Annotated in this window: 13 protein-coding genes; 6 read left to right on the top strand and 7 right to left on the bottom strand. The window is 72.9% G+C overall.

Translation table 11 applies throughout. The features are described from left to right. Together IE269_RS41370 and IE269_RS41365 are read right to left on the bottom strand one after the other, a co-directional pair. Positions 1–3,830 (bottom strand): type I polyketide synthase (locus IE269_RS41370; RefSeq protein WP_189828526.1); only part of this gene is annotated, 3,830 nt, incomplete at its 3' end. Positions 3,831–3,850: 20 nt separating this feature from the next. Next, positions 3,851–32,863: a type I polyketide synthase gene (locus IE269_RS41365; RefSeq protein ID WP_189828525.1), complete on the bottom strand. Its 29,013-nt coding sequence runs from the start codon at positions 32,861–32,863 to the stop codon at positions 3,851–3,853. A gap of 248 nt (positions 32,864–33,111) precedes the next feature. Between IE269_RS41365 and IE269_RS41360 the strand changes: the two genes are divergently transcribed. Continuing rightward, positions 33,112–33,447 (top strand): chorismate mutase family protein, encoded by a 336-nt coding sequence (locus IE269_RS41360; protein ID WP_189828524.1) that lies wholly within the window; start codon positions 33,112–33,114, stop codon positions 33,445–33,447. 97 nt (positions 33,448–33,544) lie between these two features. Here the strand turns inward: IE269_RS41360 and IE269_RS41355 are convergent, their stop codons facing one another. The 4 genes from IE269_RS41355 to IE269_RS41340 all read right to left on the bottom strand — a co-directional run bounded on the left by IE269_RS41355 (position 33,545) and on the right by IE269_RS41340 (position 38,290). Continuing rightward, positions 33,545–34,582, bottom strand: a complete 1,038-nt coding sequence (locus tag IE269_RS41355; protein ID WP_189828523.1) for a GDP-mannose 4,6-dehydratase — start codon at positions 34,580–34,582, stop codon at positions 33,545–33,547. Positions 34,583–34,833: 251 nt separating this feature from the next. After that, on the bottom strand, positions 34,834–35,199 hold the full coding sequence (locus tag IE269_RS41350; protein WP_229898609.1) for a hypothetical protein: 366 nt from the start codon (positions 35,197–35,199) through the stop codon (positions 34,834–34,836). A 787-nt stretch (positions 35,200–35,986) separates the two neighbouring features. Further along, positions 35,987–37,144, bottom strand: a complete 1,158-nt coding sequence (locus IE269_RS41345) for a histidine decarboxylase (protein WP_189828522.1) — start codon at positions 37,142–37,144, stop codon at positions 35,987–35,989. Between the two features lie 90 nt (positions 37,145–37,234). Then, complete coding sequence (locus tag IE269_RS41340; RefSeq protein WP_189828521.1) at positions 37,235–38,290, bottom strand: metal-dependent hydrolase family protein; 1,056 nt, start codon at positions 38,288–38,290, stop codon at positions 37,235–37,237. On the opposite strand from IE269_RS41340, the gene IE269_RS41335 reads away from it, so the two are divergent. From IE269_RS41335 to IE269_RS41325, 3 genes are all read left to right on the top strand, one after another. After that, entirely contained in the window at positions 38,274–38,834 is a 561-nt protein-coding gene (locus tag IE269_RS41335) for a bacterial transcriptional activator domain-containing protein (protein ID WP_189828520.1), read from the top strand. The two genes, IE269_RS41340 and IE269_RS41335, sit on opposite strands and share 17 nt — an antisense overlap. Positions 38,835–39,224: 390 nt before the next feature. Next, positions 39,225–39,896 (top strand): hypothetical protein, encoded by a 672-nt coding sequence (locus IE269_RS41330; RefSeq protein ID WP_189828519.1) that lies wholly within the window; start codon positions 39,225–39,227, stop codon positions 39,894–39,896. A gap of 305 nt (positions 39,897–40,201) precedes the next feature. Beyond that, the gene (locus IE269_RS41325) at positions 40,202–40,882 is read left to right on the top strand and encodes a tetratricopeptide repeat protein (protein WP_189828518.1); all 681 of its coding nucleotides are present in this window, start codon (positions 40,202–40,204) and stop codon (positions 40,880–40,882) included. A 23-nt stretch (positions 40,883–40,905) separates the two neighbouring features. Here the strand turns inward: IE269_RS41325 and IE269_RS41320 are convergent, their stop codons facing one another. Next, positions 40,906–41,556, bottom strand: a complete 651-nt coding sequence (locus tag IE269_RS41320) for a hypothetical protein (protein ID WP_189828517.1) — start codon at positions 41,554–41,556, stop codon at positions 40,906–40,908. 51 nt (positions 41,557–41,607) lie between these two features. Here IE269_RS41320 and IE269_RS41315 point away from each other — a divergent pair, with 51 nt between their 5' ends. Beyond that, positions 41,608–42,141: a hypothetical protein gene (locus IE269_RS41315; protein WP_189828516.1), complete on the top strand. Its 534-nt coding sequence runs from the start codon at positions 41,608–41,610 to the stop codon at positions 42,139–42,141. A gap of 44 nt (positions 42,142–42,185) precedes the next feature. Continuing rightward, the gene (locus tag IE269_RS41310; RefSeq protein ID WP_189828515.1) at positions 42,186–43,733 is read left to right on the top strand and encodes an ISKra4 family transposase; all 1,548 of its coding nucleotides are present in this window, start codon (positions 42,186–42,188) and stop codon (positions 43,731–43,733) included. Positions 43,734–43,847 lie beyond the last annotated feature (114 nt).

The following is a 43,847-nucleotide window of genomic DNA, read 5'->3' as shown; positions in this document are numbered from 1 at the left end:
TGCCGCACAACCAGATGCCGGGCCACCACACTGCCCAGACCACCCGTACCACCCGTCACCAACACCGTCCCCCCACCCAACGGAGACTCCACCGAGGGTGCGTCCGTTCCGAGTGCGGCCAACCTGGCCACCTGCACGAGCCCGTCGCGGATCCGAATGTGCGGTTCGCCTGCTGCCAGGACTTCAGCGGCCGACCATTCACCCTCCGCCTCCACCAACAGGAACCGGCCCGGGTTCTCGGACTCCGCCGCCCTCACCAGACCCGTGACAGCAGCGCCGGCGAGGTCGTCCCGTACCACCACCGCCAGGCGGGCGTGCGGTGGACGTTCTTCCGACAGCCACTGCTGCACCGCGGTCAGCACGTGGCCACATGCCGTATGCACTGCTTTCGGCGTATCGCCGCCTTCGACCGGCAGCACCGTCAGGCCCGCCAGCGCCGGGTCACCGACGGCAGCGGCCCCGGACACATCTGCCGACACCCACTCCAGACGCAGCAGCCCTTCCCGCGCCGGCACGCCCGTCGCTGCCACCGGGGCCCCCAGCACCAGCTCCTCGACGCTCAGCACCGGCTCACCCGCAGCATCCACCAGCAGCAGCGAAGCGGACTCTCCAACACCACTGATCCGCGCACGCACCACCGACGCACCCGCCGCATGCAACGACACCCCACGCCAGGAAACAGGCACCAACTCCCGCTCCCCCACCACCTCCCGCACCACTTCCGCCAACAACGCCGGATGCAGACCAAAGCGATCCGCCTCCCGCGCCACCTCACCCGACAACGCGAACTCCACCTCGGCGCCGTCGATGTCCGCCGTCGGTCGGTCGGCGGCCGGGACGACCACGCCGCTCGCGTGCTCCGTCCAGGAAGCTCCGTCCACCCGCGAGAAGAAGGCGACCGTGCGGGCACCCGATGCGTCGGGCTCCCCCACCCGCACCTGCGTCATGACGCTGCCCTGCTCGGGCACCGCCAGGGGCGCGCTGTGCACCAGGCTCTCGACGCGGTCGCAGCCGACGTGGTCGCCGACGCGGAGGGCCAGCTCCAACAGGCCGGTCATCGGCGTCGTCCGGCCGGCCAGCCACGGTTGCGCCTGTGCGGAAAGACGGCTGGTGAAGACCACGCCCTCCGACTGGGCGAGCGGAAGGACCGCCCCGAGCATGGGATGCGCCTCGGCGATCAGTCCGGCCGCCGTGACATCGCCCGTGTCGGGGGTGAGCGCGGGCCAGTGGCGTTCGTGCTGGAAGGCGTACGTCGGCAGATCGACGACCTGGGCGCCCGTACCGTCGTACCAGCGTTCCCACTCGACCTTCGTCCCCGCGCAGTGCAGCTTCGCCAGTCCGTCGGCGAGGGCGCTCTCCTCGCCACGGCCCTTGCGCAACGCCGGCACGGCCACGGCATCCACGCTCAACTGGGCCAGCGCGCACAGACTCCCGTCCGGACCCAGCTCCAGGAACGCGTCCGCGCCCCGGGCCGCCAGAGCGCGTACCGCATCCGCGAACCGCACGGGCTCCCGGACGTGCCGCACCCAGTACTCGGGGTCGCACACCGACGCGTCGTCGACGGCCATCGACATCTCGGGAGCGGAGAACGACAGCCCCGACACCACCGCACGGAACTCCGCCAGCATCGGGTCCATCAACGGCGAGTGGAACGCGTGGGAAACCCGCAGCCGCGTGGTCCTTCGGCCCAGTCCTTCGAAGTGGGCCCGTACGGCCTCCACGCCGGCCTCGGCGCCCGAGACGACGAGAGCCGTCGGGCCGTTCACCGCCGCCAAGGAAACCAACTCACCCAGCAGCGGCGTCACTTCATCCTCGGACGCCTCAACGGCGAGCATGGCGCCGCCCTCAGGCAGCGCCTGCATCAGCCGGCCGCGCGCCGCCACCAGCGTGCACGCGTCGGCGAGCGACAGCACCCCCGCCACATGGGCGGCTGCGATCTCACCCACCGAATGACCGGTCACGAAGTCCGGCCGGACACCCAGCGATTCGACGAGCCGGAACAACGCCACTTCCACCGCGAACAGAGCGGGCTGCGCGAAGACCGTCCGGTTCAACGCCTCCGCGTCCTCACCCCAGACCACGTCCCGCACCGGAAGATCCAGCTCGGCGCACACCTCGTCGAAGGCAGCCGCGAACACCGGGAAGCGCACGTACAACTCCCGACCCATACCCAGCCGTTGCGAACCCTGCCCCGAAAACAGCATCGCGAGGGAGCGTTCACCCGCGACACCGCGTGCGACTTCGACACCGTTCACCAGCACCGCACGGTGCGCGAAACGCGCCCGCGAGACCGCCAGCGAGAAACCGACGTCGAGCGCGGAGCCCGCCACCCCCGACAACCGCTCCAACTGCGCGTCCAGCGCAGCCGCCGACTTCCCCGAGACCGGCCACGGGGTGAGCGCCGACGTGTCCGAGGGCTCGGCGACGGACTGCGTCGGGCCTTCCTCCAGCACGACGTGCGCGTTCGTACCGCTGATGCCGAACGAGGACACGCCCGCCCGGCGCGGTCGTTCACCGGCCGGCCAGTCGGTGGCTTCGGTCAGCAGGCGTACGCCGCCCGTGGTCCAGTCGACGTGGCTGGAGGGTGCGTCCACGTGCAGGGTCCGCGGCAGCACACCCGCCCGCATCGCCATCACCATCTTGATCACACCCGCCACACCCGCCGCAGCCTGCGTATGACCGATGTTCGACTTCACCGAACCCAGCCACAACGGACCACCACCCGCACCACGCTCCCGACCGTACGTCGCCAGCAACGCCTGCGCCTCGATCGGATCACCCAACGGCGTCCCCGTACCGTGCCCCTCCACCACATCCACATCCGCCGCCGACACACCCGCAGCCGCCAACGCCTGCCGAATCACCCGCTGCTGAGAAGGACCGTTCGGCGCGGTGAAGCCGTTGCTGGCGCCATCCTGGTTGACGGCGGAGCCCCGTACGACACCGAGGACGCGGCGCCCGTTGCGCACGGCGTCCGAGAGGCGTTCCAGGGCGAGTACGCCCACGCCTTCGGACCAGCCCGTGCCGTCCGCGGCGTCCGCGTACGCCTTGCAACGGCCGTCGCCCGCCAGCCCGCCCTGCCGACTGAACTCCATCAGGGAGCCAGGTGTGGACATGACGTTCACGCCACCGGCCAGGGCCAGTTCACACTCCCCCGCCCGCAGGGACTGGACCGCCCAGTGCAGGGCGACCAGGGAGGAGGAGCAGGCCGTGTCCACGGTCACCGCGGGCCCCTCCAGGCCCAGTTGGTAGGCGAGCCGGCCGGACACGGCACTGGCGGCGATGCCGGTGCCGATGTCTCCGGTGGCGTCGTCGAGGGAGCGGACCAGGAGATAGGCGTAGTCCTGGCCGTTGGTGCCCATGAAGACGCCCGTACGGCTGCCGCGCAGCCGGGACGGGTCGATCCCGGCCCGCTCGAACGCCTCCCAGGAGGTCTCCAGCAACAACCGCTGCTGCGGGTCCATCGAGGCGGCTTCCCGCGGTGAGATACCGAAGAAGTCGGCGTCGAAGCCGGCCACGTCGGCGAGGAAGCCGCCGCCCCGGCTGACGGAGTGGCCGCGCGCGTCGACTCCGGCGCCGCGCAGGGCGTCGAGGTCCCAGCCCCGGTCGTCCGGGAAGTCCGACATCGCGTCGGTTCCGGCCGCGACCAGGTCCCACAGGTCCTCGGGCGAGTGGACCTCGCCCGGGTAGCGGCAACTCATCGCCACGATGGCGATGGGCTCGGTGGCGGCGGCCACCAGGTGCTGGTTCTGGCGCCGCAGCCGCTCGGTCTCCTTCATCGAGGACCGGAGCGCTTCGACGACCTTGTCGTGGGGCGTGGGCGTGGCCATGTTCTGCTCCGTCTGCTCCGTCAGTCCTGCGGTTCGGCGTGCTGTGTCTGTCCGGCCGCGGGGCCGGGCGTGGGGTCGGGGTGGGCGGTGGGGTCGGAATCCGGGTGGGGTGCGGCCGTGTTCAGGGCGGCTTGGACCAGTGCGTCCACGTCCATCGCGTCGATGGAGTCGGCGTACGCGGCCTCCTCGCCCGGGGCACCGGCAGGGGCCGCCCCCCGGTCCGACTCGACGGCGAGCTTCAGCAGTGGCTCCAGGACGCCGATGCGGCGCAGTTGCGCGACGGACACCGAAGCCAGCAGGTTCTTCAGGCGCGCCTGGGCCAGGTCGTCCGGTTCGGGCGTGTCGTCCGCCGCCTCCGGGTCGAGCCGTCGGGCGATGTGCTCGGCGAGTTCGGCCGGGGTGGGGTGGTCGAAGACGAGGGTGGCGGACAGTTCGAGTCCGGTGGCGGCGGTGAGCTGGTTGCGCAGTTCCACGGCGCCCAGGGAGTCGAACCCGAGGTCGCGGAACGCCTTCTCCGGGCCGACGGCCGAGGTTCCGCTCAGCCCGAGGACCTCGGCGGCCCGGGTGCGTACGAGCTGGAGCACGGCGGGCTCGCGCTTGGCCCCGGGCAGCGCGGTCAGTTCGGCACGCAGCTCCGGGACCGGGCGCTCGCCCGGGGCGTCGGGGGTGTGCGGCACGGTGAGGCCGGCCAGCAACCTGCTGGGCCGTACCGCCGTGAAGGCGCGGACGAACCGGCCGGGCTCGACGTCGGAGATGACGGTGACCGGCTCGGGTTCCGTCACGGCGCGGCGCAGCGCCGTGACGGCCAGGTCCGGGTCCAAGGGGCGGATGCCGGCCCGGTGGGCGGCCCCGGCCGCCCGGTCCGTGGATGCCATGCCCGCACCGCCCCAGGCGCCCCAGGCGAGGGAGGTGGCGGCCAGCCCGCGGGAGCGGCGCTGTTCGGCGAGGGCGTCGAGGACGGCGTTGGCCGCCGCGTAGTTGCCCTGGCCGGGGTTGCCGACCGATGCCGAGGCCGAGGCGAAGAGGGCGAACACCGACAGGTCCAGGTCCTGGGTGAGTTCGTCGAGGAGCAGCGCCGAAGTGACCTTGGCGTGGAAGACGGCGGCGAACCGGTCCGGGGTGAGGCTGTCGATGACCGCGTCGTCGAGGACCCCGGCCGTGTGGATCACCGCGGTCAGCGGTGCCCGGTCGGGGATGGCGGCGAGGACGGCGTTCAGCGCCCGGCGGTCGGCGGCGTCGCAGGCGGTGAGGGTGACCTCGGCGCCCGCTTCGGTGAGTTCGGCGCGCAGTCCGGCGGCGCCGGGGGCGTCCGGACCGCTGCGGCTGAGCAGGACCAGGTGGCGGGCTCCGGCCGCGGTGAGACGGCGGGCGACGTGCGCGCCGAGGGCGCCGGTGCCGCCGGTGATCAGGACGGTGCCCTCCGGGTTCCAGGCGCGGGAGGGCGCCGCGGAGGCCGTGCCGGGGGCGGGTGCCGGGGTGGACGCCGGGGCGTTCGTGCGGTGGGCGGGCAGCGGGCTCAGCCTGCGGCCGTGCAGCTTCCCGGATCTGATCGCGACCTGGTCCTCCCCGTCCGGTGCCGCGAGGAAGGCGGCCAGCAGGTCGAGGGCCGCGGAGTCGGCAGGACCGGCCGGGTCGGCAGGAACCACCGTGCGGGCAGGCGTGGTGGTGCCGACGGGAGTGGTCGTGCCGGGGTGGGCGTCGGCCTGGGTCGCCGTGTCGGCGGCTGCGGCGGGGAGGTCGATCAGGCCGCCCCAGCGCTGCGGGTACTCCAGGGCGGCGACCCGGCCCAGGCCCCAGACGGCGGCCTGCGTGAGGCCCGGTACGGGTTCGCCGGGGCGCACGGCGACCGCGCCGCGGGTGACGCACCACAGAGGTGCGCCCAGACCGGTGTCGCCGAGGGCCTGAAGGAGGGTGGCGGTCAGCGCCACGCCCTGCGGGACTTCGCCTTGGCCCGCGAGGGAGGGATCGGTGTCCTGGGGAGAATCGAGGGCCAGAAGGGAGACGATGCCCGCGAACTCGGGTGCCGTGGCGCGCAGTTCGCTCAGTCGCTTCCCCATGCTTTCCCGGTCGGCGTCGGAGTCCGTGGCGATCTCGAAGCGGACGGTGTCCGGGCCGAGGCGGTCGAGGAGGGTTCGGGCCCACGGGTCGGCGGCCTGCGCGGCGGGCAGGACGGCGAGCCAGGTCCCGGCGGGCGGTGCCGGGTGGCCGGTGGTGCCCGCGAGCGGGGTGGCGCGGTTGCCGGTACTCGCGAGCGGCTGCCAGGTGATGTGCTGCCGCCAGCCGTCGACGACGGTCTCCTCGGCGCGGCGGCGGCGCCAGTCGTCGAGGGCGGGCAGCACCTTCGACAGCGCGTCACTGTCGACGTCGAGGTCCCCGGCGAGCGAGTCGAAGGCCTCCGAGCGTACGGCACTCCAGAAGGCGTCGTCCGTTCCCGCGGCGCCGGTGGCCACCCCTGCGACCGGAGCCGCCGCGGGGCTTCGGTGGGCCCAGTACCGCTCGCGCTGGAAGGCGTACGTGGGCAGCGGCACCCGGCGGGCCCCGGTGCCCTCGAAGACGGCCGGCCAGCGCGGCGCGCAGCCTTCGACGTGCAGTCGGGCGAGGGCCGCGAGGAGGGTGTCCTGCTCGTCCCGCCCCTTGCGCAGGACCGGTACGGCGGTCGGCCGGGTGGCCTGCGGTGTGCCGTCGATGTCCTGGGCCAGGGCCGACAGAGTGGCGTCCGGGCCGAGTTCGAGGAAGCGGGTGACGCCGCGCTCGGCGAGGGCACGCAGGCCGTCGCCGAACCTGACGGTCTCGCGAACGTGCCGTACCCAGTACTCGGGGGTGCACACCAGCTCGGCGTCGGCTGGCTCCCCGGTCAGGTTCGACACCAGAGGCAGACTCGGGGCGGTGTAGGCGATGCCCCGGGCCACCCGTGCGAAGTCGTCGAGCATGGCGTCCATGTGCACGGAGTGAAATGCATGGCTGACCCGCAAACGCCTAGTTTTGCGGCCCGCGGCGGCGAAGGACCCGGCGATCCGGTCCACGGCGGCCTCGTCGCCGGCGATGACGACGGCCCGGGGGCCGTTGACCGCAGCCACCGACACCCCGTCGTCCCCGGCCTGCGCCAGGCGTGCGCGGACCTCGCTCTCGGTCGCCTGGAGGGCAGCCATCGCGCCGCCCGCGGGCAGGGCGGCCATCAGCCGGGCCCGGGCCGCCACCAGGGCGCAGGCGTCGTCCAGGGAGAACACTCCCGCCACGTGGGCGGCCGCGATCTCCCCGATGGAGTGTCCGGCGACGAAGTCGGGGCGCAGGCCCCAGGACTCGACGAGCCGGTAGAGGGCCACCTCGATCGCGAACAGGGCGGGCTGGGTGTAGCCGGTGTGATCGAGCAGGGCGGCCTCGGGGGTGCCCTCCTCGGCGAACAGGAGCGCGCGCAGCGGCCGGTCGAGTTCCAGGTCGAACCGGGCGGTCACCTCGTCGAGGGCGCGGGCGAACACGGGCTGACGGGCATGGAGTTCGCGGCCCGCGCCGGGGCGCTGGGCACCTTGGCCGGAGAACAGGAACGCGGTTTTCCGGCTGCGGGCGGCGGCCTCGCCGCGCAGTACGTGCGGCCCGGTGCGGCCGTCGGCCAGCGCCGCCAGGCCGGCCAGGAGTTCGTCCCGGTCACCCGCGAGGACGGCGGCCCGGTGGTCGAAGGAGGACCGGGTGGTCGCCAGCGAGTACCCGAGGTCGGCGACCGCGAGGGCGGGCCGCTCGGTGAGGTGGGCGTGCAGGCGGGCGGCCTGGGCCCGCAGAGCGTCGGGGGTGGTGGCGGACACCGGCACGAGGACGCGTGCGGGTGGTGTGCCGTCGGTGGCGGACACGGGCACCGGGAGCCCTGACGTCGTGCCGGTGGTGGCGGACACGGACGCGGGGAGCGCTGACGTCGTGCCGGTGGCGGCGGGCGGGTCCGTCGTGCCGGTGGCGGACGGTTCCGGCAACTGACGGGTGTGGGTGAGGGGTTCGTCCTGCATGGGGTGAGTTGCCTGTTCCAGGATCACGTGGGCGTTGGTGCCGCTGGCACCGAAGGAGGAGACACCGGCGCGGCGCGGGCGACCGGTGTGCGGCCAGGGGGCCGCCTCGGCGAGGAGACCGACCGCGCCGGACGCCCAGTCGACGTGCGAGGAGGGTGCGTCCAGGTGGAGGGTCTTCGGCAGGACACCGTGCCGCATCGCCATGATCATCTTGATCACTCCGGCGACGCCCGCGGCGGCCTGCGTGTGCCCGATGTTGGACTTGACCGTGCCGAGGAGCAGCGGCTGCCCGGCGCCGCGGTCCCGTCCGTACGTGGCCAGCAGCGCCTGTGCCTCGATCGGGTCGCCCAGCTTGGTGCCGGTGCCGTGCGCCTCGACGGCGTCCACCTCGGTGGCGGTCAGCCGGGCGTTGGCCAGGGCGCGCAGGATGACGCGGCGCTGGGAGGGGCCGTTGGGTGCGGTGAGTCCGTTGCTCGCACCGTCCTGATTGACGGCGGAGCCGCGCAGGACGGCGAGGACCTCGTGGCCGTTGCGGCGGGCGTCGGAGAGGCGTTCCACGACGAGTACGCCGACGCCCTCCGACCAGCCGGTGCCGTTCGCCGAGTCGGCGAAGGCCCGGCAGCGGCCGTCCGGTGACAGCGCGCCCATCTCGCCGAACTCGACGAACCCGACGGGGCTGGACATGACGGTCACTCCGCCCGCCAGCGCCATGGAGCACTCCCCCGCCCGCAGGGCCTGCGCGGCCAGGTGCAGTGCGACCAGCGAGGAGGAGCAGGCGGTGTCGACGGTGACCGAGGGCCCTTCCAGTCCCAGGGTGTACGACAGCCGGCCGGACAGCAGGCTGGCGGACTGGGCGGTTTCGACGTGGCCGACCTGCCCGATGGCGGGCCGGTAGTCACCGCTGCCACCGCCGAAGAAGACACCGGTGTCGCCGCCGCGCAGGGTGTGCGGGTCCACGCCGGTGCGCTCCAGAGCCTCCCAGGCCGCCTCCAGCACGATCCGCTGCTGCGGGTCGACGATCACCGCCTCACGCGGCGAGATACCGAAGAACGCGGCGTCGAAGTCGGCGACGTCGTAGAGGAAGCCGCCCTTCTGGGTGACGCTGCGGCCACGTCCCTGCTCGTCGCCGTGGGTGAGCCGCTCCAGGTCCCAGCCCCGGTCGGCGGGGAAGTCGCCGATGGCGTCGACCTCGGCGCGCAGCAGCTCCCACAGATCCTCGGGGGACTGCACGCCGCCGGGGTAGCGGCAGCTCATGCCGACGACGACGATCGGATCGTCAGCGGTGTCGGCGGTTGCCCCGGCGGCAGCGCCCGCCGAGTCGTCCCCTTCGGCGGGGGCGCTCTGGTCCGCTTCCTCCAGCAGTTGCGCGCGCAGTTGCGCGGCGAGTGCGGTCGGGGTCGGGTGGTCGAAGGCGAGGGTGGCCGGCAGGGTCAGGCCGGTGGCCCGGCCCAGCTGGTTGCGCAGGTCCACGGCGGTGAGCGAGTCGAAGCCGAGGTCCTTGAAGGCCTGGTCCACGGGAATGGCCTCCGCGTCCTGGTAGCCCAGTACGGCGGCCACCTCCCGGCGCACGAGGGCCAGCAGTACTTCGTCGCGTTCGGTGCCCTCGGGCTTCGCGAGGAGTTCCGTGCGCAGTGCGCCGGCGGTGCCCGCGCCGGGTGCCGGGTCGGCGGACGTCCCGGTGGTACGGCCATCTGCGGGTGCCAGAGCGGCACGGGCTTCGTGGAGTTCGGTGAAGAGGGCGCTCGGCCGGGCCTGTCCGAAGGCCGGCGCGAAGCGTTCCCACTCGACGTCCGCGACGGTCACGCACGCCGCGACGTCACCGGTGGCCCGCCGCAGTGCGGCCAGGGCCCGTTCGGGGTCCATCGTGGGCAGTCCGCTGAGCCGCAGGTGCCGGTCGAGGGAGGTGCCGGTGAGTCCGGTCCAGGCCCCCCAGGCCACCGCGAGGGCGGGACGGCCCTCGGCGCGGCGGCGCTCGGCGTACGCGTCGAGCCAGGCGCTCGCGGCCGCTCCCAGCTCCTGTCCTCGTACGCCCCAGATCCCGGCGATCGAGGTGAAGAGGATGAAGGCCTCCAACTCCTTCTCTCCGAGGGCGTCCTGGAGTGTTTCTTCCAGGGCCTCCACCGCGGAGCGCACCTGCTCGGGGCCGAACGTTCCGGCACCGTACCCGGTGTGGATCATCCCGGTCAGCGGCTGGTCGGACGAGATCGAGGCCAGGGCGGCGGCGAGTGCGGTCCGGTCGTCGGGGGCAAACGTGGCCAGGGTGAGCTCGGTGTCGAACTCGGCCAGCTGACGGGCGAGTTCGGCGGCTGCCGTGGTGCCGGCCGAGTCGTCGGCCTCCGGCCCGCCCGTACCGACGAGCAGCACGCGGTCCGCACCCGTGCGGGCCAGCCAGCGCGCGGTGTGTCCGCCGAACCCGTCGGCGTCCCCGACGACCAGCACGGTGCCGGACGGCGTCCAGACCTCCGCGGCCGGGCCGGTTGCCGACCGTACGAGACGGCGGGCGTAGACGCCGGACGGCCGCAGGGCTAGCTGGTCCTCGCCGCCGGGACCGGCGGCCAGCAGGGCGCGCAGCCGGGCGGCGGCACGTGCGTCGGGAGCTTCCGCGACGTCGATCAACCCGCCCCAGCGGGAAGGGTGTTCGAGTGCGAGGACCCGGCCGAGGCCCCACCCGGCGGCCTGCTCGGGATCGGCGGGCGCGTCGGCGCGGCCCACGGCCACCGCCCCCCGGGTGACCCACCACAGCGGGGCCTCGACCCCGGCCTCCGCGAGGGCGGCCGACAGGACGTCGGGCAGGGGCGACGAAGGGGACAGCAGGGACAGCACGCCGTCGAACCGACCGCCGAGCCCCGCCAGCCGCGCGGCGAGGTGCGTGCCGTCGGCCGGGTCGACCGCCACGCACACCGCGTCCGGCCCGAGGGCGTCCACGATCGCGGCCGCCCACGCGCCGTCCGGACGGTTCTCCGGTACGAGTGCCAGCCAGGTCCCGTGGAGCGTGTCGGCCGGGGCGGTACCCAGCGGCTTCCAGGTGGTCCGGTAGCGCCAGCCGTCGACCACGGTGTTCTCGTCGAGGCCGCGTCGCCAGGCCGACAGGGCCGGCAGGAGCGCCGTCAGCGCCTCCTCGTCCTCGGCCAGGCCCAGGGTGGCGGAGAGTTCCGGCAGGTCGCCACGTTCCACCGCCGTCCAGAAGTCGGCATCGTACGCGTTGTTCTCCTGCGCGGCGCTTCCCGGTGCGGGGCGGGCGGCGGGCTCGGGCCAGTACAGCTCCCGCTGGAAGGGGTAGGTGGGCAGGTCGGTGCGCCGGGCGCCGACACCCTCGTACAGGCGGGTCCAGTCGACCCGTACGCCGCTGACGTGCAGCCTGGCCAGACCGGTGACGAACGCGACCTCCTCGGGGCGCTCCCCGCGCAGGGCCGGGGTGATCACGTGACTGCCGCCCGCGAGGTTCTGCTCGGCGAGGGCGGCCAGGACGCCGTCCGGACCCAGTTCGAGGAAGGCGTTGGCCCCCGCTTCGTGGAGGGCGCGGACTCCGTCGCCGAACCGGACACTCTCGCGGACGTGCCGCACCCAGTACTCCGGGTCGCACAGCAGCTCCGCCGTCGCGAGGGCGCCCGTCACGTTCGAGACGAGCGGCAGCTGCGGCGGGGCGAAGGACAGCCGGGAGACGACCTGCCGGAAGGCGTCCAGCATGGGTTCCATGAGCGGCGAGTGGAAGGCGTGCGAGACCCGCAGCCGGGTCGTCCTGCGGCCCGTTGCGGCGAACTCGGCCCGTACGGCCTCCACCGCGTCGGCCGCTCCCGAGACGACCACCGAGGAAGGTCCGTTGACGGCGGCCAGGGAGACGGACTCCCCGAGCAGCGGCCGGACTTCCTCCTCCGTCGCCTGGAGCGCGGCCATGGCACCGCCTTCGGGCAGAGCTTCCATCAGCCTGCCGCGGGCGGCCACCAGGGTGCACGCGTCGGCGAGGGTGAGCACGCCCGCCACGTGGGCGGCCGTCACTTCGCCGATCGAGTGGCCGGCGACGAAGTCGGGCTGCACGCCGAGCGATTCGGCCAGCCGGTACAACGCGACCTCGACCGCGAACAGCCCGGCCTGGGCGTATTGCGTACGGTCGCTCCGGGCCGCGTCCGTCCCCCAGACCACCTCGCGCAGCGGGCTGTCCAGTTCCTGGTCGAGCCCGGCGCAGGCGGCGTCGAAGGCCTCGGCGAACAACGGGAAGCGGGCGTACAGTTCGCGGCCCATGCCGGGCCGCTGCGAGCCCTGGCCGGAGAAGAGCACCGCGAGGGACCGCTCGGCGGCCGTCCCTCTGGCGATCTCCGCGCCCGCCACGAGCACTGCCCGATGCGCGAGGTGGGTGCGTCCGGCGGCGAGCGAGAAGCCCACGTCCGTCGTCGGCGCCGCCACCCCGGCCAGCTGCGCGAGCTGCGCGTCGAGCGCGGCCGGGGACTTGCCGGACACCACCCACGGCGCGACCGACGGCGCGCTGGGGGCCGGTGCCGCGTCGGGTGCGGGCGGCGCCTGCTCCACGATCACGTGCGCGTTGGTGCCGCTGACGCCGAAGGCGGAGACCCCCGAGCGGCGCGGGCGCCCGGTGGCGGGCCAGTCCTGTTCCTCGCGAACCAGGGAGACGGCCTCGTCGGCCCACTCCACGTGGGTGGACGGGGTGTCCACGTGCAGGGTCCGCGGAAGCACCCCGTGTCGCATGGCCATGACCATCTTGATGACGCCGGCCATACCGGCGGCGGCCTGGGTGTGACCGAGGTTGGACTTGACGGCACCCAGGAGCAGCGGCCGTTCGCGGTCCTTCCCGTACGCGGCGATCAGCGCGCCGGCCTCGATCGGGTCGCCGAGCGGGGTGCCGGTGCCGTGCGCCTCGACCGCGTCGACGTCGGCGGGCGCCAGGCCCGCGTCGGCCAGTGCCTGGCGGATGACGCGCTGCTGGGCGCGCCCGTTGGGTGCGGTCAGCCCGTTGCTGGCACCGTCCTGGTTGACGGCGGCGCCGCGCAGCACGGCCAGGACGGTGTGCCCGTGCCGACGGGCGTCGGAGAGGCGTTCCAGGACGAGGACGCCCGCGCCCTCCGACCAGGAGGTGCCGTCGGCACTGTCGGCGAAGGCCTTGCAGCGGCCGTCGGGAGCGAGGCCGCCCTGGGCGGAGAACTCGACGAACGAGTCGGGGCTCGACATCACCGAGACGCCGCCGGCCAGGACCAGGGAGCATTCGCCGCCGCGCAGGGCGCGGATGCCGAGGTGGAGGGCGACGAGCGAGGAGGAGCAGGCGGTGTCGACGGTGACGGCCGGGCCTTCCAGGCCCAGGGTGTAGGAGAGTCGGCCGGACATCACGCTGGCGGTGTTGCCGGTGGCGACGTGACCCTGGACGTCGCTGGTGCCGCGGCGCAGGACGGACGTGTAGTCCTGACCGTTGGTGCCGATGAAGACCCCGGTGGCGCTGGCGCGCAGCGAGTCGGGGGCAATCCCGGACCGCTCCAGGGCCTCCCAGGAGGTCTCCAGGAGCAGGCGCTGCTGCGGGTCCATGGCGAGCGCCTCCCGCGGCGAGATGCCGAAGAAGCGCGCGTCGAACAGGCCGACGCCGTCCAGGAAGCCGCCTTCCAGGGTGGCGGAGCCGCCCCGGCCGAGGGTGTCGAGGTCCCAGCCGCGGTCGGCGGGGAAGGCGGAGATGGCGTCCTCGCCGTTCGCGAGGAGCCGCCACAGGTCCTCGGGAGAGGTGACCCCGCCCGGGAACCGGCAGCCCATGCCGACGATCACGATCGGGTCCTGGTCCGTGGCGGTCGCCGTGCCGGGGACAGCCGGGGCCCGGTCCTGCGACTCCTCGTCGCCCAGCAGTTCGGCGAGCAGGTGGGCGGCGAGGTCCTGCGGGGTCGGGTGGTCGTAGACGAGGGTGGCGGGCAGGGAGAGGCCGGTGGTCGCGGTGAGGGTGTTGCGCAGCTCGACGATGGTCAGCGAGTCGAAGCCGAGGTCGGTGAACGCCTGGTCGGCGTCGACGGCCACGGCGTCGGCGTGGCCGAGCACGGCGGCCACCTGGGCCCGCAGAAAGTCCAGCACGAACCTGGCGCGTCCGGCCGCGGGCAGTGCCGTGAGCCGCTGCCGCAGGCCGTTCTCGTCACCGGCCGCGGGCTGCGCCGCCGGGGCGGTGGGACGGGTCTCGGCGAGGTCGCGGATCAGCGGGAGAGGTCGCACCGCGGTGAACACCTGGGCGAACCGGGCCCAGTCGATGTCCGCCACGGTCACGACGGCCGGGCCCGCGTGGTCCAGGGAACGGGTGAGGGCGTCGAGCGCGAGCTCCGGCGCCATGGGCGTGTAGCCGCCCCGGCGGACCCTGGCCCCGATGCCGGTCCCTTCGCCGGCCATGCCGGTGCCGGCCCACGGACCCCAGGCGATGCAGGTCGCGGGCAGGCCCTGCCCGCGCCGGTGCTCGGCGAAGGCGTCCAGGAACGCGTTGGCGGCGGCGTAGTTGGCCTGTCCGGCCGCGCCGAGGCTCGCCGCGGTGGACGAGAACAGCACGAAGGCGTCCAGGTCCGCGTCGCGGGTCAGCTCGTGCAGGTGCCGTGCGGCCGTGGCCTTCGGGCCGAGTACGGCGGCGAACGCCTCCGGGGTGAGCGTGTCGAGGACACCGTCCTGGACCACGCCCGCCGCGTGGAAGACCGCCGTCAGCGGCAGGTGCTTCGGTACGTCGGCCAGGACGCGGGCCAGTGGGTCGCGGTCGGCCACGTCGCAGGCGGCCAGGGTGACCTCGGTACCCGACTGCCGTATTTCCGCGACCAGTTCAGCGGCACCGGGCGCGTCGGCACCACGTCGGCCGACGAGCAGCAGGTGGGCCGCGCCGCGGGCGGCGAGCCGACGGGCGAGGTGCGCGCCGATCCCGCCGGTACCGCCGGTGATCAGAACGGTTCCGGTGGGCACGTACGGGCGGGCGTCCCCGGGGTCGGCCGCCGGGAGGCGGGTCAGCCGGCGGGCGTACACACCCGCGGCGCGCACGGCCAGCTGGTCCTCGCCGCCGGTGCTGCCGGAGCCGCCGTCCTGCGCGAGCAGTCCCGCGATCCGCCTGACGGCGGGCTCGTCCAGGACCTCCGGCAGGTCGAGAAGGCCTCCCCAGCGCCCGGGGTGTTCCAGAGCCGCGCTGCGGCCCAGTCCCCACACTGCGGCCTGGTCGGGCCGGCCGAGCCGGTCGGAGCGGCCGATGCTGACGGCGCCCCGGGTCAGGCACCACAGCGGGGCCCCGATCCCGGCGTCGCCGAGGGCCTGGACAGCGGTGGCCGTCGGCAGCAGGCCCTCGTCCTGGAGCGCCAGCAGGGACAGCACTCCGGTGAACGCGCTGTTGGGGGAGGCCAGTTCGCGCAGTCTCCCGGCCAGCGTGTCACGCGTCGCACCGCGCGACACCGTGAGGGTGATCAGGTCGCCGCCGAGGCGGTGCAGCAGTTCCGTGCCGTCCTCTTCGTCTGCGGCCACCAGGCACAGCCAGGCTCCGGTGAGCGCGGCGGGCGTACCGGGGGTGGCGGGCAGCGGCTGCCAGCTGCTGCCGTAGCGCCAGCCGTCCACGGTCGACGCGGCGCGGCGCTTGCGCCGCCACGAGGTGAGGGCGGGGACGACGGCCGTCAGCGTGGCGTCGTCCAGGCCGAGGTCGGCGCCGAGCGCGGGCAGGTCGGCCCGCTCGACGGCCGCCCAGAACGCCGAGTCCACCGGGTCCTCGGTGGTCGCGGCCGCATCTGCCCGGCCGGCCTCCGGCCAGTACCGCTGCCGCTGGAAGGCGTACGTCGGCAGGTCCTCGAAGACGTCGCAGCCGCTTGCGGGGAAGAACGCGGCCCAGTCGGCGCGTACGCCGTTCGTGTGCAGGCGGGCCAGGGCCGCGGTCAGTGCCGGGACCTCCGCGCGGTCCCTGCGCAGGGCGGGCACCACGGTGACCCGCTCGTCGGCCACGGACTCCTGGGCCGCGCCGCTGAGTACGGCGTCCGGGCCGATCTCCAGGAGCACGGTGGTGTCCAGTGCGGCGAGGCGGCGGGCGGCATCGGCGAACCGCACCGTGGCACGCACCTGCTCGTCCCAGTACTCGGGGGTGCACAGCCGCTCGGCGTCGGCGACCTCGCCGGTCACGGACGACACCAGCGGGATCTTCGGTGCGTGGTAGGCGACCCCCCGGGCGACACGGGCGAAGGCGTCGAGCATCGGATCCATGTGCGGCGAGTGGAAAGCGTGGCTCACCCGCAGCCGCCTGGTCCGGCGGCCCTGTGCGGCGAAGCGCTCGGCGAGCTCCAGGACCGCCTCCTCGTCGCCGGACAGGACAATTGACCGGGGGCCGTTGACGGCGGCGAGCGCCATCCGGTCCTCGTGGCCGGCCAGCAGCGGCAGCGTCTCCTCCTCGGTGGCCTCCACGGAGACCATCGCGCCCCCGGCGGGCAGTGCCGACATCAGCCGGCCGCGTGCGGCGACCAGCGTGCACGCGTCCTCCAGGGAGAACACCCCGGCCACGTGGGCGGCGGCGAGTTCGCCGACGGAGTGCCCGGCCAGGTGGTCGGCCCGTACGCCCCAGGACTCGACGAGCCGGTGCAGGGCCACCTCCAGGGCGAACAGGGCGGGCTGGGTGTAGGCCGTGTCGTCGAGCAGCGCGGCTTCCGCGCTGTCGGGCGCGGCGAACATCACCTCGCGCAGGGGCCGTTCCAGTTCGAGGTCGAAGAGGGCCAGTACGGCGTCGAGCGCGTCGGCGAACACCGGATACCTGTCGTACAGTTCACGGCCCGCGCCGGGACGCTGGGAGCCCTGCCCGGAGAACAGGAACGCCGTGCGGGAGCGCGCGGCGGCCCGGGCGCTCAGCAGGGCGGCGTCCGGCAGACTGTCGCGCAGGGCGGTCAGTGACCGGACGAGTTCCTCGCGGGAGTCGGTGACCACGGCGGCCCGGTGCTCCAGGGCGGCACGGCCCGTGGCCAGGGCACGCCCGAGGTCGGGCAGCGCCGTGTCCGGCTGCTCGGCGACCGCGTCCAGCAGTCGGCCGGCCTGGGCGCGCAGGGCGGCTTCGGTGCGGCCGGACAGCACCAGCGGGACCACATCCGTCGGCGGTGTGCTCGCGAGCGTCCCGGGCTCGGCGGACCCGGCGGGTTCGGTGACAGGGGCCTGCTCCAGGACGGTGTGGACGTTGGTGCCGCTGAGGCCGAAGGAGGAGACGGCGGCGCGGCGCGGGCGGCCGGTGCGCGGCCAGTCCCGTGCGCCGGTCAGCAGCTCGATCGCGCCCGCCGTCCAGTCCACGTGGGTGGAGGGGCGGTCGATGTGCAGGCTCGCGGGCAGGGTGCCGTGCCGCATCGCCATGACCATCTTGATGACGCTCGCGACGCCGGAGGCCATCTGCGTGTGGCCGATGTTGGACTTCACCGAGCCGAGCAGCAGCGGCCGTTCGCCGTCGCGGTCCTGGCCGTAGGTGGCGAGCAGCGCCTGCGCCTCGATGGGGTCGCCCAGGCGGGTGCCGGTGCCGTGTCCTTCGACGGCGTCGATCTCGGCGGCGCTGACGCCCGAGTTGGCGAGTGCCTGGCGGATGACGCGCTGCTGGGAGGGGCCGTTGGGGGCGGTCAGGCCGTTGGAGGCGCCGTCCTGGTTCACGGCGGAGCCGCGGATGACGGCCAGCACCCGGTGGCCGTTGGCCAGGGCGTCCGACAGCCGCTCGACCAGGACCAGCCCGACGCCCTCCGCGAGGCTCATGCCGTCGGCGGCCTCGGCGTACGGCTTGCAGCGGCCGTCCACCGCCATGGCGCGCTGGCGGCTGAACCCGACGAAGGCGTTGGGTGTGGCCATGATGCTGACGCCGCCCGCGAGGGCGAGCGTGGACTCGCCGCCGCGCAGCGACTGGCAGGCCAGGTGCAGCGCCACCAGCGAGGAGGAGCAGGCGGTGTCGAGGGTGACGGCGGGACCCTCGAAGCCGAAGGTGTAGGAGATCCGCCCGGACAGGACGGACGGCACGGTGCCGGTGACCAGATGGCCCTCGGCGCCGTCCTGGGCGGAGCCGCCCGAGGTGTAGTCCTGGTAGCTGGCGCCGATGAAGGTGCCGGTGCGGCTGCCGCGCAGCGCCGCCGGGTCGATCCCGGCGCGCTCCAGAGCCTCCCAGGAGGTTTCGAGCAGCAGGCGCTGCTGCGGGTCCATGGAGAGGGCCTCGCGGGGCGAGATACCGAAGAAGGCCGCGTCGAACTCGGTCGCGGAGTCCAGGAATCCGCCGCGCGTCGAGTACGTCTTGCCGGGCCGGTCGGGGTCGGGGTCGTAGAGGCCTTCGGCGTCCCAGCCCCGGTCGAGGGGGAACTCGCCGGTGGCGTCACCGGCGGTGGTGACGAGCCGCCACAGGTCCTCCGGGGTGGCGACGCCGCCCGGGTAGCGGCAGCTCATGCCGATCACCGCGATGGGCTCGTCGTCCCCGAGCGCGGTCGCGGCCGCCGGGGCGGCCGTCGCGGTCCCGGTACCGGCGCCCGCGACCTGCGTCCGCAGGAAGCCCACCAGGGAAAGGGGGTTGGGGTAGTCGAAAACCATGGTGCTGGGCAGGGTGAGACCAGTGACGGCGGACAGCCGGTTGCGCAGGTCGACGGCGGTCAGCGAGTCGAAGCCCACGTCGCGGAACGCCCGCTGCTCGGACAGCACGTCCGGGGAGGCGTGCCCGAGGGCGATCGCCGCTTCGGCGCGTACGAGGTCCAGCAGTGCCCGGTCCTGTTCGGCGTCGGACATCGTCCGCAGCCGGGCGGTGAACTCACTGTCACCCGAGGGCTGTTCGGCCGCCTGCCGCGCCAGCTTCGCCACCTCGTCGATGTCCTCGAACAGGGCGGTGGGCCGCCCCGAGGTGAACACCGGGTGGTAGCGGTCCCAGTCGATGTCGGCGACGGTGACGACGGCCGCGTCCTCGGCGAGGGCCTGGCGCAGCCCGGTGAGGGCCAGTTGCGGGTCCATGAAGTTCAGGCCGCTGCGCCGGATCTGGCCCGGGTCGACGCGGCCGAGCTTCAGGTCGTCGGACCAGATGCCCCAGGAGACCGAGGTGGCGTGTGCGCCGCGCGCCCGGCGGTGCTCGGCGAGCGCGTTGAGGTAGGCGTTCGCGGTGACGTACGCGGCATGCCGGCCGCTGCCCCACATCCCGGCGGTGGAGGAGTACAGGACGAACGCGTCGAGCTGGTCGTCGTCGAGGAGTGCGTCGAGGTGCCGGGCGCCGGTGACCTTCGCGTCGAGGACCTTGGCGAACGCCTCGGGGCTGGTCTCCTCCAGGGAGGCCAGCTCGATGACGGCCGCGGTGTGCACGACGTTGCGTACCGTGCGGCCCTCCGCGGTCAGTGCCTCCAGGAGGGCGGCGACGGCCGTGCGGTCGGTGAGGTCGCAGCTGCGGAACTCCGCCTCGCAGCCCAGCTCTCGCAGCTCCGCGACCAGTTCGGCGGTGCCGGGTGCGTCCGCGCCGCGCCGGCTGGTGAGCACGAGGTGCTCGGCGCCCTGACCGGCGAGCCAGCGGGCAAGGTGCGGGGCCAGGGTGCCGGTGCCGCCGGTGATCAGGGTGGTGCCGCGCGGGTGCCAGGTTCCCCCGCCGAGGTCGCCGCCCGTCGTGGCCCGGGCGATGCGGCGGGCCAGGACGCCCGAGGCGCGCAGGGCGAGCTGGTCCTCGCCGGCCGTGCCGCAGAGCATGGCGGCCAGACGTTCACGGCCGCGGGCGTCCAGCGCACCCCCGGGCAGGTCGACGACGCCGCCCCAGCGGTCGGGGTGCTCCAGCGCCGTGGTCCAGCCCAGGCCGTGGATCTGGGCCTGGAGCGGGTGGGTGAGCCGGTCCGCGCGCCCGGTGGACACGGCGCCCCGGGTGACGCACCACAGGGGTGCGTCGATGCCCGCGTCGCCGAGGGCCTGGACCAGCGAGAGCGTCAGGGCGAGCCCGGTGGTGAGCGCGGGCAGGGCCCGGCCCGGGGATTCGTCGGCGGCCAGGAGCGAGACGATGCCGGTGAGGTGCGTGCCGTCCTCGGCCGGTGCGGCGGTCCCGGCCGGTGCGGCGTCCTCGGCCAGTACGGCAGTCTCGGCCGCCAGGCGCTCGGCGAGCACGGCCCGGTCGGCGCACGCGTCGTCCAGCAGCAGGTGCCGTACGTCGGCCCCCGCGGCCGACAGCGCTTCGGCGATGTCGGGGTCGGCCGGGGCGTCGGCGGTGGTGACGACGAGCCAGGTGCCGGCGAGGCGTGCGGGCGGCAGCGCGCCCAGCGGCTTCCAGACGGCTCGGTAGCGCCAGGTGTCCACCGCCGCGCGGTCGCGGCTGCGGCGTCGCCAGCCGGCGAGGGCGGGCAGCAGCGGGGTGAGTTCGGCCGTGTCCATGCGCAGCCCGGCGGCCAGCGACTCGACGTCCGACTCCTCGACGGCGGTCCAGAACGCGGCGTCCGCCGGGTCCGCCCCGCCCGCCGTGCGCGGCCTGCCGGGCAGCGCCCACAGGTGCTCGCGCTGGAAGGCGTACGTGGGCAGGGCGACGCGGTGGACGCCGGAGTCCTCGAAGACGGGGCTCCAGTCCACCCGTGCGCCGCGGACGAACGCCTCGGCGAGGGAGGACAGGAAGCGTGCCGTGCCGCCCTTGTCGCGGCGCAGGGTGCCGAGCGCGGCGGCCCGGTGGCCGGTGTCCTCGGCCACGGCCTGGACGGCCATGGTCAGCACGGTGTGCGGGCTGGACTCGACGAAGACCTGGTGGCCCTGGTCGAGCAGGGCGGCCACGGCGGGACCGAAGCGCACCGGCCGGCGCAGGTTGCGGTACCAGTACGCGGCGTCCAGAGCGACGGTGTCCAGCCAGTCGCCGTTCACGGTGGAGAAGAAGGGGATCTCGGTGGTGCGCGGGCGTACGGGGGCCAGGGCGGTCAGCAGCTCGTCCTCAAGCTGCTCGACCTGGGCGGAGTGGGAGGCGTAGTCGACGGCGATGCGGCGGGCCCGCACGTTCTCGGCGGCCAGCTCCTCGATGAGCGCGTCCAGTTCCCCGGGGGCTCCGGCGACGACCACCGTCCGGGGCCCGTTGACCGCGGCGACGCAGATACCGCTGCCACCCGCGGCGAGACGTTCCTCGACCTCCTCGGCGGAGAGCGGCACGGAGACCATGCCGCCGGAGCCCGCCAGGCGACGGGCGATGGCCTGGCTGCGCAGGGCCACCACACGGGCGGCGTCGTCCAGGGTGAGGGCCCCGGCGACGGCGGCGGCGGCGATCTCGCCCTGCGAGTGGCCGACCACGGCGTCGGGGGTGACGCCGTACGAGGCCCACAGGTGGGCGAGCGAGACCATGACCGCGAAGGTCGCAGGCTGGACGACGTCGACCCGGTCCAGGGAGGGTGCGCCCTCCGCGCGGCGCAGGACGTCGATCAGCGACCAGTCGGTGTGGGCCGCCAAGGCGGCGGCGCACTCGTGCACACGGGCGGCGAAGACCGGTGACTCGTCGAGGAGTTCGGCGGCCATGCCCATCCACTGGGAGCCCTGGCCGGGGAAGACGAACACGGTCTTGCCGTCGAGGTCGGCGGTCCCGTGGACGACGGCGGCGGACGAGCCCCCGGCGGCCAGGGTGTCGAGTTCCGTGCGCAGGTGGCCGGTGTCCTCGCCGAGGATCACGGCCCGGTGCTCGAACAGGGCGCGCGTGCTGGTGAGGGAGTGGCCGATGTCCGCCGGACGCGTTGCCGCGCCCTGGCGGTCGAGGTGTTCGGCCAGTCGGGCGGCCTGGGCCCGTAGGGCACCGGGTGTCCTGGCGGACAGCACCCAGGGTGTCGTCCGGCGCTCCGGGGCGGACGCGTCCGCGGCGGCCAGGAGCCCGGCCTGCCGCTCTGCGGGGCCCGGGGCCGCCGGGCCGTCGGATGCCGCCGGGACCTCACGTACCGCTTCCAGGACCACCGGGGGCTCCGGCACTCCGTCCAGGCCCGCCGCGGTCTCCGGTGCCTCCTCCAGGACCACGTGGGCGTTGGTGCCGCTGATGCCGAAGGACGACACCGCGCAGCGGCGGGCCCGCTCGCCTGGCGTCCAGGCGGTCGGGGTGTGCAGCAGGGCGACCGTGCCGTCGCTCCAGTCGATGTGCGAGGACGGTTCGTCGGCGTGCAGGGTCCGCGGGAGCAGGCCGCCGCGCAGCGCCATGACCATCTTGATGACGCCCGCGACGCCCGCCGCGGACTGGGTGTGGCCGATGTTGGACTTCACCGAGCCGAGCAGCAGCGGGTTGTCGGCGCCCCGGCCCCGTCCGTAGACGGCCTGGAGTGCCTGGGCCTCGATGGGGTCGCCGAGAGCGGTGCCGGTGCCGTGGGCCTCGACGGCGGTGATGTCGGCGGCGGTCAGGCCGGCGTTGCTGAGCGCCTGGCGGATGACGCGCTGCTGGGAGGGCCCGTTGGGGGCGGTGAGCCCGTTGGAGGCGCCGTCCTGGTTGATGGCGGAGCCGCGGACCACGGCCAGCACGTCGTGTCCGTTGGCCCGGGCGTCGGAGAGGCGCTCCAGGACGACGACGCCCACGCCTTCGGCGAGTGTCATGCCGTCGGCGGCCTCGGAGAAGGGCTTGCAGCGGCCGTCGGCGGCCAGTGCGCGCTGTCGGCTGAAGGCGATGAACGGGGCAGGGTTGGTCATGACGGTGGCGCCGCCAGCCAGCGCGAGGGAGCTCTCGCCGTTGCGCAGGGACTGGCAGGCCAGATGCAGGGCCACCAGCGAGGAGGAGCAGGCGGTGTCGACGGTGACGGCCGGACCTTCGAGGCCGAAGAGGTAGGCGAGGCGGCCGGAGAGGACGCTGGGGCTGGTGCCGGTGACGGCGTGGCCGGCGGACGCGTCGTCCATTCCGGTGCCGTACTCCTGGTAGGTGGAGCCGATGAAGGTTCCGGTGGCACTGCCGTGCACGGCGGCCGGGTCGATGCCCGCCGACTCGAACGCCTCCCAGGTGCTCTCCAGGAGCAGCCGCTGCTGCGGGTCCATGGAGAGGGCCTCGCGCGGCGAGATGCCGAAGAACCCGGCGTCGAACTCACCGGCCTCGTGCAGGAATCCGCCGCTCACGGAGTACGTCTTGCCGCCCGCGTCGGGGTCCGCGTCGTAGAGGTCCTCGGGCCAGCCGCGGTTGACGGGGAACTCGGAGATCGCGTCCACGCCGTCGGCGATCAGCTGCCAGAACTGCTGCGGGGAGCGGACCCCGCCGGGGAAGCGGCAGCTCATGCCGACGATGGCGACGGGTTCGTCGTGGCGGCCGGCGAGCACGGCCCGCGGCGCTGCCCGGTCCTCGGCCGAGCCGAGTATCTCGCCGTGCAGGAAGGCGGCGAGGGCGACCGGCGTCGGGTGGTCGAAGGCCATGGTGCTGGGCAGCACCAGACCGGTGACGGTCGCCAGCCGCTTGCGCAGTTCGACGGCGGTCAGCGAGTCGAAGCCCGCGTCGCGGAAGGCGCGGGTGGTGGCGACGGACTCGGCGGAGGCGTGGCCGAGGACGGTGGCCGCCTCGCGGCGCACCAGGTCCACCAGCGTCCGGTCACGCTCGGGCTCCGGGAGCGCGCGGACCTTGCGTACGAAGTCGGAGGCGGTCGCTTCGCTCTTCGGGGCGGTGGCGAGTGCGCGGACCTCGGGGAGTTCGCCGAACAGGCGGCTGGGGCGGGCCGCGGTGAAGACCGGCACGTACGTCGGCCAGTCGACGTCGGCGACGGTGACGGCGGTGTCCTGCTGGAGGATCGCCCGGCCCAGCTCGGCCAGGGCGGTGGCAGGCGGGAGGAAGCGCAGGCCCTGGCGGGCGAGGCTGTCGGAGACGGCCTCGTGGGTGGCCATGCCTGCCTCGGCCCAGGGTCCCCAGGCCAGGGAGGTGGCGTTCAGGCCGCGGGCGCGGCGGTGTTCGGCAAGCGCGTCGAGGTAGGCGTTGGCGGCGGCGTACGCGCTCTGCCCGGCGCTGCCCCAGACTCCGGCGACGGAGGAGAACAGGACGAAGAAGTCCAGGTCCCGGTCTTTGAGGAGCTCGTCGAGGTGGGCCGCGCCGAGCATCTTGGCGGCGGCGTACTCACGCACGTCGGCGAGCGGGGTCGCGGCGAGCGGGGCGGCCTGGCCGAGCCCCGCCGCGTGGACGACACCGGTCAGCGGGTGCTCGGCCGGTACGGAGGCCAGCAGGGCGGCCAGGGCGTCCCGGTCGGCGACGTCGCACGCGGCGAGGGTGACCTCGGTGCTCAGCTCGCGCAGTTCGTCGGCCAGTTCGGCGGCGCCGGGGGCGGCCGGACCGCGTCGGCTGGTGAGGATCAGGTGGCCGGCTCCGTGCCGGGCGAGCCAGCGGGCCACCTCCGCGCCCAGGGCGCCGGTGCCGCCGGTGACGAGCACGGTGCCGGTGGCGGTGAAGGCCCCGTCCTTGGGGAGTTCGGCGGCGGGGCCGCGTACCAGACGGCGTGCGTACGTGGCGCTGCCGCGCAGGGCGAGCTGGTCTTCGGCGGCGTCGCCGGGGACGGTGGCCAGGGCGCTGACAAGGCGCTGCACGGCGGGCGCGGACAGGCTCTCGGGCAGGTCGACAAGACCGTGGAAGGCGTGCGGCCGTTCCAGGGCGGCCACCCGGCCCAGACCCCAGGCGGCCGCCTGGACGGGCCGGGTGACGGGGTCGGCGCCGCCGGTGGCAACGGCACCGCGGGTGACGGTCCACAGCGGTGCGGTGCTGCCGGTGTCGTGCAGGGCCTGGGCGAGGACCACTGCGAGTGCAAGACCTTCGGGCAGGTCGCCGCCCCGGGACACGGCGGCGTCGGCCAGCGGCAGCAGCGACAGCAGACCGTGGTGCTCCCCCGCCGCGGTGAGCCGGGCGGCGAGTTCGGCGCGGTCCAGGCAGGCGCCATCGAGGGCGAGGCGGGTGAAGCGGGCACCGTGCCCGCGCAGGGCGTCGAGGAGTTCGGTGTCCTCGACGGCGTCGGTGGTCAGGACGAGCCAGGTGCCGTCCAGGACGGGTGCGGCGGCCGCGCGGACCTGCTGCCACCGGACGCGGTGGCGGGCGGAGTCCAGCAGGGTCTGCTCGGCGTGGTGGTGCCGGTACGTCGACAGGGCGGGCAGCAGCGCGGCAAGACCGGCGTGCTGCTCGTCGCGCAGGCCGAGGATGCCCGCCACACCGTCGGCGTCGCCGCGCTCGACCGCGCCCCACAGGGCGGTGTCGGCGGGGCCGGTGCTCCCGGGGGCCGCCGAGGCGGCGGTCCGCTCGGGCCAGTAGCGCTCGTGCTGGAAGGCGTACGTGGGCAGTTCGACCCGGCGTGCGCCGGTCGGGGCGCAGTGGGCGGCCCAGTCCACGGCGACGCCCCGGACGTGGAGCCGGGCGAGCGCCGAGGCGGCGTTCTGCTCCTCGTCGCGGCCGGTGCGCAGCAGCGGGACCGCTTCGACGGCGTCGTCGCCAATGACGTCCTGGGCGAGGGCGGACAGTACCCCGTCCGGGCCGAGTTCGAGGAAGGTGGTGGCACCGGCCGCGCGGGCGGCGCGCACGCCGTCGGCGAAGCGGACGGTGCGGCGGACGTGCTCCACCCAGTAGTCGGGGGCGCACAGTTCCTCGGCCGTGGCGATCCTGCCGGTCACGTTGGACACGACGTCGAGGACGGGCGCGGTGTACGTGAGCTGTTCGGCCACGGCGCGGAACGCGTCGAGCATGGGCTCCATGCGCGCCGAGTGGAAGGCGTGGCTGACCCGCAGCCGCTTGGTCTTGCGGCCCTCGGCGGTGAACTGCCCGGCCAGTGCGAGGACTTGTTCCTCCTCACCGGCGACGACGACTGAGTGCGGTCCGTTGACGGCGGCGACGGAGATTCCGCCGGTGAGCCGGGCGGTCACCTCCTCCTCGGTGGCCTGGAGCGCGGCCATGGCACCGCCTTCGGGCAGCGCCTGCATCAATCGGGCCCGCGCCGAGACCAGCGTGCACGCGTCGGCCAGGCTGAACACCCCGGCACAGTGCGCGGCGGCGATCTCACCGACGGAGTGCCCGAGCAGCGGGCCGGGCCGCACTCCCAGCGAGGTGACCAGCCGGAAGAGGGCAACTTCGAGGGCGAACAGGGTGGGCTGCGCATAGCCGGTACGGTCCAGCAGCGCCGCCTGCGCACTGCCGTCGGCGGCGAACAGCACCTCCCGCAACGACACCTCGAACCCGCGGTCCAGGTGCCCCAGCACCTCGTCCAGAGCCGCCGCGAACACCGGGAACCGGTCGTACAGCTCACGCCCCGCACCCGCCCGCTGCGAACCCTGCCCGGCAAAGAGCAGACCGAGTCCGCCGCTGCCGCTCGCTCCTTCGCACAGTGCCGGGTGGGCCTCGCCCCGGGCCAGGGCGCGCAGGGCGTGCAGCAGTTCGGTGCGGCTGCCGACGGCGACGGCGCGGTGCTCGAAGGCGGACCGGGTGGCGGCGAGGGAGAGACCGATGTCGCCGGTGGCGAGACCGGGGTGCGTCTCGGCGTACGCGCGCAGGCGGACGGCCTGGTCGCGCAGGGCGGCCGGGGTCCGGCCCGCGAGCGGCCAGGCGGTGACCGGGGACTCCTCGCGCGGGGCCGGCGCGGGCAGGGCGGGCGCCTGCTCGATGATGACGTGGGCGTTGGTTCCGCTGATGCCGAAGGAGGAGACACCGGCCCGGCGCGGTCGGCCGGTCTCCGGCCAGGGGGTCTCCTCGGCCAGCAGCTCGACGGCTCCGGACTGCCACTCGACATGCCGGGACGGCTCGGCCGCATACAGGCTGCGCGGGACCGTCCCGTGGCGCAGCGCCATGACCATCTTGATGACGCCCGCCACTCCGGCGGCGGCCTGCGTGTGGCCGATGTTGGACTTCACCGAGCCGAGCAGCAGCGGCCGTTCGGCGTCGCGGTCCTGCCCGTAGGTGGCGAGCAGCGCCTGCGCCTCGATGGGGTCGCCGAGGGTGGTGCCGGTGCCGTGTCCCTCGACGACGTCGACGTCCGTGGTGGCCAGACCGGCGCCGGCCAGTGCCTGGCGGATGACGCGCTGCTGGGAGGGGCCGTTGGGGGCGGTGAGCCCGTTGGACGCGCCGTCCTGGTTGACGGCGGAGCCGCGGACCACGGCGAGGACGTCGTGTCCGTTGCGGCGGGCGTCGGAGAGGCGTTCCAGGACGAGTATGCCGACGCCTTCCGCCCAGCCCACGCCGTCGGCGCTGTCGGAGTACGCCTTGCAGCGTCCGTCCGGAGACAGGCCGCGCTGACGGGAGAACTCGATGAGGGAGGTCGGGGTGGACATGACGGTGACGCCGCCCGCGAGGGCGAGCGAGCACTCTCCGGCGCGCAGGGCCTGCATGGCCCAGTGCAGCGAGACGAGCGAGGAGGAGCAGGCGGTGTCCACGGTGACAGCCGGGCCTTCGAGACCGAGGGTGTAGGACACCCGGCCGGTGGCGATGGACGGCGAGGTGCCGCTGCCCTGGTGGCCCTCGAAGCGGCTGTCGGTGAGGGTGGCGGAGTAGTCGTTGTACATGACGCCCGCGAACACGCCGGTCTGCGAGCCGCGCAGCGAGAGCGGGTCGATGCCCGCGCGCTCGATCGCCTCCCAGGAGGCCTCCAGGAGCAACCGCTGCTGGGCGTCGGTGGCCAGTGCCTCGCGCGGGCTCATCCCGAAGAAGTGGGGGTCGAACTCGGCGGCCTCGTGCAGGAATCCGCCGGAGCGGGTGTACGCGGTGCCGGGGTGGTCCGGGTCCGGGTGGTAGAGCGCGTCGAGGTCCCAGCCGCGGTCGGTGGGCAGTCCCGAGACGGCGTCGGTGCCCTCGTGGACCAGTTGCCACAGGTCGTCGGGCGAGGCGACCCCGCCCGGGTAGCGGCAGCCCATGCCGACGATGACGATCGGGTCGTCCGGGGCCGCGGCAGTGCGCGGGGCGGCGGCCACGGCGGCGGTGCCCCGCTCCCCCATGAGTTCGTCGAGGAGGTGCCCGGCGAGGGCCGTGACGGTCGGGTAGTCGAAGATCACGGTGGCGGAGGTGCGCAGTCCGGTGGTGCTGCGCAGCCGGTTGCGCAGTTCGACCGCGGTCAGCGAGTCGAAGCCGAGGTCCTGGAACTGCCGTACCGGGTCGACGTCCTCGGGTCCGCCGTGTCGCAGCACGGCTGCGACCTGGGCACGCACGAGGTCGACGACGGCCGCGGTGCGGTCCGCCCCTTCGAGGAGGGCGAGCCGCTGGACGAGTCCCGCGGCGGCTTCGGAGCCCGCGACGACGGACCGCCGGGCGGGGGTGCGGACGAGTCCGCGCAGCAGCGGCGGTACGTCGCCCAATGCGCGCAGCACCGGCAGGTCGAGCCGGGCGGGCAGCAGGACGGGAGAGTCGACGGCGAGGGCAGCGTCGAAGAGGGCGAGTCCGTCCTCTTCGGTGAGGGCGGGCGTGCCCCGGGCGGCCAGGCGCTCCAGGTCGGCGTCGGTCATTCCGCCCGTCATTCCGGCGGTGGGGGCCCAGGGACCCCAGCCGAGCGAGCGGGCGGGGAGTCCGGCGGCGCGCCGCAACTGGGCGACGGCGTCGAGGAAGGCATTGGCCGCGGCGTAGTTGCCCTGACCCGGCGCACCGGCCGAGCCCGAGAGCGAGGAGAACAGCACGAAGGCAGCGAGGTCCGGGCAGTGTCGCGCGGTGGCCCGGTGCAGGTGCCAGACGGCGTCGGCCTTGGGCCGCAGGACGGCGCTGATCCGCTCGGGGGTCAGGGATGTGACCACTCCGTCGTCGAGGACGCCGGCGGCGTGCACCACGGCGGTCAGCGGGTGTGCGACGGGGACGGCGGCGAGGAGCCCGTCGACGGCTGCCCGGTCGGTGAGGTCGCAGGCCTCGACGGCGACCCGGGCGCCGAGTACGCGCAGCTCGTCGGTGAACTCCGCCGCGCCCTCGGTGGCGGGGCCGCGCCGGCTCGCCAGCAGCAGGTGGCGCACGCCGCGCTCGGTGACCAGGTGGCGGGCCAGGGCCCGGCCGAGACCGCCGAGGCCACCCGTGATCAGGACGGTGCCCTCGGGGTCGAGGGCCACCTCGGCAGGCTCCCGGCGGGCTCTGGCGAGCCGGGCGACGAGCATCGAGCCGTCCCGGACGGCGATTTGCGGCTCCGCTGTGGCCGGGGCCTGCGGGGGTACGGCGGCGGGCGCGCCGGGGTCCAGGTCGAGCAGGCCGAACCGCCCGGGGTGCTCCGCCTGGGCGGAGCGTACGAGTCCCCAGACAGCCGCGGCGGCCGGGTCGGCGACGCCCTCGTCCTCGTGTGCGGCGACCGCGCCACGGGTCACGATGACGAGCCGGGAGTCGGCGGTGGTGTCGTCGTCCAGCCACTCCTGGAGCTGCTTCAGGACGCGCGCGGTCAGGGCGTGCGCGGCGGCGACCGGGTCCCCGGCGGCCGTCGGGGGGACGGGCGCGAGGACCACGGCGGGCGGTGCGGCGCCCCCGGCCCTGACGAAGGGCGCGCCGAGGCCGTACGGGTCCTCGCCGAGGACGGCGACGGACGACGCGGCGACCGACGCGGTGGTGCCGCGCGGGCGGGTCCAGCGCAGCTCGAACAGGGACTCGCGGGCGAGCGCGTCGGCGGGGCCGGACGCGGCCTCCGGCAGTGCGCGCAGGACGAGCGAGCCGACGGTGGCGACCGGCCGCCCCTCGGTGTCGGTGACGGCCAGCGCGACCGCGTCGTCACCGGCCGGGGAGAGCCTGACCCGGACGGCGGTGGCGCCCGTGGCGTGCAGGGTGACGTCCTGCCAGGCGAAGGGCAGTCCGCCGCGCCCGTGTTCGCCCAGGTCGAGGAAGGCGCAGGGGTGCAGGGCCGCGTCGAGCAGGGCGGGGTGGATGCCGAACGCGTCGGCGGCGGTGGCGGTTTCCGGCAGCGCGACTTCGGCGTACACGTCGTCGCCGGAGCGCCAGGCGGCCCGTACGCCCTGGAACAACGGCCCGTACCCGAAGCCCGCCTCGGCCATCCGCGCGTAGAGGCCGTCGACGTCCAGCGGGCGGGCGTCGGCCGGGGGCCAGACCGCGGGCCCGGCTTCGGCCGCGGGGTGGTGGTCCGTGGCGGCGAGCACTCCCTGGGCGTGCTGGGTCCATGGCTGTTCCTCGTCGGCGGCCGCGTCCTGGCCGGTGTCGGGCCGGGAGTGGACGGTCAGGGTGCGGCGCCCGCTCGGGTCGGGGCTGCCGACCCACACCTGTACCTGCACTCCGCCGTGTTCGGGCAGGACCATGGGCGCGGCGAGAGTGAGTTCCTCGACCCGGTCGCAGCCCACCTCGTCACCGGCCCGGACGGCCAGCTCCAGGAAGCCGGTGCCGGGCAGCAGGACGGAGCCGCGCACGGCGTGCTGGGCCAGCCAGGGGTGGGACCGGATGGAGAGCCGTCCGGTGAGCAGCAGTCCGTCGGAGTTGGCGAGGGACACGGCGGCGGCCAGCAGCGGGTGGTGGGCGGCGCCCAGACCGGCCCCGCGCACGTCTCCCGCGTGACGGCCCAGTGCCGTACGGGGCCAGAAGGCGCGGTGTTCGAAGGCGTACGTCGGCAGATCGACGGGGCGGGCCCCCGTACCGGCGAACCAGCCCTCCCAGTCGACGCCGATGCCGCGCACGTGGAGCGCGGCGACGGCCTCGGTGAGCGTGGCGGCCTCCGGGCGGCCGGGGCGCAGCAGCGGGCTCGCCACCGGCTCGTCGTCGGCGGCGGCCTGGGCGAGGGCCGACAGGACGCCGTCCGGGCCGAGTTCGAGGAGTGCGCCGACGCCGTGGCCGGTCAGCCAGGTGAGGGCGTCGGCGAAGCGCACGGTGCGGCGGGCGTGGTCGGCCCAGTAGTCGGGCGAGGCGAGCTGCGCGGCGGTGGCGGGAACGCCGGTGAGGGTGGAGATCACGGGGACGGCCGGGGGCTGTGCGTCGAGTCCGGCGACGACGGCGCGGAACTCCTCCAGCATCGGTTCCATCAGCGGGGAGTGGAAGGCGTGCGAGACCCGCAGTGGCTTCGTCTTCCGGCCGAGTCCGGCGAAGTGCGCGACGACGGCTGCGGTTTGTTCGGCGTCTCCGGCGACGACGACGGAATCCGGTCCGTTGACGGCAGCGACGGAGATCCCGCCGGTGAGCCGGGCGCTCACCTCCTCCTCGGTGGCCTGGAGCGCGGCCATGGCACCGCCTTCGGGCAGCGCCTGCATCAGCCGGGCCCGCGCCGAGACCAGCGTGCACGCGTCGGCCAGGCTGAACACCCCGGCACAGTGCGCGGCGGCGATCTCACCGACGGAGTGCCCGGTCAGGTAGTCCGGCGCGAGGCCGAGGGATGCGACGAGCCGGAAGAGGGCGACTTCGAGGGCGAACAGGGCGGGCTGGGCATAGCCGGTACGGTCCAGCAGCGCCGCCTGCTCGCTGCCGTCGGCGGCGAACAGCACCTCCCGCAACGACACCTCGAACCCGCGGTCCACGTGCTCCAGCACCTCGTCCAGAGCGGCTGCGAACACCGGGAACCGGGCGTACAGCTCACGCCCCGCACTCGCCCGCTGCGAACCCTGCCCGGCAAAGAGGAATCCGAGCTTGGTACGGGCCTGGACGGTGCCCCGCACGGCGGTTCCGTCGTCGCCGTCCACCAGGGAGGCGAGCGCGGCCAGCGCTCCGGCCCGGTCGGCGGCCGTGATCACGGCGCGGTGCTCCAGCCCGGCCCGGGTGGTGGCCAGGGAGTACGCGAGATCGACGTCGGAGTGCGAAGGACCTGGGGCCAGGAACTCCCGCAGCCGGGCCGCCTGACCGCGCAGGGCTTGCGGGGTGCGGCCGGACACCAGCCACGGCAGCGGTCCCGGTGCGACCGTCCCGGGCGCCCGCGGCCCGGGGACGGCGGCGTCCTCGGGGGCCTGCTCGACGATGACGTGGGCGTTCGTGCCGCTGAGGCCGAAGGAGGAGACCCCGGCCCGGCGCGGCTCCTCGCGCCGGGGCCACGGGGTGGGCTCGGTGAGCAGCTTCACCGCGCCCGCCGACCAGTCGACGTGCGTGGACGGTTCCTCGACGTGCAGAGTCCTGGGCAACAGCTCGTGGCGCAGGGCGAGCACCGTCTTGATGACGCCCGCGACACCGGCGGCGGCCTGGGTGTGGCTGATGTTGGACTTCACCGAGCCGAGCAGCAGCGGCCGTTCGGCGTCGCGGTCCTGCCCGTAGGTGGCGAGCAGCGCCTGCGCCTCGATCGGGTCGCCGAGGGTGGTTCCGGTGCCGTGGGCCTCGACCGCGTCGACCTGGTCGGCGGAGAGCCGGGCGCCGCGCAGCGCCTGCTCGATGACCCGTTGCTGGGAGGGCCCGTTGGGCGCGGTCAGGCCGTTGCTCGCACCGTCCTGGTTGACGGCGGAGCCGCGGACCACGGCCAGTACCCGGTGCCCGTTGCGGCGGGCGTCCGAGAGCCGCTCCAGGACGAGCACGCCGACGCCCTCGGCCCAGCCGGTGCCGTTCGCCGAGTCGGCGAAGGAACGGCACAGGCCGTCCGCGGCCAAACCGCCCTGCCGGGCGAACTCCACGAAGGTGGTAGGGCTGGACATGACGGTGACACCCGCGGCGAGCGCGAGTTCGGACTCCCCGGAACGCAGGGACTGCGCGGCAAGGTGGAGGGCGACGAGCGAGGAGGAGCAAGCGGTGTCCACGGTGACGGCAGGGCCGACCGTACCGAGGACGTAGGCCAGGCGGCCCGAGATGACGCTGGTCGCGTTGCCGGTCAGGACGAAGCCCTGCACGTCGTCGTCGGCCCCGGTGCGGTACTCCTGCGGCATCGCTCCGACGAACATGCCTGTACGGGTGGCCCGCACGGCGAGCGGATCGATGCCGGCCCCCTCAAGGGCCTCCCAGGACGCCTCCAGCAGCACCCGCTGCTGCGGGTCCATGGACAGCGCCTCGCGGGGCGAGATACCGAAGAAGGCGGGGTCGAAGTCGGCAGCCCCCTGAAGGAAGCCGCCCCGGATGTCGGTGGGACCGTCCGCGGGGTCGAGTTCCCAGCCGCGGTCGGCCGGCAGCCCGGTGATGCCGTCCCGTTCCTCCACGAGCATGGCCCACAGGTCCTCCGGGGAAGCGACGCCGCCCGGATAGCGGCAGCTCATGCCGACAATGGCGATCGGCTCGGCGGCGGCCGTCTCCAGCTCGTTCACCCGCTGCCGGGAGCGCTGCAGGTCGGCGCTGGCCCGCTTGAGGTAGTCCCGGAGTTTCTGCTCGTTGCCCATATCAACTCAACCCATCTGGAAGACCGGCGGACAGCAGGGGATCAGGCGCGGCAAAGCGCGCATACCTGCAGACCAGCGGCAAGTCTCCAGTCGGCGACGCCAGGAAAATCCCTAGTCATGAAGGGAGGGACGGAGCGCGAGGACCGATGCCCTCCTGGCCCCGGGCCGACGCCACGGTGCTTCCGGGCCTCACGGCACCGCCCTCGCTCTAGGGATTTACGGAACGGTGCGGCGGCAGTATCGACGACATGTCCGAAACCGTGGAGGGCGGCTCCAGGCCCGAACGATTCACCGAACCCGTCGAGCCGCACCATCTCTGTGCACACAACTGCCCGCACGAGCCGAGCGAGCACACCGAGCTGAGCGAACTCGACGCACTCGACGCACTCGACGACCAACTCATCGCTCTGGTGCTCCAGCGATCACGGCAGGCCCATAGCACCCAGCTGGTCCGGCCGACTTCGGGGCGATCGATGTCACCGCTCACCCGGGAGAACGAGATGCTGCGGCGCTACGCCCAGCGTCTCGGCCGCGAGGGCACCGCAATAGCCCTGGCAGTGCTCGCGCTGTCGCGACGGCGCTGAACTCCGGGCCGCCTGCGTCCCGACCGCACCGAGCCGACGAGCACCAGGTGGAGATCCCTGGCCGCCCGCCGGCTCGGTGCGAGGTCCCGGTCGCCCGCTACCAGGTCGCCCCCGAGAGTTCCGCGCGCTGCTCGCTCGCCAGACGGGCCTGCCTCAGGTCCGACTCCACCATCATCCGCATGAGTTCCGGGAATTCCACCTTCGGTTCCCAGTCCAGATGCTTACGCGCGTGGGAGTAGTCGGCACACAGGGTCTCCACTTCGGCGGGGCGCACGAGCCCGGGGTCAACGGACACGTAGTCCTCCCAGTTCAGTCCCACGCATTCGAAGGCGATCCTGGCCGCGTCGCGGACCGAATGCATCTGTCCCGTACCCACAACGTAATCGTCCGGCTGGTCCTGCTGAAGCATCAGGTGCATGGCACGGACGTAGTCCCCAGCGAACCCCCAGTCACGCACCGCATCGAGATTTCCGAGGCTCAGCTTCTCCTGGAGACCGAGCTTTATCTGCGCCACGGCCAGCGAGATCTTCCTGGTCACGAACTCCGCGCCACGTCGTGGCGACTCATGGTTGAACAGAATCCCGGACACGGCGTACATGCCGTAGGACTCCCGGTAGTTCCGAGTCATGTAGTGCCCGTACGTCTTCACCACGCCGTAGGGGCTGCGCGGATGGAAGGAGGTCGTCTCACTCTGCGGCGACTGCGTCACCATGCCGAACATCTCGGACGACGAGGCCTGGTAGAAGCGGATCTGCCCGTCGACCACGCTGCTCGCCGACGGCTTGGTCAGCCCGCTGACGATCCGGATCGCCTCCAGCGTCCGCAGAACTCCGGTGCCGTTGACCTCGGTGACCAGTTCCGGCTGCTGCCAGGACATCGGAACGAACGAAATCGCCCCCAAGTTGTAGACCTCGTCCGGCTGCACGGTATTGACCGCCGTGACCAGGCTGCCCTGGTCCATCAGATCACCGTGCACGAATTCGAGGTCGGGGACCAGTCGGCTGACGCGGTCCTTTCGCGGGTTCGCCTGCCCCCTGGTCAGCCCCCAGACCCGATACCCCAAGGAGAGCAGGTGCTCCGCCAGATACGACCCGTCCTGTCCGGTGACACCAGTAATCAGTGCGCGCTTCGCCATCCCATGCCCTTTCGATTTCACGGAGGCGCCAGCGAAGCAGTAAACGAGCTAAGGAATTTGCGAGACTTCACCCAGCCCGCGCCGGATTCGCGATACGTCCATCGGGGCGGTCGTGGCCGGCCACAGGGCCCGCCACCTTCGGCCACAAAGCAGCGTGCGCCGCCCTCCCACCGGGCGGCGGCCTCCGGCGCTCCCCGACGGGCAACGTTGGCACGTTCAGCCAACACCCCGGGCGAACTCTGTCCGCGCGATCACCCCACGCACGGGGTGGTTTCCTTGCCTCCCCGGTGCCACGACAGCCTCCACCGGTTCCGGCTGCCGCCACAGTTCGCCAGGCCCTGGGCCGCCGGGGTACCCGGGTCAGCGGCGGTGTGGTCGAACAGGAGGTCGGCGACTGCGGTGCGGATCGCGCCGCGGCCGACCTGGTGGTCGCGGGCGAGCGCGGCGAGGAAGCAGCCTTCCAGGTAGGCGATACGTCCGGCGTCAACCAGCTCAGCCTCTGCGGCCGGGCGGCGCCCGCCTTTGTTGCCCTTGGCCTCGGCGGCCCGTAGTCCGTCGTACGTCAGCTCCCGCAGGAGGTCGCGCTGAAGCTCGCCGGCGGCGAGGGTCTGCACCATGAACTAATCCGCTGGTAGCGGAGAGAGGAGCGCACGATCTCTCCGGTTCGCCGTTCGAGTGCCAGTCGTGACACTTGTGTACAGATGGGCGGGCAGCGCCTTCCCGCAGATCGGTGCGCGTCCGGCACCCATGGGACGCCGGAGCGACACCTAACCATGAATGGGCCCATGAGGCCTCTGTGAAGATCGGAGCACTTCGGCGTCCCATCTAATCAAAACTCACCACCCGTCCCGTTCAGCGGCTGCTTTTCGATAGCACGGTGGTGCGAGCCCTCCACACGGAGACCTCTTTCAACACGCGAGCTCTGAGCTCCCGAAGAGACCGAGGCCCGCGTGGTGCGCTGGTGCCATGAACGACTACTGAGGTGTCGGCCCGACCTAATGGTTGAGGCCTGGGATTAGTGCGACGCGTGGCCCCTTCTCAGGCGGTGAGTACAAGTACTTCTACGTCGTAGAGAAGATCGACGGCGAAACGAAGGACGGCAACTTCTACATTGACAGTGACGAGTTCACTCGAACGAAGCACTAGACACCAGGTTCGGATCATTCCCGCGGCACGCGCAGCGGCCGCTTGGGTGCACAGCCAGCGGAGTCGTGGCCGTCCGCCACTTGTCGGCGGGCGGCCTTGCGGTGTAGAAGTGACCAACTCGCGCGACGGCGCGGCCAGCTAGCTTCCGCCCGCGCCGTCGATCTTGAGTCCTCATGACTGTGCGCATTGCGGACGGTCCGCTGCTATCCCTGCAGGGCCGGCGTCAGAAGGACCTCGCCCCGCTCTGTGGGAGTGGGGTCAGGTGCGCAGGTCGGCGCAGAGTCTGTCGATGTGCTCGCCGGTGACGTGTGGCATGGCGATGAGATGGGCTTGGTCGCCGACGGTGAGCAGGTTCCAGCGTGCGCAGATGTCGGCGGCTGGGGTTTCGAAGAGGACGGTGTTGCTGCCGGGGGCGCGTTGGGGGTGCAGTCCCTCTTCGCGCAGGCGTTGTTCGGCGTATTCGGCGGTGGCCAGGCAGTGGGCGACTCTGCGCTGGAGTCCGGTGCGGCCCAGGCGTCGGAGTTCGTACCACAGGAGCAGCGGGGTGAAGGCGTCGCGTGAGCCGGTGATGGTGTCGTCGTCGCTGCCTACCGCGATGCCCTCGCGGCGGATCGCGTCGACGTGTTCGGGCCGGGCCAGCGCGATGCCGCAGGGAAAGGGCGCGCCGAGCATCTTGTGTCCGCTGATGGCGACGCTGTCAGCGCCGGACTCGAAGGCCCACGGCCTCGGTTCGGGGGCGAGGGCTGCGATCAGCCCGCCGAACGCTGCATCGGAGTGGAGGTGCACCTGGTCGGTGCCCGCGTCCGCGAGCGCACCGCGGATGCCTGCCAGGTCGTCCTCGGCTCCTCCGGTGGTCGTGCCGATGGTGGCCACCACGACGGCGGGGCGGCCCTTGCGGGAGGAGTGGTGGCGGCGCAGGGCGGCAAGGTCCATTGCCCGGTCGGGCCCCGTCTCAACGGCGACGTAGTCCATGCCCAGGAGGCGGGCGATCTTCGGCATCGAGTAGTGGGTGGTCTCCGAGGCGTACAGCACAGCTTCGGGGAAGCGTTCGCGGCCCAGGTAGCACCCGTAGAGGTTGCCCTCCGTGCCGCCGGAGGTGACGTATCCGAAGGCGTCGTCGTCGCCTGCCAGGCGGGCGAAGAAGGACACCACTGCGCGTTCGAACACCTTGCTGTGCAGGTGGTACTCGCTGTCCGTGCCCGGGCCGCCGACGTTGTTGCCGTGCACCTGGAGGAAGTCCGCCAGGGGGCGGTAGTCGAAGTCCAGGTTCACCGGGAAGCCGACCATGTGATCGCGTTCGCCCAGTATCTGCGCCGCCAGGTCCTTCAGGAGCGCCACGTCCCGGTCGGAGCCGCAGTTGCTCCCCGTCGGGTCGTCAGGGATCCGTACGTCATCAGCCGAAGGCAGGTGCACCATGGAAAGAACCTCTCGCTCGTGCTGCGTGTGGAAGTAGTGGTGGTTCCTCCCAGGTCCGGGAGGCTGACGGCGCTGGCTCGGGTTGGCGGTCTACGGGGTGTGGCGGACGATGCCGTGCTGCATGACGAAGTCGACGGCGCTCATCACGTCGATGTCGTGCAGCGGGTCGCCCGGGACGGCGATGAGATCGGCTTGTGCGCCGGGACGGATGGCACCCAGCTGGGGGCGTTGGAGGAGTGCGGCGGCCGTGGCGGTGGCCGAGCGCAGGGCTTCTTCGGGGCTCAGGCCGGCGGTGGTCATGGCGGGGAACTCCCGCCAGTTGTCCCGATGGGGGAACATGCCCGCGTCGGTGCCGTAGGCCACCGTGGCCCGGCAGGCGGCGACCCGCGCGCCGTGGCCGCGCATGGTCTCGGCGTACCGGGCCACCTTCTCGCGCTCGCCGCACCGGCCCTCCCAGTAGCCGTCGTCGTCGAGGCGGTCGAGGAAGAACGTCACTCCGTACAGCGTGGGCACGAGGAAGACACGGTGCTCGGCCAGGAGGTCGAGCACGGGAGGTGTGGCCAGGCAGGCGTGTTCGACGGAGCGCACCCCTGCTCGGACCGCGCGGGTGATGCCCTCGTCGGAGAAGGCGTGAGCGGCACACGGCAGACCGAGATCGGTGGCAGTCGCTACGAGAGCGTCGAGTTCGTCCTGGCTGTAGGTCACGCGCGCGGGGTCGTCGGTGGGGCTGGTGATACCTCCGGTGGCGACGCACTTGATCCAGTCCGCTTGAAGCCGTGCTTCGAGCCGGACGCGGCGTACCACTTCGGCCGCACCGTCGGCGACCGCTCCGGCCTCCTGGCCGTCGGAGAACGCGTCGAAGGGGGAGCGGTCGCCGTGCCCGGCCCGTGCGGAGATGATGTGCGGTGCCAGCAGGAGGCGCGGGCCGGTAATGACGCCCGCCTCCAGCGCGTGTCTGAGGTGGACGGTGGGCGGGTCATCGGGCACGCTGCCGAGGTCGCGGACAGTGGTGAACCCCCGGTCCAGCAGGTCGCGAAGCGAGGGCAGCGCGGCAAGCACCTGACCGCCGGTGGTCGGTAGTGCGGGCGGTCGGGGGGGTTGGGCGAGGTGGACGTGGCAGTCGATCCGGATGACCAACCTGCGCAAACGGCTCGGGAAAGCCGAGGACGGCGACCCGTACGTCATCCGCCGCAGGGCCGGCACCCCCTACGCCCTGCACCCCGACTTCACCTGCGACTGGCACGCCTTCCTGCGCCTGGCCGAACACGGCCTCGCCACCAAGACGATCGCCCCACTGGACGAGGCGCTCGCCCTGGTCCGCGGCCGCCCCTTCGGGACCTACGCCCCCAGCTGGGCCTTCTCTCTCCAACAGGAAATGATCACCAGGATCACCGACATCGCCCACGCCGCCGCACAGCACCACACCGCCCACGGCCTCTACGACAAAGCCGGAGCAGCACTCGCCCTCGGCCTCGAAGTCGACGAAAGCGCCGAGCTCCTCCACCGCGACCTGCTCCGCCTCGAAGCCGCCCGTAACAACCGGCCCGGCATCCAGGCCGCCATCCAGATGATCCGGAAGATCAACACCAGCCTGGACGTCAGCATGGAACCCGAAACCGAACACCTCATCACCCAGCTCCGCGACCCGGCCAACGCTTTCACCACCACTGTAGGTTCCGCGGCTTCGTGAGCACTTCCGCGTGATCAAGAGCACCGATCGAGTACTTCCGCGTGATCAAGAGCAGCCGTAGCGGTCAGTAGTTGCCGCCTGCGGCCTGTTCTCTATCTTCTGGTCTGGGCTGCGCCTTGAATTGGGGAGCTCAACTGTCCGGTTGCGTCCCCGTCTCTTGATCATCTCTCCCTCGTCCGCCGAGCACGAGCGCTCGGCGGACAGCGTTCGGCAGCCGCGAAGAAGGTTTATCGATCGTCAGATGTCCCGACCAACGTTGCGCGGGAGGCGGACCAGGCACCTGCCTTCGGACGGTGCGTTGCCACCACGGAATCACTGGTATCAACTGGCTCTAGAGATTGGCCAGTTGAGGCCAGTGTTGCATCCGCACCCCCTTGAAGGAGTCGCTTCATGAGCGGTCCGAACCCGGACAGCACAGGATCACCCGCCCCCGTTCCACCGACACCTGCCCCGCCGCAGCCGCTCGTACCGCCCTCCCCGACGCCTTCCTCCCGCCGTCTCGGCGAATGGGCTGCGGTGGTTTCCGCACTGGCCGGCGTCGCAGGTGTGCTTCTTGGCTTCTTCGGCCTCCCCACCGTGCTGAACTCCCCGACCGCACGGGCATCGGCCCCCGCACCGCAGCCCACTGTGACGGTCACCCACACCGTCGGCACCGGCTCGGCCTCCCAGGCACCGCCGGACACAGCGCCCCCGGTGCCGAACCCCACGACCCTTTCCAAGGCCAACATCAGAATGCCCTCGGACTTCTACATCCTGCTCGCGGACAACCCCATACAGCTCCACGCACCGGACGGCCCCCGGGGCGACATCATCTACAACTCCTTCAACGGACTGGAGTCCCGGGGAAACCTCGTCAAGCTCGACCCCGGACAGAAGGGCTCGCTGGAGGAGTGCAAAGCCGATACCCGGTACACAAACATCATCAGGAAGCCCGCCCTGACCAAGGGTTCGCGCATCTGCGTACTGAGCAGAGACCACGTGGGGCTGGTCACGGTCCGCGAGGGTCCCCAGACCCGCGACGACGGTGACTTCCTCACGGTCGACCTCACTGTCTGGCCCTAGCGAGCCGTTTTCGCCGGGCGGTGTGCCGCATTTCGGGCCGCCCGGCTCCAAGCCCAACTACCCACAGCAAGCACCCTCCAGCCAGTCTTCCCGTACCGCGGTTCACCCCCAGGTCGGCCAACGGTGCCATCCTTGATGCGGACACCATGCACGTACAGAAGGTCCAGCGGTAGGGGGTCGATCGCCGCAGAAGAGCCGCCGCCCCACGGGGATTCGCGCGCTTCGCCTCCCGGTCCGGCAGACGGGACTCCACAATGCTGCTACGCGGAGTATGCGGGGGATCACAGCAAGGGCAAGGGGGCGGCATGACCACTTCGGCAGCTGGCAACGAGGACGACAGGCCCCTGTACGAGCGGGCGGGCGACCTGCACCGCCGGGGCCGCCCGGAGGAGGCGCTGGTCCTGCTCCAGGAACACCTCCAGCAGCACCCCGGCGACCTTGCGGCCCGCTACGCGCTCGGGATCTGCCTCACAGACACCGCCCGGCACGCCGAGGCACGGGTCCAGTTCCGGCGCACGTTGGACGACGATCCGCGGCACTACCAGGCCGCGTACCGCCTCGGCCGTCTCCTGGAGGCGGACGCGGACCCGGCGGGCGCGGCGGACGCGTACCGCCAAGTCCTCGCGGCGGTAGCGGAGTTCCGGGACACCGCGACCAGGCTCAGGACCTGCGCGGAGGCGGCGGGCGACGCGGTACGGCCCGGCATGCCCGGCCTTCCCCCCATGCCCCCCTCGCTGCCCGGCGGCCCCGTGCTCACCGGCAGGACCCTCGTCCCCGGGCCGCCCACCCTGCGGTCCCAGTCCGAGGCCCACCGCGTGGCGGACCGGGGCATCGAGAAGTACGCCGTCCGGCTCAGGCCCCGCCACCTCGCCCCCGCCCTGCTGGGCAAGGCGGCCCTCGCCACCGCCGCCGCGGTCCTCGCCTCGCACGTCCTGGGGACAGGTCAGATCGAGGTGGGTGCGGCTCGTTCTCGGGGAAGGGGCTGAGCTGCAAGAACGCTGGCGCCCGGTCAGGCAGTGCTCAGCGGGTTCGGCAGAGGTGGGAGAGATAGCTTCTCCCTGCACGAAGTGATCCTGGCCTGCGCCCAGTCCTGGAGAGCTGTCGTGTCCTCCGCGAGTTCAGAGACAGTCCGGGCGGTTTGTTGTAGTTCGGTGATCCAGTCCGCGATGGGGTCTTCGCGCTGTATGCGGGCGAGGCGGTGACGGGCGATTCCAGGTTGTCCCGTCAGTGCGGCGGCAATGCCGGCGTTGAAGTCTTCCCAGAGGTAGCCGGTCCTGCTGGGGCGTTCGATCAACGTGGTGGCGGCGCTGTTGAGGTCCGCGAAGCGGGTCCTGAAGTCCTCGATCCGTTGCTCGGCTTCCTGGGCGAGCGTGGCCGCGGCGGAGGTGAACTGTCTCTCGTTGCGGAAGTCTTCTGCCGTTCGTACCTGCTCGTGGAAGTCGAAGGCCAGGTGGGCGAGGTCCTGCCACAGCCACATGGCTCCCACGGTCAGTCCGCTTCCCTGGCTCCAGCGGGGCGAGGAGAACTCGACGACGGTGATCCACCAGCCGTGATCGTCGATCCAGATACGGGACCTGCCCTGCTGGCGCAGGCCCAACGGGCGCAACCGTTCCCGGGCTGCTGCAGTGATCAGTCTGGACGCGGGAGAGATGGCTGCCATGCTGGACATTGTGGCCAGGGCCTGACCGCGGTGTTCGGGTAGGGGGCATGGATGGTGTCGTTGGTCGAGGAATTGGAAGCGCGGGAGGCGGCGGCCGCTGCCCGGGTCGAGGAACTCCAGGAGAAGATCGCGGAGTTGACGGGACTGCTGGTAAGTGAGCGGGAGGCGTGGTCGAGGCTGAGGGTGACGCGCGAGACGGTGGCCGCGGTCCTCGCGGAACTGTCCGGCCAGGAAACGGCAGCGGCGGCCTCGTTGCAGCAGTCGGTGGTTCCCGAGGTGCGGGTGGTGGGGGCGATCATGGTGCCGCACTGGCGGGAAGGGCTCACCGCAGACGTCCTGCCAGATGTCTACCGGGACATCGTGGAGGTGATCGCGGACGCATCCGCGCCGATGCAGGCGAAGCAGATTGCGCCCCGCATCGGGCTGCCCGCGGTGACCGGAAAGATCGAGGGGACGCGGGGGAAACTGAAGCGGCTGGTGCAGCGCGGCTGGCTGATCGAGGACCAGCCCGGACGGTTCTCCCCGGCTCACCCTGGTCCGGCGGAATCGGTGAACTCGCTGAATGATAAAGGCTCTTCTCTCTAGGTTCGAAGGTGCGAACCGATCCGAACCGGAGAAAGAAGAGCCGGGTGAAACCGTACGACACCTTCGATGCCATCGACGCGTTCACTGCCTCGGCAAGTGCCTTCGAATGCCTGACAGGCACGCTGGCAGGACCGCAGGCGACTGCCCTGGCCCACCACGAGCTGGAAGAACTCGTGGCGATCAGGGGCCGAGAAGTGCTGCGGCTGCTGCTGCAGGACCACTTTGATCTCCGCGCCGCCCGAGAACGGGAAAAGATCCAACAACGATCCCGCACGGCGGCCACGGAAGTGGTCCGGGGTGCAGACGGGCTGGTGCGTCCGCACCGCGAGCCGGGCCATTCCCGGCAGCTGGCCTGCCTGTTCGGCACGGTCACCGTGACCCGGACCGCCTGGCGGCAGAAAGGGCTGGGCAACGTCTACCCCGCCGACGTCGAGCTCTCGCTGCCGGCGGGCCGGCACTCGTTCGGCTTGCGCCGCCTGGCCGTACTCGAAGCCGTCCGCGGCTCCTACGACCAGGCAAAAGCGGCGATCGAGGGCCGCTGCGGAAAAGTCCTGGGCAAACGACAGGCCGAACAACTGGTCATCGCCGCGGCGATGGACGTCGACGACTTCTACCGGTGCACGATCCCTCTCCCGTCGACCACTTCCACCACCCTCGTAATCCAGGTCGACGGCAAGGGCATCGTGATGCGTCCCGAGGCATTACGCCCCGCGACACTCAAAGCGCATCTGAACGGCCAGCACGCTCTGCGGACCCGGCTCGCCCCGGGCGAGAAGCCACATCGCAAGCGGATGGCCACCCTGGCCTGCGTCTTCGATGCCGATCCCGCACCACGCCGGCCACACGATGTGATCGCCCCGCCCGAGGGCCGCAACGCCCTCTCCCGCACGCCCCGCCCCGGGCCGAGAGCCCACCGCAAATGGCTTACCGCTTCCCTGCTCCACCCGCCCGAACAGGTCATCGCCACCGCGTTCGACCAGGCCACCGCCCGCGACCGCGACCACCTGCGCGACTGGGTCGTCCTGGTCGACGGCGCCCGTCACCAACTCGCCCTGATCCAGGCCGAAGCCGACCGGCGGGGTCTCAAGGTGCACATCCTGCTCGACTTCGTGCACGTGAGTGAGTACGTCTGGGACGCGGCCCACTGCTTCCACAAGCCCGGCACCCCGGCCGCCGAAGCCTGGGTCGCGGGCCACCTCACCACGATCCTCCACGGCCAGGCCGACCGCGTCGCCACCGAAATCACCGCCCAGGCAGACCGGGCCGCACTGCGCGGCAACCGGCGCGAAGGCGTCAACGCCTGCGTCCGCTACCTCACCGGACACCTCGGTCAGCTCCGCTACGACACCGCCCTGAAGGCGGGCTGGCCGATCGCCACCGGCGCAATCGAGGGCGCCTGCCGGCACATCGTGGGCGACCGACTCGACATCACCGGCGCCCGCTGGGGACTCACAGGAGCCGAGGCCATCCACAAACTCCGCACACTCACCACCAACAACGACCTCGACACGTACTGGACCTTTCATCTAACCCGCGAGCACAAACGCCTCCACACCGCACCCGGCCAGCACACCTACGACCTCACGGCCTGATCACGAACATCCCCACAGAAGAGCTACACCCGTCTCATTTACGTTCAGGATGTTTTGGAGGTTCGGCGGCGCCGGGGCAGGAGGTGCAGTTGAGTTGCGAGACTGCGCGGTGAC

The sequence above is a fragment of the Streptomyces spiroverticillatus genome, from assembly GCA_014650415.1.
Classification (GTDB): Bacteria; Actinomycetota; Actinomycetes; order Streptomycetales; family Streptomycetaceae; genus Streptomyces; species Streptomyces spiroverticillatus.
This window is presented reverse-complemented; position numbering and strand designations above follow the sequence as displayed.

Excerpts from the sequence above, each read along its gene's own strand:
- IE269_RS41365 (WP_189828525.1), bottom strand. The coding sequence starts at position 32,863 with ATGGGCAACGAGCAGAAACTCCGGGACTACCTCAAGCGGGCCAGCGCC.
- IE269_RS41360 (WP_189828524.1), top strand. The coding sequence starts at position 33,112 with ATGTCCGAAACCGTGGAGGGCGGCTCCAGGCCCGAACGATTCACCGAA.
- IE269_RS41355 (WP_189828523.1), bottom strand. The coding sequence starts at position 34,582 with ATGGCGAAGCGCGCACTGATTACTGGTGTCACCGGACAGGACGGGTCG.
- IE269_RS41350 (WP_229898609.1), bottom strand. The coding sequence starts at position 35,199 with ATGGTGCAGACCCTCGCCGCCGGCGAGCTTCAGCGCGACCTCCTGCGG.
- IE269_RS41345 (WP_189828522.1), bottom strand. The coding sequence starts at position 37,144 with ATGGTGCACCTGCCTTCGGCTGATGACGTACGGATCCCTGACGACCCG.
- IE269_RS41335 (WP_189828520.1), top strand. The coding sequence starts at position 38,274 with ATGACCAACCTGCGCAAACGGCTCGGGAAAGCCGAGGACGGCGACCCG.
- IE269_RS41330 (WP_189828519.1), top strand. The coding sequence starts at position 39,225 with ATGAGCGGTCCGAACCCGGACAGCACAGGATCACCCGCCCCCGTTCCA.
- IE269_RS41325 (WP_189828518.1), top strand. The coding sequence starts at position 40,202 with ATGACCACTTCGGCAGCTGGCAACGAGGACGACAGGCCCCTGTACGAG.
- IE269_RS41320 (WP_189828517.1), bottom strand. The coding sequence starts at position 41,556 with ATGGCAGCCATCTCTCCCGCGTCCAGACTGATCACTGCAGCAGCCCGG.
- IE269_RS41315 (WP_189828516.1), top strand. The coding sequence starts at position 41,608 with ATGGTGTCGTTGGTCGAGGAATTGGAAGCGCGGGAGGCGGCGGCCGCT.